At 63.3% G+C, this 57256-nt stretch carries 51 protein-coding genes and 1 tRNA gene (2 of these 52 running past the window's edge); 16 read left to right on the top strand and 36 right to left on the bottom strand.

Going from position 1 to position 57256, the window contains the following annotated elements:
- From JSV08_00560 to JSV08_00455, 22 genes are all read right to left on the bottom strand, one after another.
- Nucleotides 1–736, bottom strand: partial view of a hypothetical protein gene (locus JSV08_00560; GenBank protein ID UCF80950.1) — the 5' portion only. Its footprint begins 188 nt before the window's first position; only the first 736 of its 924 coding nucleotides appear in the window; its start codon is at nt 734–736; its stop codon lies beyond the left edge, outside the window.
- Nucleotides 723–2039: a M48 family metalloprotease gene (locus JSV08_00555; protein ID UCF80949.1), complete on the bottom strand. Its 1317-nt coding sequence runs from the start codon at nt 2037–2039 to the stop codon at nt 723–725. The genes JSV08_00560 and JSV08_00555 overlap by 14 nt, the downstream gene beginning before the upstream one ends.
- Nucleotides 2040–2206: 167 nt before the next feature.
- Entirely contained in the window at nt 2207–3658 is a 1452-nt protein-coding gene (locus tag JSV08_00550) for an NADH-quinone oxidoreductase subunit N (protein UCF80948.1), read from the bottom strand.
- Nucleotides 3659–5203: an NADH-quinone oxidoreductase subunit M gene (locus JSV08_00545; GenBank protein ID UCF80947.1), complete on the bottom strand. Its 1545-nt coding sequence runs from the start codon at nt 5201–5203 to the stop codon at nt 3659–3661. It lies immediately after the preceding gene.
- A gap of 3 nt (nt 5204–5206) precedes the next feature.
- Complete coding sequence (nuoL, locus tag JSV08_00540; GenBank protein UCF80946.1) at nt 5207–7225, bottom strand: NADH-quinone oxidoreductase subunit L; 2019 nt, start codon at nt 7223–7225, stop codon at nt 5207–5209.
- 10 nt (nt 7226–7235) lie between these two features.
- A complete protein-coding gene (gene nuoK, locus JSV08_00535) occupies nt 7236–7538 on the bottom strand; it encodes an NADH-quinone oxidoreductase subunit NuoK (protein ID UCF80945.1) in 303 nt (100 codons plus the stop codon).
- Complete coding sequence (locus JSV08_00530; GenBank protein ID UCF80944.1) at nt 7535–8059, bottom strand: NADH-quinone oxidoreductase subunit J; 525 nt, start codon at nt 8057–8059, stop codon at nt 7535–7537. The genes nuoK and JSV08_00530 overlap by 4 nt, the downstream gene beginning before the upstream one ends.
- Nucleotides 8060–8063: 4 nt before the next feature.
- Nucleotides 8064–8483: an NADH-quinone oxidoreductase subunit I gene (locus JSV08_00525; protein UCF81803.1), complete on the bottom strand. Its 420-nt coding sequence runs from the start codon at nt 8481–8483 to the stop codon at nt 8064–8066.
- A gap of 103 nt (nt 8484–8586) precedes the next feature.
- Complete coding sequence (gene nuoH, locus JSV08_00520) at nt 8587–9615, bottom strand: NADH-quinone oxidoreductase subunit NuoH (GenBank protein ID UCF80943.1); 1029 nt, start codon at nt 9613–9615, stop codon at nt 8587–8589.
- A 6-nt stretch (nt 9616–9621) separates the two neighbouring features.
- The gene (locus JSV08_00515) at nt 9622–10011 is read right to left on the bottom strand and encodes a hypothetical protein (GenBank protein UCF80942.1); all 390 of its coding nucleotides are present in this window, start codon (nt 10009–10011) and stop codon (nt 9622–9624) included.
- The gene (locus tag JSV08_00510; GenBank protein ID UCF80941.1) at nt 9942–10427 is read right to left on the bottom strand and encodes a site-specific DNA-methyltransferase; all 486 of its coding nucleotides are present in this window, start codon (nt 10425–10427) and stop codon (nt 9942–9944) included. The genes JSV08_00515 and JSV08_00510 overlap by 70 nt, the downstream gene beginning before the upstream one ends.
- A gap of 25 nt (nt 10428–10452) precedes the next feature.
- Nucleotides 10453–12009: a (2Fe-2S)-binding protein gene (locus JSV08_00505; protein ID UCF80940.1), complete on the bottom strand. Its 1557-nt coding sequence runs from the start codon at nt 12007–12009 to the stop codon at nt 10453–10455.
- Between the two features lie 111 nt (nt 12010–12120).
- Nucleotides 12121–12195 (bottom strand) — tRNA-Gln (locus JSV08_00500).
- A gap of 236 nt (nt 12196–12431) precedes the next feature.
- Complete coding sequence (locus JSV08_00495; protein UCF80939.1) at nt 12432–13043, bottom strand: bifunctional phosphoribosyl-AMP cyclohydrolase/phosphoribosyl-ATP diphosphatase HisIE; 612 nt, start codon at nt 13041–13043, stop codon at nt 12432–12434.
- Entirely contained in the window at nt 13040–13816 is a 777-nt protein-coding gene (gene hisF, locus JSV08_00490) for an imidazole glycerol phosphate synthase subunit HisF (protein ID UCF80938.1), read from the bottom strand. The genes JSV08_00495 and hisF overlap by 4 nt, the downstream gene beginning before the upstream one ends.
- Nucleotides 13810–14550 (bottom strand): 1-(5-phosphoribosyl)-5-[(5-phosphoribosylamino)methylideneamino]imidazole-4-carboxamide isomerase, encoded by a 741-nt coding sequence (gene hisA / locus JSV08_00485; GenBank protein ID UCF80937.1) that lies wholly within the window; start codon nt 14548–14550, stop codon nt 13810–13812. The genes hisF and hisA overlap by 7 nt, the downstream gene beginning before the upstream one ends.
- Nucleotides 14544–15131 (bottom strand): imidazole glycerol phosphate synthase subunit HisH, encoded by a 588-nt coding sequence (hisH, locus tag JSV08_00480; GenBank protein UCF81802.1) that lies wholly within the window; start codon nt 15129–15131, stop codon nt 14544–14546. The genes hisA and hisH overlap by 7 nt, the downstream gene beginning before the upstream one ends.
- Before the next feature lie 11 nt (nt 15132–15142).
- Nucleotides 15143–15742, bottom strand: coding sequence for an imidazoleglycerol-phosphate dehydratase HisB (gene hisB / locus JSV08_00475; GenBank protein ID UCF80936.1), 600 nt, complete (start codon nt 15740–15742; stop codon nt 15143–15145).
- 4 nt (nt 15743–15746) lie between these two features.
- Nucleotides 15747–16838: a histidinol-phosphate transaminase gene (hisC, locus tag JSV08_00470; protein UCF80935.1), complete on the bottom strand. Its 1092-nt coding sequence runs from the start codon at nt 16836–16838 to the stop codon at nt 15747–15749.
- The gene (gene hisD / locus JSV08_00465; GenBank protein ID UCF80934.1) at nt 16835–18118 is read right to left on the bottom strand and encodes a histidinol dehydrogenase; all 1284 of its coding nucleotides are present in this window, start codon (nt 18116–18118) and stop codon (nt 16835–16837) included. Before hisD ends, hisC begins: the two co-directional genes overlap by 4 nt.
- Nucleotides 18115–18987: an ATP phosphoribosyltransferase gene (locus JSV08_00460; protein ID UCF80933.1), complete on the bottom strand. Its 873-nt coding sequence runs from the start codon at nt 18985–18987 to the stop codon at nt 18115–18117. The genes hisD and JSV08_00460 overlap by 4 nt, the downstream gene beginning before the upstream one ends.
- A gap of 58 nt (nt 18988–19045) precedes the next feature.
- The gene (locus JSV08_00455) at nt 19046–19360 is read right to left on the bottom strand and encodes a hypothetical protein (protein UCF80932.1); all 315 of its coding nucleotides are present in this window, start codon (nt 19358–19360) and stop codon (nt 19046–19048) included.
- Between the two features lie 206 nt (nt 19361–19566).
- Here JSV08_00455 and lipA point away from each other — a divergent pair, with 206 nt between their 5' ends.
- The 12 genes from lipA to JSV08_00395 all read left to right on the top strand — a co-directional run bounded on the left by lipA (nt 19567) and on the right by JSV08_00395 (nt 32068).
- Nucleotides 19567–20493 (top strand): lipoyl synthase, encoded by a 927-nt coding sequence (gene lipA, locus JSV08_00450; protein UCF80931.1) that lies wholly within the window; start codon nt 19567–19569, stop codon nt 20491–20493.
- A complete protein-coding gene (pdhA, locus tag JSV08_00445) occupies nt 20480–21610 on the top strand; it encodes a pyruvate dehydrogenase (acetyl-transferring) E1 component subunit alpha (protein ID UCF80930.1) in 1131 nt (376 codons plus the stop codon). The genes lipA and pdhA overlap by 14 nt, the downstream gene beginning before the upstream one ends.
- A 32-nt stretch (nt 21611–21642) precedes the next feature.
- The gene (locus JSV08_00440; protein ID UCF80929.1) at nt 21643–22617 is read left to right on the top strand and encodes an alpha-ketoacid dehydrogenase subunit beta; all 975 of its coding nucleotides are present in this window, start codon (nt 21643–21645) and stop codon (nt 22615–22617) included.
- A 15-nt stretch (nt 22618–22632) separates the two neighbouring features.
- Nucleotides 22633–23913 (top strand): 2-oxo acid dehydrogenase subunit E2, encoded by a 1281-nt coding sequence (locus JSV08_00435; GenBank protein ID UCF80928.1) that lies wholly within the window; start codon nt 22633–22635, stop codon nt 23911–23913.
- A 130-nt stretch (nt 23914–24043) separates the two neighbouring features.
- The gene (locus JSV08_00430; GenBank protein ID UCF80927.1) at nt 24044–25264 is read left to right on the top strand and encodes an outer membrane beta-barrel protein; all 1221 of its coding nucleotides are present in this window, start codon (nt 24044–24046) and stop codon (nt 25262–25264) included.
- A gap of 223 nt (nt 25265–25487) precedes the next feature.
- Nucleotides 25488–26276, top strand: coding sequence for an NAD-dependent protein deacylase (locus tag JSV08_00425; protein ID UCF80926.1), 789 nt, complete (start codon nt 25488–25490; stop codon nt 26274–26276).
- Entirely contained in the window at nt 26246–27499 is a 1254-nt protein-coding gene (locus tag JSV08_00420; protein ID UCF80925.1) for a diguanylate cyclase, read from the top strand. The genes JSV08_00425 and JSV08_00420 overlap by 31 nt, the downstream gene beginning before the upstream one ends.
- Nucleotides 27500–27576: 77 nt before the next feature.
- Entirely contained in the window at nt 27577–28482 is a 906-nt protein-coding gene (locus tag JSV08_00415) for an alpha/beta hydrolase (protein ID UCF80924.1), read from the top strand.
- Between the two features lie 152 nt (nt 28483–28634).
- Nucleotides 28635–29675 (top strand): hypothetical protein, encoded by a 1041-nt coding sequence (locus JSV08_00410; protein ID UCF80923.1) that lies wholly within the window; start codon nt 28635–28637, stop codon nt 29673–29675.
- 21 nt (nt 29676–29696) lie between these two features.
- Nucleotides 29697–30275, top strand: a complete 579-nt coding sequence (locus tag JSV08_00405; protein ID UCF80922.1) for a CDP-alcohol phosphatidyltransferase family protein — start codon at nt 29697–29699, stop codon at nt 30273–30275.
- Nucleotides 30276–30359: 84 nt separating this feature from the next.
- On the top strand, nt 30360–31313 hold the full coding sequence (locus JSV08_00400) for a glycosyltransferase family 2 protein (GenBank protein UCF80921.1): 954 nt from the start codon (nt 30360–30362) through the stop codon (nt 31311–31313).
- 155 nt (nt 31314–31468) lie between these two features.
- Nucleotides 31469–32068, top strand: a complete 600-nt coding sequence (locus JSV08_00395) for a DedA family protein (protein UCF80920.1) — start codon at nt 31469–31471, stop codon at nt 32066–32068.
- Between the two features lie 6 nt (nt 32069–32074).
- On the opposite strand, the gene JSV08_00390 is transcribed toward JSV08_00395, so the two are convergent.
- Nucleotides 32075–32701, bottom strand: coding sequence for a zinc ribbon domain-containing protein (locus tag JSV08_00390; GenBank protein UCF80919.1), 627 nt, complete (start codon nt 32699–32701; stop codon nt 32075–32077).
- Nucleotides 32702–32908: 207 nt separating this feature from the next.
- Between JSV08_00390 and JSV08_00385 the strand changes: the two genes are divergently transcribed.
- Entirely contained in the window at nt 32909–35029 is a 2121-nt protein-coding gene (locus JSV08_00385) for a sulfatase-like hydrolase/transferase (GenBank protein ID UCF80918.1), read from the top strand.
- 39 nt (nt 35030–35068) lie between these two features.
- A complete protein-coding gene (locus JSV08_00380; protein ID UCF81801.1) occupies nt 35069–35410 on the top strand; it encodes an iron-sulfur cluster assembly scaffold protein in 342 nt (113 codons plus the stop codon).
- A 24-nt stretch (nt 35411–35434) separates the two neighbouring features.
- Here JSV08_00380 and JSV08_00375 read toward each other — a convergent pair whose 3' ends face one another.
- The 5 genes from JSV08_00375 to JSV08_00355 all read right to left on the bottom strand — a co-directional run bounded on the left by JSV08_00375 (nt 35435) and on the right by JSV08_00355 (nt 42714).
- A complete protein-coding gene (locus JSV08_00375; GenBank protein ID UCF80917.1) occupies nt 35435–37600 on the bottom strand; it encodes a tetratricopeptide repeat protein in 2166 nt (721 codons plus the stop codon).
- A 162-nt stretch (nt 37601–37762) separates the two neighbouring features.
- A complete protein-coding gene (ychF, locus tag JSV08_00370; protein ID UCF80916.1) occupies nt 37763–38860 on the bottom strand; it encodes a redox-regulated ATPase YchF in 1098 nt (365 codons plus the stop codon).
- Nucleotides 38857–39582, bottom strand: coding sequence for a glycosyltransferase family 2 protein (locus tag JSV08_00365; protein ID UCF80915.1), 726 nt, complete (start codon nt 39580–39582; stop codon nt 38857–38859). The genes ychF and JSV08_00365 overlap by 4 nt, the downstream gene beginning before the upstream one ends.
- Before the next feature lie 7 nt (nt 39583–39589).
- The gene (locus JSV08_00360; GenBank protein ID UCF80914.1) at nt 39590–42439 is read right to left on the bottom strand and encodes a protein kinase; all 2850 of its coding nucleotides are present in this window, start codon (nt 42437–42439) and stop codon (nt 39590–39592) included.
- A gap of 116 nt (nt 42440–42555) precedes the next feature.
- Nucleotides 42556–42714, bottom strand: a complete 159-nt coding sequence (locus tag JSV08_00355; GenBank protein UCF80913.1) for an SDR family oxidoreductase — start codon at nt 42712–42714, stop codon at nt 42556–42558.
- 142 nt (nt 42715–42856) lie between these two features.
- On the opposite strand from JSV08_00355, the gene JSV08_00350 reads away from it, so the two are divergent.
- Nucleotides 42857–44533 carry an acyl-CoA dehydrogenase family protein gene (locus JSV08_00350; GenBank protein ID UCF80912.1) on the top strand — a complete coding sequence of 559 codons (1677 nt, stop codon included), beginning with the start codon at nt 42857–42859 and terminating at the stop codon, nt 44531–44533.
- On the top strand, nt 44530–44937 hold the full coding sequence (locus JSV08_00345; GenBank protein ID UCF80911.1) for a RidA family protein: 408 nt from the start codon (nt 44530–44532) through the stop codon (nt 44935–44937). The genes JSV08_00350 and JSV08_00345 overlap by 4 nt, the downstream gene beginning before the upstream one ends.
- A 48-nt stretch (nt 44938–44985) precedes the next feature.
- Here JSV08_00345 and kbl read toward each other — a convergent pair whose 3' ends face one another.
- The 8 genes from kbl to recA form a co-directional block, all read right to left on the bottom strand.
- Nucleotides 44986–46218, bottom strand: a complete 1233-nt coding sequence (gene kbl, locus JSV08_00340; protein ID UCF80910.1) for a glycine C-acetyltransferase — start codon at nt 46216–46218, stop codon at nt 44986–44988.
- A 44-nt stretch (nt 46219–46262) separates the two neighbouring features.
- Nucleotides 46263–47345 (bottom strand): alcohol dehydrogenase catalytic domain-containing protein, encoded by a 1083-nt coding sequence (locus tag JSV08_00335; GenBank protein ID UCF80909.1) that lies wholly within the window; start codon nt 47343–47345, stop codon nt 46263–46265.
- A 74-nt stretch (nt 47346–47419) separates the two neighbouring features.
- Nucleotides 47420–48388, bottom strand: coding sequence for a hypothetical protein (locus JSV08_00330; GenBank protein ID UCF80908.1), 969 nt, complete (start codon nt 48386–48388; stop codon nt 47420–47422).
- Nucleotides 48381–49970, bottom strand: a complete 1590-nt coding sequence (locus JSV08_00325; protein UCF80907.1) for a transglutaminase domain-containing protein — start codon at nt 49968–49970, stop codon at nt 48381–48383. Before JSV08_00325 ends, JSV08_00330 begins: the two co-directional genes overlap by 8 nt.
- 37 nt (nt 49971–50007) lie before the next feature.
- Nucleotides 50008–52719 (bottom strand): hypothetical protein, encoded by a 2712-nt coding sequence (locus tag JSV08_00320; GenBank protein UCF80906.1) that lies wholly within the window; start codon nt 52717–52719, stop codon nt 50008–50010.
- Nucleotides 52720–53000: 281 nt separating this feature from the next.
- Nucleotides 53001–54917, bottom strand: a complete 1917-nt coding sequence (locus JSV08_00315; protein ID UCF80905.1) for a hypothetical protein — start codon at nt 54915–54917, stop codon at nt 53001–53003.
- A 127-nt stretch (nt 54918–55044) separates the two neighbouring features.
- Nucleotides 55045–57054 carry a Na+/H+ antiporter NhaC family protein gene (locus JSV08_00310; protein UCF80904.1) on the bottom strand — a complete coding sequence of 670 codons (2010 nt, stop codon included), beginning with the start codon at nt 57052–57054 and terminating at the stop codon, nt 55045–55047.
- Nucleotides 57038–57256, bottom strand: the 3' end of a protein-coding gene (gene recA / locus JSV08_00305; GenBank protein ID UCF80903.1) for a recombinase RecA. The gene runs 876 nt beyond the window's last position; the window shows 219 of its 1095 coding nt (coding positions 877–1095); its start codon lies beyond the right edge, outside the window — the gene reads right to left on this strand; its stop codon occupies nt 57038–57040. Before recA ends, JSV08_00310 begins: the two co-directional genes overlap by 17 nt.

The following is a 57256-nucleotide window of genomic DNA, read 5'->3' as shown; positions in this document are numbered from 1 at the left end:
GCCCTCTTGCCTTAAGGACTTCCGCTGCGGCCGGGTAGCGGCGGAAGCACCCTTTTGATGTGCCCTTCATGAATTTGTCCTGCTTCTTGGTTAGGCTTTTAATAGAGGTATATTCCGCGAAAAAGAAATACGCATCCACGGCTCCAGTCTTCCCGTTGACGACACTCACGTCCATGCGTCCGTAACCGCTCGGGCTGAGAAGCGCATTTATACCTCCCGATAAAAATCTCCTGCCCGCCGTCACACCGACGGCCTGCACCCGAGCGATAAGGAGCCCATCCACTTCGAGCACCGAGCAGAGCTTTCGGGTGTCGTCCCCGATGTTGTAGCGTCCCTGCCTAAGCTTCCTTGGTCTTCGGACAAGTTTTGACCACTCCTCGCCGTAGCGGTCATTGACCCTTTTCACAAGACCGCTCAGCTCGGGATTCTTCACTATCTCTTCGGCCGAAAGTGCCTGCACGGTGTATGCCTTCTCGCCGAGCCTTGTCGTAATCCACGAGGCTGCGGCGTCCTCGAGCGCCCGGCATTCCTTGACCATTTCCTCCGTCATCACCGCCTTGGCCTTGATGAACTCGGCGTGAGGGGGGAGCAGCACCAGGGTCAGGGGGCGGGTTTCCTTCGTCCGGAACCCGTTCGTCATGTATCCCTTGGCGCTTACCGAAGGGGCCACGACGAGGGCTATCATCCACACAAAAAGATGAGCGTGAATCCGGCGCTTCTCCTTATGGACTTGCATTTTCTTCTTCTCCTTCTTTCTTGAGATTTTCTGTAATCGACTTCAAACGCTCCATGACAATCTCCTTGTCCAGCGCCTCGGGCCGGGCCCGAAGGTATTTCACCAATTCCTTTCCGGCTTCCTTGTACAAGCCCAGCCCTTCCAGCGCGAACCCCAGCCCGCGATGGGCTTCCGCGAGAGACGCGTCGAGCTCGAGAGCACGCCGATAGGCACTCTGCGCGGCGTCGAGGTTCCGGCGAAGGTTTTCCCGCCCTTCCTCCGTTTCCAGCCTTTTTTCTTCCCGCTCCCCTCGCGTGAGCACGACCCGCTCTATCCGGGTCTTTCTCTTCTCCTTCTTGGTCGGCTCCTCCTGCAAAGAAATTTCCCCCCGGCCCCCCAAGGCGCGCAGGGCCTCGCCCAGGAGGAAGTGCGCCTCGGCCTCCGTGTCGTCCTCCTCGACGAGCCTTTTGGCCAGGTACAAGGCGGAGCGGGGATAGTCCGCGCGGGCGAGGTCCTCGACCGTAAGGAGCGCGACTTCGCGCGTAACGCTCCGGTAACTTTTCGCCTCGACCTTGAGCTCGCCGAAATTGACTCCCTCCTCCCGCTCGGCAACCATCCCGCGGATGTAGTCCGCCCGGTCCTGAAGCTGCGGGTGGGTGCTCCACTTGGTCTTTACACGGATGCGCTCTCCTTCGGGATCGCGGTTCAGAATCTCGAAGAACCGGGCCATCTCGCGGACGTCGTAGCCGAGGTCGAGCGCCTGCTCGAATCCCCGCCGGTCCGCCTCCTCTTCCAAATCGCGGCTGTAGCCCAGCATCGAAAGAATCAGAAAGATGTCGCTCAATCCGAGCGTGAGGGGGCCCAGCACCATGCTGGTGATGACTTTCTTCCGCGCCGACCGGAACGAGAGGACGCTGTGGTGGCCGGCCGAGTGGTTGATCTCGTGGGCGAGAAGCCCGGCGAGCTGCGCCTCGTTCTCCAGAACGGCGAGCATCCCCGTGTGCAGGTAAACCTGCCCGTCGGGGAGGGCGAACGCGTTGGGTATGGGGTTGCGGAAGACGTAGAAGCGGTAGTCGATGTACGGGTCGGTCGGCTCGGGGGCGAGGCGCTCAGCGATGCCGCGGATGAGCGCGTTCAGTTCGTCCGTGTCGTACCGGTATCCCCGGCGGACGAACAGATTCTCGTATTCGTTCACCGTCTCGATGAGCGACTTTTCCCGTTCCTTCAGCTCGACCGCTTCGTAGACGCCCTTTCCAGCGGCAAGGCACGGAAGCGGAAAAAGCGCCAGGATAAGCACGGCGGCCAGCAGTTTTCTTCCGCTCATCGCGCCACCAAATCCGCAAGGCAGAGAAACAACGCGCAGGCTTTTCTCATGTATAGAGTTTTACCCCTCCCCTCTTCCCGAAATCAAGCCTTTCTATCAACCGCCAAGACGCCAACCCGGCATGGGTCAGGGCTGACGGTTGGTTCCCGACGTTCTGGCGGTGAGCTCTACCCCCACACGGCCCAGGCGGCCCACTCGAGGAGACGCGAGGGGAAAACCCCGAACGCGAGCGTCCCGAGCGCACAGACGCCGAGCGTCACGGCGAGGCCCGGCGCGAGGGAGGGGGCCTCCTCTCCGCCTTCGGGCTCGTGCATGTAGAGATAGACGACGACGCGCAGGTAGAAGTAGAGCGAGACGGCGGTCGCCACGACGGCGAGCACCACGAGCCCGACGAAGCCCTCCTTGAGCGCGGCGGCGAACAGATAGTACTTCGCGACGAACCCCACGGTGGGGGGAATCCCGGCGAGCGAGAACATGAAGAGCGCAAGCACCGCGCCCAGGAAGGGCGCGCGGTAGCCCGCGCCGCGAAGGTTCTCCAGCGAGGCGTCGCGGATGCCTCCCGGCTGCACGCGCTCGAACGCGAGCACCGCCGCAAACGCGCCTAGGTTCATGAAGCCGTACGCGACCGTATAGACGAGCACGGCCTCTCGCGTCAACTCGCCGAGCGCCAGAATGCCCACGAGAAGATAGCCCGCGTGCGCGATGGAGGAATAGGCGAGCATGCGCTTGAGCTGCATCTGGGGAATGGCGCACAGGTTGCCGTAGAGCATCGTGGCCACGGCGAGAATCCAGAGCGGCGTGTGCCAGCGGTCGCCTTCGGGAAACGTCTCCGTCAAAAACCGGAGCAGGACGAGCGCCGCCGCCGCCTTCGAGCCGACCGACAGGAACCCCGCCACCGGCGTGGGCGCACCCTGATACACGTCGGGGCTCCAGGCGTGGAAGGGCACGACGGCCATCTTGAAGAGAAGCCCCACTACGACGAACGTCCCGCCTAGCCAGAGCAAAAGCCACTGCGGGGACTGGGCCGCGGGAAGGAGCTTGGCGATCTCGGGAATGCGCGTCGAGCCCGTCGCGCCGAAAAGAAGCGCGATGCCGTACAGCAGAAGCGCCGCCGCGAACGCGCCGTTGAGGAAAAACTTCAAGGAGCCTTCCGTGGACGCGCGGTCGGCGCGAAAATAGCCCGCAAGGATGAACGAGGCGATGGTGAGCGTTTCGAGCCCCAGGAAGATGATGAGCAGATCGCGCGTCCAGAGCATGGCCGTGCCCCCCGCCGCGGCGAAAAGAAGCAGGGAAAAATACTCCGCCTTCATGGAAAGATCTTCGACGGTGCGGACGGAGAGAACCGTCGTGGCGGCCGCCACGGCAAGACGGAGGAGCGCTCCGAAACAGCCGTAAGGATCGAGTAAAAACGCGCCGCGAAGGTAGTCGCCGTAGAACCTCGGAGCGTAAAACAAGACGGAAATTACAGCGCCGCCCTGCACCACGAGCGTCAGGGCCGCGAGCGCGCGGCTCGAAAGCGACGCGAACGCCCCCGCCAGAAGCACCAAGATGCCGCCCCCGACGAGCACCAAGAGCGGAGAAAGCGCGCCAAACGTTTCGCGGGTGACGCCGAAGTCCACTTATTCCTCCTTCTTGGGCTCCCAATGCGGCGCCGCCGAAGCGGTCACCGCAGCTTCGTTACTTTCGGAATCCTGAAGCGCCATCTCGATGCGCGAAAGATAGGCGTGGCTCGAGGCGCGAATCTTTGAGAGAAACGTTCCGGGAAAAACACCGATCCAAACGATAAAGACCACAATCGGCAGGAACGAAACGATCTCCCGCGCCGTCAAATCGGAAACCTCGACGGCCTTGCCCCGGGGCACGCCCCATACGACGCGCTTATAGACCCACAGCATGTAGCAGGCGGAGAGCACCATGCCCGTCGCAGCGAGCGCCCCCCACCAGGGATTATGGCGGAAAGCCCCGAGCAGGATGAGAAATTCCCCCACGAACCCGTTGAGCCCCGGAAGCCCGATGGAGCTCAGCATCACGATGCCGAAGATGACGCTGAACACGGGCATCGTGGACGCGAGCCCGCCGTGGTCGGCGATGAGGCGCGAGTGCGTGCGCTGGTAGAGGAAGCCCACCACCATAAAGAGCGCCCCCGTGGAGAGGCCGTGGTTGACCATCTGCAAGAAGCCGCCCTCGAGGCCCTGGGCGTTGAGCGCAATGAGGCCGAGCACGACGAACCCGAGGTGGCTCACGCTCGAGTAGGCGACGAGGCGCTTGATGTCCGTCTGCACCATGGCGACCATCGCGCCGTAGATGATGCCCACGATGGAAAGCGCCGCGATGAGCGGGAAGAGCACCTGCGCCGCGTGGGGGAAAAGCGGCAGCGCGAGGCGCGCGATGCCGTAGGTGCCCATCTTGAGGAGTACGCCCGCAAGGATGACGCTCCCGGCCATCGGGGCCTCCGTGTGCGCGTCGGGAAGCCACGTGTGCAGCGGGAAGAGCGGCACCTTGATGGCGAACGCCAGGAAGAACGCCGCAAAAAGCCAAAGCTGGTTCCGGAGCGGAAGCGCCGCTTCGGGAAGGCTGGAAAAAATGTGGTCGAAATCAAACGACCCGCACTGGAGATAAAGACTGATGATGGCGACGAGCATGAGAAGGCTTCCGGCCATGGTGAAGATGAAAAACTTTATGGTGGCGTAGATTCTCCGGGAGCTTCCCCAGACGCCGATGAGGAAGTACATGGGGATGAGCACGGCCTCCCAGAACACGTAGAAAAGAAAAAGGTCCCAGGCGGTGAAGACCCCCATCATGGCGCCCTGGAGCACGAGGAGCGAGAGGACGAATTCCTTCTCGTGCTTTTTTATCGTGCCCCACGAGGCAAGCACCACGACGGGGCCCAGAAGCGCCGTGAGCATCACGAGGAGGAGGCTCAGGCCGTCGAGGCCGACATGGTAGGCGACGCCGAATTGCGGAATCCACAAGGCGTGCTCGACGAACTGGAGGCCCGCGTCGTCCGCATCGAAGCGGACGTAGAGGACAATCGCCAGGGCGAGCACGATGAGCGTCGCTAGGAGCGCCGCGCCCCACAGGACGCGGGACCACGAGCGCGGCACGAATAGGAGCACAACCGCCGCGGCGACGGGAAGGAAAATCAGCCAGGAAATACCCATCACGCCTTACCCTCCCCCCGAAATCGTGCCCAACGCCCTGGTGAAAAGTATCTGCGCGCCCTGGACGTACCAGTCGAACACGGGGCCGACGCCCGTAAGCATCGTCATCAGAAACAGCGCTCCCAGGAAAATTCCAAGAAGGTAATGCCGCACGGCGCCCGTCTGCAGCAGGGCGAGCGCGTAGCCGAGCCACTCGGCGACGGTTCCCGTCCCGACGAGCGTGCCGTCCACGAAGAACTCGTCCACGCCCTTCCAGCACTTTTCCGAGAGGCGCACAAAGGGACGGACGACCGCGGCGTCGTAAATCTCGTCGATGTAATACTTGTGAAAGAGAACCCGATACACGGGGCCGGAGCCCTCGGCAAGGCGCGCGGCGGCACCGGGCGAAGCGAGGGCGAGGCGCCAGGCGATAAAGATTCCTATGGCCGCCGCGGCGACGGACACCGCCATGAGCACCCACTCCGTGCCGTGCGAAAGGAGCGTCTCGTGCGCGCCGCCCCACTCGTGGAGCCACTCGCCGAAGCGGTCGTGCCCTCCCAGAAGATGGGGAATGCCCATCCAGCCGCCCACGACGGAGAGCGCCGCAAGAATCATCAAAGGCACGGTCATCACCCAGGGCGATTCATGGAGATGCGCCGCCTTCTCGCTCTCGACGCGGCTCTCTCCCGCAAAGACGAGGAAGTAGAGGCGGAACATGTAGAATGCGGTCATCGCCGCCGTGACCGCCCCCAGGAGCCAGAGCGCCGCGCCGCTCTGCTCGTAGGCGCGCGCGAGGATGCCGTCCTTGCTGAAAAAGCCCGCAAGAGGCGGAACGCCCGCTATGGCCAGGGCGCCCGCGAGAAAGGTCCAGTGCGTCGCGGGCATGCGGGAGCGGAGGCCGCCCATCTTGAAAATGTTCTGCTCGCCCGACATGGCGTGGATGACGCTCCCCGCCGCGAGGAAGAGAAGCGCCTTGAAGAAGGCGTGCGTCACGAGGTGGAAAATACCCACCGCGAAGGCGCCCGCGCCGCAGGCAAGGAACATGTAGCCGAGCTGGCTGATCGTCGAGTAGGCGAGCACCTTCTTGATGTCTTCCTGGACGAGCGCCATCGTCGCGGCGAACAAGGCCGTCACCGCGCCCACCGAGGCCACGACGCCCATCGCGCAGGGCGATTCCTCGTAGAGAAACCCCATCCGCGACACCATGTAGACGCCCGCCGTGACCATCGTGGCCGCGTGGATTAGCGCCGAGACGGGCGTCGGGCCCGCCATGGCGTCGGGAAGCCACACGTAGAGCGGGATTTGCGCCGACTTGCCGACCGCGCCGACGAACAACAAAAGCGCCGCCGCCGTAAGCACGGTGTAGGCGCAGTACGGCGTGCTCCAGAGAAGAAGCTGCGGCGCCTCGGCATGCAAGGCATGCAAGACTCTTTCCCGAAGCGGCTCGAAGGCGACCGTCCCGAACGCGGTGAACAGGAGAAACATCCCGAGCGCGAAGCCAAAGTCGCCGATGCGGTTGACGATGAACGCCTTCATGCCCGCGCGCGGCGGCTCATCCTCCTTGTACCAGAACCCGATCAAGAGATAGGAGCAGAGCCCCACGCCCTCCCATCCGACGAACATCAAAAGCAAATTGTCGGCCATCACGAGGACGAGCATGGCGAACGTGAAGAGATTCAGGTAGGCGAAGTAGCGGGTGTACCCGGGGTCCCCGTGCATGTAGCCCACGGAATAAACGTGGATGAGGAAGCCGACGCCCGAGACGACGAGCATCATGGTGACGGAAAGCTGGTCTATGAGCAGCCCGAAGGAAGCCGAAAAGTCGCCGCTTGCAATCCACGTGTAAACGGGAACGGCGAGCACCCGCTCGCCCTCGGAGAGCCCGAGCAGCCGGAGCAACGCGAGAAAGGAAAACACGAACGACCCCCCGACGGTGGCGCAGCCGAGAACTCCGGCTAAGCGCACGCCCAGGCGCCTGCCGGCAAGGCCGTTCAGGAGAAAGCCCGCGAGCGGAAGGAGTGGAATCAGGATGAAAAAGGAGTCCATACCCAGCCGGCTACCACTTGAGGAGATGAATTTCGTCCACGGAGGTCGCGTGCGCCGTCCGGAAGATGGCCACGATGATCGCGAGCCCGACGGCCGCCTCGGCCGCGGCCACCGCCATGACGAAGAAGGCGGCGATCTGCCCCACCGCCGACTCGTTCTCGACGGCGTACGCCAAAAGCGTCAGGGTGACGCCGTTGAGCATAATCTCGATGCACATCAGGATGACGAGGACGTTCTTGCGCACCATGGCGCCCGCCGCGCCGATGGCGAAGAGCATCGCGCCGAGAAGGATGTAGAACTTCGTTGCAATCATTGCTTCCCCCTCTTCGCCATGACCACGACGCCCACCATGGCGACCAGAAGTAAGACGCCGACCAGCTCGAAGGCGTAAAGATATTCGGTGAACATGGTTTTCGAGAGCATGTGGAGTCCCAAGGCACTTGCCATCTGGTCGGAGGCAAACTGGCCCTTTACGCCTGCAAGACGGTGGTGCTCCGCCAGGCTGAAGAAAAAGCCGAACACGTAGAAAAGGCCGACGATAAAAGCAATGGCTAAAACCACCGCAACGGTGACGTAGGCGCGGCTGAACCGCTCCTGGACGGCCCGGAGATTAAGGGTCATGATGACGAACAGGAACAGGACGACCACCGCGCCCGCGTAGACGATAACCTGGAGCGCCGCGAGCAGATAGGCGTGCAGCATCAAAAACAGGAGCGCCAGCGCGAGCATCGTGACGACCAGAAAGAGCGCGCTCGTCATGGGCTTCGGCTGGAGAACGACGCTCAGGGCCGCGAAGACGGCGACGAAGGCGAGGATCCAGAAGAGTACGGTCATCGGTTCACCATTTGCCGGCGCGCGCCTGCCAGTCCTTGCCGAGCTCGAGCAGCCGCTCTTTCTCCCGGATGAGGCTGCCGCGGGCGTATTCGCTCAGCTCGTATTCGTCGCTCATCACGATGGCCTCCTTGGGGCACACCTCCTCGCAAAAGCCGCAGTAGATGCAGCGCGTCATGGCCAGGTCAAAAATGTCGGGGCGGCGCTCCAGTGGGTCCGTCGCCTCGGACTCCCCGGGCTCGATATAGATGGCCTCGGCGGGGCAGACGTACATGCAGAGAAGGCAGGAGACGCATTTCTCGCGCTCCGTTTCCCGGTTCCACGCAAGCACCGGCGAGCCGCGGTAGCCCTCCCTCACCACCCACCTCTCCTCCGGATACTGCATCGTCCACTTGGGCCTGAAGAAGTGCCTCAGCGTAATCCACATCCCCTTCACGATGGCGAGGAGATAGATGCGGTCCGCCAGGGAGGAGCGCCACTCGGGCCGCTTCACGACTTTGTAGTCACTCACGACGGGCCCCCTTTCTCGCTCACAGCCACCCCATCGTAATCAAAACGCCTACGACAAGCAAGTTCAAAAGCGCGAGCGGGATCATAGTCTTCCATCCGAGGCGCATGAGCTGGTCGTAGCGGAAGCGCGGCAACGTCCAGCGCACCCAGAGAAACACGAACAGGAAGAAGCCGACCTTGGCGGCGAAGACGAGCAATTGGAGGAGCGGATTCTCAATCTGCACGAAGGGCACGTGCCAGCCGCCGAAGTAGAAGAGCACCATCAGGCACGAAGCGGTAATCATGTGCGCGTACTCGCCCATGAAGAACATGCCGAACTTCATCGAGGAATATTCCGTATGGTAGCCGCCCACGAGCTCCTGTTCGGCTTCGGGCAGGTCGAAGGGCAGGCGGTTCGTCTCGGCGAAGGCCGAAACCATGAACACCAGAAAGCCTATGATCTGGGGAACGACATACCAGACGCCCCACGCCTGCGCGTCCACGATCTCGCGCAGCCGAAAGGAGCCCGCGGCCATGAAGACGCCCACGGCGGCGAGGCCTAACGGCAGTTCGTAGGAAATCATCTGCGCCGACGAGCGCAGGCCGCCCAGGAGGGAATACTTGTTGTTCGAGGCGTAGCCTCCCAGAAACACGCCGTAGACGGCCATGGCCGACATGGCGAAGATAAGGAGCACGCCCACGTTGACGTCCGCCACCTCGAGCCGAATCTCCTGCCCGGCGATGGTCAGAGTGCCGCCCACGGGAACCACAGCGAGCGAAATGAACGCGGGAACAAAGACAATCATGGGCGCGAGTATGTAGAGCAACTTGTCGGCGTGGGGAACCGTGATGTCCTCCTTGAAGAAGAACTTGACGCCGTCGGCAAGGGGCTGCAACAGCCCCCAGGGGCCCACGCGGTTCGGGCCGAGGCGGCGCTGGATGAAGGCGCTCACCTTGCGCTCCGCGAGCGTGACATACGCGACCACGAACAGGACGAACCCGAGGAGGACGACGGCTTTCACGAAGCCGAGAAAATAAGGATTGGCAAGGAGGACGCTCACCACGCTCATCCGCCGTTACCTCTTTTTGAACAGGAAGATGTATTCATGCTTGAAGATGTAAAATCCCCCGACCAAAGCGCGGTAGCGCCACAGATGCTCCAGGTTCCGCTTGGCCCTGTTGTTTTCCATATTTTTCACCAAAACGCTCTTCAACATCACGCCTTTTCTGCTCAATACTTCCTGCATGACATAAAAGCCCAAAGGCACCCATTCGGAATGTGTGTATGCATCTCCGACCACAACGGCCAGATAACGCTTGGGATCGAGCAGGTCGATAAAATTGGAAACCACGCTCCCAAAACGCTTGAGAAAATCGCCGGTAGACGGTGCATTGCTCAGGTCGTCCTTTCTCTTGCTGAACTTGATAATGTTGTGATAGGGAGGGTGCATGACGATGAGCTGCACGCTTTTTTTTTGTGCGATTCGAGAATTTTCTCGACCTTCTTTCTGCTCTCCTTCTTCGCGCTGTCCGCCACCAGAACGCGGGCAAACGCCTTGGCATCGGACAAAGGCTCTCGACGAACTCTCCGCGCAGCAAGGTTCGCTATCTTCGGCGACAGCTCGATCCCTATCCCGCTGCGCCCCAGGCGCTTGCATTCGATCAGGGTGGTCCCGCTCCCCAAAAAGGTGTCGAGCACGACATCCCCTTTCCGGGTGAAGCGCCGTATCAATTGATTCGGGATCTGGGGAACGAAATTGCCGTGATAGTCTCCCTTGTGAGTTCCCGATTTATCCCGCTCCGGAAGAATCCAGAGACTGTCGGTCAGGATGTCCGCATGCTTCTTCCAGTTTTTCAAATCCAGGTCGTTAACTTTCGGCATAAAGCGTCTCAAATCCGTTCGAAGCTCACCGGGACGGCCCCTCCGTGCCCGCAAGGCGCAGCCCCGCGTCGCCGAGCTTGGCGTAGCTCATACCCGCAAACGCGGCGTTTTCGCGCGCGAGCGCCTCGAAGACCTGCGCCGGGGACTGGAACGACCATTTCGCGTCCCGCGCAAGCCACAGCAGGCGCGCAAGAAGCTGCCACGCGGGACAGGCGTCGGCGGGGGCGGGGCGCGCCGCCTCAAATCGCTGCACCCACCCGAACTCGTTCACCCAGGTGCCTTCGTCCTCGACGTACATCGCCGCGGGCAAGGTGTGCGTCGCCATTTCCGCGAGTTGGTTTTTTTCCGAATCGATCACGATAAGCGCGTCGAGCTTCTGAAGCGCCTTCGGGTTCGCGGGAAGCTCCGCCGTGCCGCGCGGCTTCATCGCCACGAGCACCTTGACTTTGCCCGACTCGATGTCCTGCGCAAGGCTCGCGGACTTCAAGACGGCATGCGCGCCGCGCCGGTTGGGCGATTTGTCCGCGCGCTTGAGGATGTCGTCCCCGCGGCCGTCGCGCGCGGGAAGCACCTCGACGCGGTCGGTAAGCTGGCCGAGCAAATACAGCTCCTCGTTCGTGGCGAACGCCGAGGCCCATGCGCCGACCGAGCCGGGCCCGTGCGCTTTCACGGCCGCGCGGATGGCCTCCGCCGCGCGTTCGAGCGCGGCGTCAACGGTAATTTCCTCCGGAGCGCCGTTCCGCACGGCCGCGCGGCGCAGCCGTGCGCCGGGGTCCCAGTTCATGTACGAAAGTCGCCCCTCGTCGCACATCCAGGAGTCGTTGACGTTGTCGTTCCGGCGCGGCGTCATGCGCTGCACCTCGTGCTTCATGTTCGTCCAGAGCGTTGTCGAGCACCCGCGGCTGCACTCCGGGCAGACGGACTTCGTATCCTTCATGAACCAGACGCGGTTCTTGAAACGGAACTCCCTGCTCGTGAGCGCCCCGACGGGGCAGATGTCCACGGTGCAAAGTGAGTAGTCGTTCGAAAGGCTTTTTCCGTTGAACGTGCCGATGACGGCGCTGTCGCCGCGCTCGAACAGCCCCAGCTCACCCGTGTGCGTCACCTCGTCGCAAAAGCGGACGCAGCGCGTGCATTTGATGCAGCGCTCGGCGTCGTATATGATGTGGGGGCCGATCTCGGTGCGCTTCGCGGCATGTTTCTTCTCCTCCTCGAAGCGCGAGCGGTCGGGACCCCACTTCATCGTGATCATCTGCAGGGGGCACTCGCCCGCCTGGTCGCAGATGGGGCAGTCGAGCGGATGGTTGATGAGGAGGAATTCCAGAATACCCTTGCGCGCTTTCTTGACGCGCTCGCTCGCCGTATGCACGACCATGCCGTCGCGGATGGGCGTGTAGCACGAGATTTGAAGCGTGGGCGCCTTTTCCACTTCGACGAGGCACATGCGGCAACTGCCCGTAATGCTCAGCTTCGGGTAGTAGCAGAAGTGCGGGATCCAGATGCCAACGCTCTTGCACGCCTGCAGAATGGTCAGGCCGTCCTCGAACGTATAGGAGCGTCCGTCAATCGTCAACGTTGGCATAAACTGTGTTTCACCGCAGGTGAGCGGAGATACGCTGTATTCTACATGGCGGCGGAGGCACTTTCAACCCCATTTCGGAAGACGCGCCGAATTAGGGGGAGAACCGCCGACTGGCTGGGAGGGCAGGACTTGAACCTGCAACTTCCTGATCCAGAGTCAGGCGTTCTACCATTGAACTACCTCCCAACCATATTCCCAACCAGAATAGCCGCCGCGGCACGGAGCGTCAAGAAAGCCCGCAGTTATTAATGAAAGCCTCTTGTAGGTTGACGGCGCCGCCGGTCTCGGAGTGCTGAAGATTCGGAAGGTGCAGACAGCACGTCACGCACCTTCTGCACTTTCCGCACCTTCCGAACGCGAGGCGATGGCGTCAACCTATTTTCCGCTCCCTTTAGTAAAAAACGCCCTCCGCGGCAAATGCGTTATTTTTTGCCGCCCGGCTTGCCGCGCCGCTTGGCGAGTACTTTCGCGACCCGCGACGGCGGCACCTTGCACGCCTCGAGAAGGACGAGGAGGTGGTAGAGCAGGTCGGCCGCCTCCTCCGCGAGGCGCGCCTTGGAGCGCCCCTGCGCCGCAAGCGCCGTCTCCAGGGCCTCCTCGCCGACCTTCTGCGCGATGCGAGAGATTCCCTTCGAGAAAAGCGCCGTCGTGTAGGAGCCGCGCGGGCGCTTCCTGGCCCTTTCGGCCACGACCCGCCCGACCTCTCCCAGCATCCCTCCGAGTGAGGGCGCGGCCTCGGGAAAACAGGTGGGCGTCTCCCTGTGGCACACGGGCCCCGTCGGCACGGCGCGGACGAGGAGCGTGTCTCCGTCGCAGTCGAGCGAGACGCTCACGAGCCGGAGCGTGTTTCCGGAAGTCTCGCCCTTTCGCCAGAGGCGCCCGCGCGCGCGGCTGTAGAAATGGACGCGCTTCGTGCGGCGCGTCCTCGTGAGCGCCTCGCGGTTCATGTAGCCGAGCATCAGGACGGCGTCCGTCTCGGCGTCCTGGACGACGGCGGGAACGAGGCCGTTTCCTTTCTTCCAGTCGATTTTCACGTTGCCTCCTTTTCGTACGTGGGGCGCACGGGAACACCATGCTCGGCAAGGTATCTCTTCAAATCGGCGATGGTCATATCCCGGTAATGAAAGAGGCCCGCCGCAAGGCCCGCGTCCGCGCCCGCGTCCCGGAACGCCTCGAGGAAATGCTCCATAGTGCCGGCGCCTCCCGAGGCGACGACGGGAACGGAGACCGCCCCCGTGACGGCGCGCAGCTGCTCCAGGTCGAAGCCCTCGCGCGTGCCGTCGCGGTCCATCGAGGTGAGGAGAATTTCCCCGGCTCCGCGCCGCGTGACTTCCTCCGCCCAGCGGACGACGTCCCGCTCCGTGGGCTCCTGCCCCCCGCGAACGTACACGCGCCAGCCGTCGCCCTCGCGCTTGGCGTCGATCGCGGCGACCACGCACTGGCCGCCGAACGCCTCCACGCACTCGTCGATGAGCTCGGGCCGCTCGACTGCGGCCGTGTTGATGCTCACGCGGTCGGCTCCGGCGTGGAGCAGGTCGCGCGCGTCGTCGCGAGTGCGTACGCCCCCGCCCACGGTGAACGGGACGCCCACCTCGGCGGCGACGCGCTCGGCCACATCCACCATGGTGCGCCGTTCTTCGACGGAGGCGGAAATATCGAGGAACACAAGCTCGTCGGCCCCTTCCTTGTTGTAGCGGGCGGCGAGCTCCACGGGGTCACCCGCGTCGCGCAGGTTAACAAAGCGCGTTCCCTTGACGACGCGGCCGTCTTTCACATCTAGGCATGGCACGATTCGTTTCGTTAGCATGAGTGTTTTTTCCTTTCGCCGCCGCGCACGGCCGACACGATTTCGGCGACCGTCAGGCGGCTTTCGTAAAGTGCGCGTCCGACGATGACGCCGAACGCTCCGGCCTTGAGAAGGGAGAGCACATGATCGACGCTCGTTACCCCGCCCGAGGCCACCAGGTTTAGGCCGGCTTCGCGGAGCCGCGAGAATTTCTCGACGTTCGGGCCTTCGAGCATCCCGTCGCGGCGGACGTCGGTGTGGATGGCCGTTTCCACGCCGCGCTCCTTCAAGGCTCCGAGGAACGCCTCTGGAGATGATTCTTCTTTCTCCGTCCAGCCCGAGGCCATCAGGCGGCCGTCGCGCATGTCCACGGCGCACCAGACGCGGGAGGCCCCGAACCGGGCCAGAAATTGCGCAAGCAGCTCCGGCTCGCGCAGGGCGGTGGTTCCGACGACGACGCGGGCCGCGCCCGCGCTGAATAGCGCCTCGGCGTCCTCAGGGCGGCGGACGCCGCCCCCCACCTCGACGGGAATCGAGACGGCGCGCGAGATGCGCCCGACGGCGGCCAGCTCCTTGAGGCCGCCCGTGCGGGCGCCCTCGAGGTCCACGACGTGGACGCCGTCGGCCCCCTCCGCCTCGAACCGCCGCGCCACGCTTGCGGGGTCTTCCTCGTAGCGGGTCACCTGCGCGAAATCGCCCTGGCGCAGTCGCACGCAGCGCCCGTCTATAAGATCGATCGCCGGAAGTATCAGCATCGCTCGATGAAGTTCCGAAGCAGCCGGAAGCCGGGCGCGCCGGATTTCTCCGGGTGAAACTGCACGCCCCATACGCAGCCCCTGCGCAGGACGACGCAGAAGGGGCCGCCGTAGTCGCTCTCGCCGAGTGAGACTTCCTCAGGCGGCCGGGCCACGTAGGAATGCACGAAATAGAAGTTCGCGTCTTGAGAGATTCCTTCAGACAGGGGGTCGGTGTTCCGCCACCGCACCTGGTTCCAGCCGATGTGCGGCGTCTTGACTCCTTTCCCGAAGCGCCGCACCGCGCCCGAAACTATGCCGAGGCACGCGGTGCCGCCGTCTTCCTCGGAGCGCTCCAGAAGAAGCTGCAGGCCGAGGCAGATGCCGAGCACGGGCCGCGTGTGTCCGCGCAGGCGCTCGACGAAGCCCCGCTCCGAAAGCGCCGCCATGGCCGACGAGGCGGCCCCGACGCCGGGCAAGATTACCTTCGCGTCGGGCCGGAGCGCGCTTCCTTCATCGACCACTTCGTGCGCCGCGCCCAGACGCCTGAGCGCGTTCACGACGCTCCGCAGGTTGCTCGCGCCGTAGTTGATGACCTGCACGGGTGCGGCGCTCACAGCTTCCCCTTCGTGGAGGGCAGAACGCCCCCGGCCCTCGGCTCGCGCGCCATGGCCATGCGAAGCGCCCGCGCCGTCGCCTTAAAGAGGGCCTCGATCTTGTGGTGCTCGTTGCGCCCATACTTGACCTCGAGGTGCAAGTTCATCGCGAGGCTCGTCGCGAGGGCGTGGAAGAAATCCTCGACGAGCTCCGTGGGAAGATCCCCCACGCGCTCGCGCTTGAACGTGACGCGGAAAACCAGGTAGGGCCGCCCGCCCAGGTCCACCACGGCGCGCGCGAGCGCATCGTCCATGGGGACGAAGAACCCGAAGCGTCCGATGCCCGCCTTTTTTCCGAGCGCCTTCCGGAGCGCCGCGCCCAGCGCTAGCGCCGCGTCCTCGACGGTGTGGTGCTCGTCGACGCCCAGGTCGCCCTTGGCGCGGAGGCGCAGGTTGACGAGCGAGTGTTTCGCAAACGACTCGAGCATGTGGTCGAGGAAACGCAGGCCGGTCGAGACCTCGGCCCGGCCCGTGCCGTCGAGATTGACGCGAACCGAGATGTCCGTCTCCTTGGTCTTGCGGCTGACGGTCGCGGTGCGTGGGCGTTTTCTAGGCATGGGCTCAGGCCTCCTTTTGCATAAGGGGCGCCAGCGCTTCGAGGAGTTTGTCGTTCTCCTCGGGACGCCCCACGGTGATGCGCATGCAGTCTTCGAGTCTCGGCTCCCGGCTCCACGTGCGCACGATGAGGCCGCGCCCGGCGAGCGCCTTCGCCGCCTCGGCCGCACCGGGAAAGCGCACGAGGAGAAAATTCGCCTCCGAGGGATACACGCGCGCGCCGAGTTTTTCGAGGCGCTCCGCCAGGCGGCCGCGCTCGGCCAGGATTTTCTTCTTGAGCTCGGCGAGCCGCTCCGTGCGCGCGAGGGCGGCCAAGGCCGTCCCTTCCGAGAGCTTGTTCATGTTGTAAGGCATCTTGACCTTCAGCAAATAGGACACGACGTCGTCCGCCGCCAAGGCGTAGCCGACGCGTGCGGCCGCGAGGCCCCACGCCTTGGACATCGTGCGCAGAACCACGAGGTTGGAGCACAGTTCAAGCTCCGAGACTAAAGAAACGCATTGCGAGAACTCAACGTAGGCCTCGTCCAGAACGACGAGCCCCCGGAATCCCTCGCACAGCGCGAAGACGCGGTCGCGCGATAGGAGGTTTCCCGTGGGGTTGTTGGGCGAGCAGCAGAACGCGAGCTTGGCGTCCCGCCCTCGGCCCAGCACGGCGTCCACGTCCAGGTCGAACGCCCCGTCGAGCGGCGCCTCGCGCACCTCGGCCCCGTGGAGCGTCGCCGCGACGGGGTACATGCCGTAGGTCGGCGTGCAGACGACCACGGACTCCCCCGGCTCAACGAACGCCTTGAGAAGGCAGTCGATGGCCTCGTCCGAGCCCGAGCCCGCGAACACCTGCTCTACTCCGACGCCTGCGTAGGCGGCCAGGGCGGAGCGCAGCTCGCGCTGGAGCGGGTCGGGATAGCGATTCAGCTTCTCGCCGAGCCGCAAAGCCCCGGCGTCCGCTTCCGCCAGCACGGAGCCGTAGGCGTTCTCGTTCGCGTCGAAGAAAATTCCTTCCTGCGCGAGGTGCCGCGCGCTCGAGTAAGCCTCTGCATCGCGGAGGTGCGTCCGCACGAGCGAGCTTGTCCCGAGCCTTGTCGAGGGATCGGCTTTCATCGGAAGCGCTCCTTTACGGCTTCGGCGTGGGCGGCGAGCGTCTCGGTCTCGGCCAGGGCCACAATGGCGCCGCGCAGGGACTCGAGGCCGCTCCGCGAGATGCGAGTAACCTGCATCATGCGTCCGAAGTCCAGGACGGAGAGCGCGCTCCGGGTGCGCGCGGCCCCGCCCGTCGGAAGCACGTGGTTGATTCCGGCGGCGTAGTCCCCCGCCGCGACGGGCGAGTAGGGGCCCAGGAGCACCGAGCCCGCGCACCGCACCTTGCCGAGGACCTCGTCCCCGGCCTCGACCGTGAGGACCAGGTGCTCGGGGGCGAAATCGTTTGCGAGAGCGACGGCCTCGTCGACCGAGTCGACGACGAGCAGTCTCATGCGCCGCAGCGCGGCTTCCAGAATTTCCCGCCTGGGACTCCTCTCAAGCTGCCGTGCGACCTCGGAGGCGGTCTCGCGCGCGACGCGCTCGCTCGTGGTCACGAGGACGGCGACCGAGTCGGGGCCGTGCTCGGCCTGCGAGAGGAGGTCGGCGGCGCAGAAGCGGGGCTCGGCCGACTCGTCGGCGAGCACGAGAACCTCCGACGGGCCGGCAGGCAGGTCCACGGCCGTGCGGTCGGCCACCAAGCGCTTGGCGGCGTCCACGTACCGGCTGCCGGGGCCGAATACCTTCTCTACGGCGGGCACGCTCGGCGTTCCGTAGGCGAAAGCGCCGACGGCCATCGCCCCGCCGATGCGGTACATTTCTTCAACACCCGCGAAGCGGGCGGCCGCAAGCGTCGCCCGCGCGACGCGCCCCTCCCTGTCCGGCGGCGAGGCGAGCGCCACGTCGCGGCACCCGGCGACGCGCGCCGGCACCGCGAGCATCAGCACGGTCGAGGGATACGACGCGCCGCCTCCGGGGACGTAGAAGCCCACGCGCTCGAAGGGCCGCCACAAGCGGCGCAGCTCCACCCCGTCCCGCGGCGCGGCCGCCACCTCGGAGGGGGGCTTTACCGCGGTGTGAAAAGTTTCTATATTGCGGCGCGCGGTTTCGAGCGCGTCGAAAAACGCCTTCGGCATGGCGTCCGCAGCGCGGGAAATCTCCTCTTCAGGCACCCGGAGCGATTCGAGGCGCACCCCGTCGAGCTTTTCGCTCCACGCACGCACCGCACCGTCCCCCTCGCGCGCCACCGCGTCGAGGATGGGGCGGACGGCCGCCTCGGCCTCTTCATCCGAAGGCGTGCGGTCGAGAAGCTCCCGGCGCTCCGGCCCGCTCAGTTCCTTAAAACGCTTCCAGGAAAAATTCATGGAATCTCCTTCTCGATGGACATCACGAGAATCTCGGAGCCTCCGAGGCGCTTGATTTTTTCGATCACGTCCCAGAGCACCTCTTCGTCGACCACGGAGTGGACGGCGATCATGCCTGGCTCGGCGAGTGGGATGACCGTCGGGCTCTTGAGGCTCGGAATGACGCGCTTGATGCGGGGGAGCGCCGACTCGGGGGCGTTGAGCATGATGTACTTGGCGCGGCGGGCCGTGCGGACGCTCCGCGCGCGCATGCGCAGGCGCTCGATCTGGGCGCCCTTGCGCCCGCGCGGGGCGACGCCGTTCGCGGCCAGCACCGCCTCCGAAGAAAACACCGTCTCGAGCGGCACGAGCTCGTTGATGCGAAGCGTGCTTCCCGTCGCGACCAAGTCGCAGACGGCGTCGGCGATGCCGAGCGCCGGCGCGGCCTCCACGGAGCCGGAAATCTCCACGATGCTCGCCGCGACCTTCTTACGCGCGAGGAATTTCTTCAGGGAGCGCGGATACGTCGTCGCGACTCGAAGCCCGCGAAGGTCCCGGAGCCTGCGAAGGCCGCTCGCCTTGGGCACGGCGATCATGAGCTGGCATTGGCCGAACCCCAGGCGCTCCAAGACGCGAAGGCGCGCCCCGTGCTCGAAGAGGACGTTTTCGCCCACGACGCCCAGGTCCACGGCGCCCGCGGCGATGTGCTCAGGAATATCGCCCGAGCGCAGGAAGAGAATGTCGAGGTCGAAATTGCGGCACGGGGCGAGAAGCCGCCGCGCGTCCACCTCGAACTCCAGCCCCATGCCCCGCAGGAGGTTCAGGCTGGGCTCGGTGAGGCGGCCGTCTTTCTGGAGCGCGATGGTCAGGTTGTTCTTGTTTCGCTTCATAAAATGTTCAAGGCCTCCGAAAAAATTTCAAATTGCTTCCGCAGTTCTCTCAAAAACTTCATAGCGACGGCTTTCCCATAAGGCGGTCCAAAACGACGCGGTAGCCGCCGGTGCCGTTTCGTAGCCAGTGCGCGACCCTTGTGACGGTGGTCGTGCTGGCGCCCGTCGTCCGGCTTACGGCGCGGTAGCTGCGGCCGCGGTGCAGCTCGCGCGCCACGTGCCACCGCTCGGTCAAGGCGTCAATCTCGTAAAGCGTGCAGAGGTCGCGGAAGAACTGCTCGCACTCTTCCACCGTGCGAAGCGAAAGAACGGCGCGGTAGAGCCGCTCCCGCTCCTTTGCAGCATCCGGGGCTTCCCTGCTTCGTTTTACCATGTTAATACATTAACACACTCAAATCCGTTTGTCAACCCCATTTCGAAAAAATATGTTTTCCTCTTTATCCACAACACTTACGCGCAATTTATCCGGCAAAGAGCACCGGGGAAAGCCATCGTTTCCTTGAATTGCAACCTTCCCTTTGGATAAGTTAAACCATAATAATTCTGGGCTGCAATCACCGGCCCAGAGAACCTTATACGATGCGCTTCACGGAATCTCCAAGCACTCCTGTTTCTTCCAAGCCCGCGTGGCTGAAGGTGCGCCCGCCGTCCGGGGAGCGTTATTTCGAGCTCAAGCGGCGCTTGCGCGGCCTGCGCCTGGCCACAGTGTGCGAGGAAGCGCACTGCCCGAACGCTTCGGAATGCTGGGGCGGCGGCACGGCGACGTTCATGCTGATGGGCGACACCTGCACGCGGGGATGCCGCTTCTGCGCCGTCACGAGCGGCCGCACCGCAGTGCTCGACCCGAAGGAGCCGGACCGCGTTGCCGAGGCCGTCGCCGAAATGGAGCTGCGCTACGCGGTCATCACCTCCGTCAACCGCGACGACCTGCCCGACGGCGGCGGCGCCCATTTCGCCGAGACCATACGCGCGGTACGGGCGCGCAACCCGAAAACCCTCGTCGAAGTCCTCATTCCAGATTTCCAGGGCGACCGCCGCTCCCTCGACCTCGTTCTCAACGCCGCGCCCGACGTGGCGGGCCACAATCTCGAAACCGTCGAGCGGCTGACGCCCCGGGTGCGCGACCGCCGCGCATCCTACCGCCGGTCGCTCGCCGTGCTCGAACACCTCAAAAATTCCTCTTCGGCTGAGCCCGCCTCCCTCACGAAATCCTCCCTGATGCTCGGCCTGGGCGAGACGCGTGAGGAGGTGCTGCAGGCGATGCGCGACCTGCGCGCCGTCGGCGTTGACATTCTCACGCTTGGGCAGTACCTGAGGCCGACCCGGCGCCATCTGCCGGTCGCCGAATACGTCGCGCCCGGGCAATTCGAAGCCTTGCGGCGCGCGGCCCTAGCGGAAGGGTTTCTCTACGCCGCGGCCGGCCCGCTCGTGCGCAGCTCCTACCGCGCGGGCGAACCCCTTCTCCCGACCGCCGAACCCGAAAGGACGTCCCATGCCGAAACCTGATCCCCTGCGGGACACATTTCAGATTCTCAAGCCGGACGGAACCCTGGCGAACAAGGCGCTCGAGCCGAAGTTCTCCAAGGACGAGCTTCTGCGTCACTACAAGATGATAGTGCTCGTGCGCATCCTCGACGACCGCATGTACATGGCCCAGCGCCAGGGGCGCATCGGGTTTTACGTCGGCGGCGAGGGAGAAGAGACGGCGCACGTCGCCGCGGCGGCCGCGCTCCGCGACGACGATTTCATCATCCCGAGCTACCGCGAGATGGGCGCCGCGTTCATGCGCGGCCTGACGTTGCGGCAATTCATGGCGCAGCTTATGGGTAATTCCGAAGACCTCATCAAGGGCCGCCAGATGCCATGCCACATCGCCTACGCTCCCGGGAACTACCTTTCCGTCTCGAGCCCCGTGGGAACTCAGATCCCGCAGGCCACGGGCCTCGCGTGGGCCTTGAAGCACATCGACCAGAAGGAGCGCGTGGCGATCGTCTTCTTCGGAGAGGGGGCATCGTCGGAAGGGTCGTTTCACGCGGCCGCTAACTTCGCGGGCGTTTTCAAAGCCCCCGTCATCTTCTTCTGCCGAAACAACCAGTACGCGATCTCGGTTCCGCTGGAAAAGCAGACGGCCTCGGAAACCATCGCCGTCAAGGCCCTGGCCTATGGAATCGAGGGCATCCGCGTGGACGGAAACGATTTCCTCGCCGTCTACCATGCCACGAAGCAGGCCGCAAAGCGGGCCCGCGCCGGAAAAGGCCCCACTCTCCTCGAGGCCCATATGTACCGCTACGGCCCGCACACGAGCTCGGACGACCCGCGCACCTATCGCTCGGACCAGGAGGTCAAGAAGTGGGCCCGGTACGACGGTCTTCCGCGCCTGCGCAAGTACCTCGAGCGCAAAGGCTGGTGGAGCAGGGAAGAAGACCAGGAACTCCACGCGGCCACGGACCGGGAGATTGTTTCCACGTTCAAGGAAGTGGAAAAACTGCCGCCGCCCCCTATCGAAACCATGTTCGAGGAGGTTTACGCCGAGATGCCGTGGCACCTTCGAGAGCAGATGGAAGAGCTGCAGCGTTACCTCGAAAGCACCGACAAGAAAGCCGCGGCGGAAGGACACGGATAGCCCCCGGCCCCAACGTTCGGAGATCGCCCACCATGCCCGTCATGACCCTCATCCAGGCCATCAACCACGCGCTCCATCTCGAGATGGAGCGCGACAAGCGCGTCGTCGTCCTCGGGGAAGACGTCGGGAAAGCGGGCGGCGTCTTCCGCACCACGGCGGGCCTCTACGAAAAATTCGGCCCCGACCGCGCCATAGACACGCCGCTTTCCGAAGACGGCATAATGGGTACGGCCATCGGCATGGCGCTCTATGGAATGCGGCCCGTGCCGGAGATTCAGTTTGCCGACTTCATCTATCCGGCCTTCGACCAGATTGTCAACGAGCTCGCGATGTACCGCCACCGCTCTGGCGGACAATTCGCCTGCCCGCTCGTCATTCGCTCGCCCTGCGGTGGAGGCATCAAAGGCGGGCACTGCCACTCGCAGAGCCCCGAGGCCCATTTCGTCCACACGGCCGGTCTCAAAGTGGTCATTCCCTCCAGCCCCTACGAGGCCAAGGGGCTTCTGCTTGCGTCCATCCGCGACGATGACCCCGTCTTGTTCCTCGAGCCCAAGCGAATCTACCGCGCCGTTCGGGCCGAGGTGCCGGAGGACGACTACACGATTCCCCTCGGCAAGGCCCGCGTCGCGAAGGAAGGCAAAGACGTGAGCGTCTTCGCCTACGGGGCGATGCTTCAGACGGCGCTCGAGGCGGCGGAAAAAGCCCAAGAAGAAGACCTGGATCTGGAGGTCGTGGATTTGCAGACGCTGATGCCCCTCGACATCGAGACCGTGGAAGCCTCGGTCAGGAAAACGGGACGCGCCGTCGTGGCGCACGAGGCGCCGCGCACCTGCGGCTACGGCGCGGAGCTCTCGGCGCTCATCCACGAGCGCCTCCTGCTCTGCCTCGAGGCCCCCGTGCAGCGCGTCACGGGATTCGACACCCCGTTTCCCTACGTCCACGAGTACACCTACATGCCCGACGCCGGGCGAATCCTGCTCGGCGTACGCAAGACATTGGAATATTAAACGGAGACACCAGCAATGCCATTTGAATTCCGGCTTCCGGACATCGGCGAAGGCATAGTCGAGGGCGAGATCATCGCCTGGCACGTCAAGGAGGGCGACGTCTTAGAGGAAGACCAGCCCATCGTGGAAATCATGACGGACAAGGCGACCATCGTCATTCCCTCGCCCAAGTCCGGCAAGGTGCTCAAGCGCTTCGGCAAGGAAGGCGCGGTGATCAAGGTCGGCGCCGTCATGGTGGTGATCGACGCGGAGGACGGCAGCGCGGAAATTCCTCCAAAGCCGCCCGCCGCCGTGGCGCAGGAGCCCGAACCGCAGCGGGCGGAGCCGCCGCCCGCCCCTCCCCCGACGGCCCTCGCCGACCGGGCGGCGCCCCCTTCGGCGCCGGTGGCGCGCGCCGACGAGAAAGACCGCCAGGCTCTCGCGACGCCCGCCACTCGGAAGCTGGCCCGCGAGCTCGGCGTCGATATCTCCCAGGTGCCCCCCACGGGCTCCCAGGGGCGCGTCACGAAGGAGGACGTCCAGCGCTTCGCGCAGGGGGAAGCGCGGGTCGCGTCGACCCTCCGCCAGGCGACTCCCGCCGCCCCGCCCCCGGCGGCCGAGGAGCGCATCCCTTTCCGCGGCCTGCGGCGAAAGATCGCCGAAAAGATGTCCCTCTCGAAGTCCGCCATTCCCCACTTCACGTTCGTGGACGAGGTGGACATGACGGAGCTCGTCGCCCTGCGCGAGAAGGCCAAGCCGCTGGCCCGGGAGCGCGGCGTCAAGCTCACGTATCTCGCGTTCATTGCCAAGGCGCTCGTGCCGGCGTTCCGAAAATACCCGCTCCTCAATTCCACCCTCGACTCGGAGGCCCAGGAAATCGTCCTCAAACACTACTACAACCTTGGCATAGCCGTGGACACGGACGACGGCCTCGTGGTGACCGTCGTAAAGAACGTGGAGGCGAAAAGCGTTCTTCAGGTAGCAGGTGAAATCGTCGAGCTTTCCGAAAAGGCGCGCGCCAGGAAACTCGCCCTCGACGACGTGCAGGGAGGGACGTTCACGATCTCAAGCGTCGGAAACCTGGGCGGCGTGTTCGGCACCCCCATCATCAACCATCCCGAGGTGGCCATCCTGGGCGTGAACACCATCGAGGAGCGTCCCGTCGTGCGCGGCGGCGTCGTGACCATACGCTCGATGATGTACCTGAGCATCTCGCTCGACCACCGCGTCGTGGACGGCGCCGTCGGGGCGCGCTTCATCGGCGAGGTGAAGAGGTATCTCGAAAACCCCGAGCTTCTGTTCCTGGATATGGTGTAAAGGGGGGCGAGGCCGCCGGGCGCCAGCAGGGCCTCAAGGCGGCGGGGTTGCTTTGTCCGTTGCGTTTGAGTAGACTGGATGCTTCCAAAGGAAGGCGCCCCCGGCGGCCCTTGCTTCGGAGAATCGGTTTATGAGACGCAACACGGCCGTTTTCATGGCGCTTGCCATCTTTCTGGCGCTTCAAGCGCGCGGAGTGGATCTTCAGCACGACGTGGGTGTGAGCAGCGGTTACTTTGCGGCGAGCGACGCCAACGTCGATGACGGATGGGTGACGAACTTCAACTGGGAGGTCCACACCGGCTCGAAATTGGCGTTCCGCTTCACACTGGGAACCATCGAAACCGACTTCGTGGAGGAGATTATCTGCGGTGAGTCCGATTGTACCGATGCGTTTGACAACGATGGTGACGGCTCCATCAATGAAATGGAGGACTTGTGGAAGGACATTGATTTCAACATCAAATGGTACGTAACCATGAGCCTGGTTGCTCGCGGCCAGCGCAAGCGGTTCAACCCCCACGTCCTCGTAGGGCTGGGGGCGTACAAGATAGACCCGGTCTTGGCCCCCGGCGACGACCCGGAAGATGCTCAGGTTTTCCACTTCGGCCCCCATGCCGGGTTTGGCGCGTCGCTCCGGGTAGGCGAAAATTGGACCTTTCCTTTCGACGCCCAGATGCACTGGGTGATTGATAAAAGACTCGAGGACCTGGGCGTTACCCTAACGGCGGGAGCGCGGCTGAGGAATCCATCGTCTTTTTTTGACGAAAAGTACTTTGAAATCGGTGGTGGTTATTTCACCGGGGACGGCGACAACGGCATCTTCCTAGGAATACCCGTAGAAGAAGAAATCGAAAGCGGCCTTGCCGCCAATCTTCGCTTAGGTGGGTTTTTCACGAAACACTGGGGGCTGGAAGGCCAGCTTTGGGGCTCTACCGCGGATTTCGCCGCCACTATAGATCTGGGTTCAAGCAGCATTTCAAGCAGCGATGACGTGAATGTTATGGGCCTCGATGCGAGTACCGTTTTCCGTCTCAATCCGTCCGGAAAATTTAACTTCCTTTTGCTAGGCGGCATCGGCGTCATAGGCAGCACCGAGTCGGAAATAGAGGGCGTCGACTTCGAGCTGGGCATCCCCGGTCCCGACAAAGAACCAGTAGATCTCGGGAGTTCTCTGACGCTACATCTTGGCGCTGCAGCCAAGATTTTTCTGTGGGAGAATTTTTATCTCCGCCCCGACGTTCGTTATCTCCACGTAGACGGCGTCGACTTGGACTTCGATAGCGGCAAAGAAAGTCAACTCGACTATTCCGTGGCCACTGTGAGTGCCGGATGGGTATTTGATAATGAATAGAAAGCATCCGGCAAGCTCGAAACCAAAACCTCCGGATTGAAGAGTCCCAGCCCCGACCGGGCGGGCGCTCTGTAGAGCAGCCGGGGGCCGGTGCTCGGTTAAAATGCGGCCTTCCTATGGCTGCCCCCTGGCCTGACGGCTGCCGCTCGGCTTACCCCGCGTTCTTGTTCGTGCAAGCGAGTTTTGTTATGCTTGGGCGTTTCGTTTCAAGAAAAATTTCCCAATGGACGACTGGAACCAGGCCGCCTCACTTTTGCGAAGCGCGCGGTTTGCAGTAGCGCTCACCGGGGCGGGCATTTCTTCCGAGAGCGGCCTCGACACCTTCCGCGGCGGGGGCGGCCTCTGGAAAAAATTCCCGCCCGAGCGGTACGCTACGCTTTCGGCGTTTCGAAGGAATCCGGAGCGCTGCTGGGAATTTTTTCTCGAGCTCGGGCGGCTCATCGAGCGCGCCGAGCCCAATCGGGCGCATCGGATTCTTGCCGCCTGGGAGGCGCGCGGCCTCTTGAAGGCCGTGATCACGCAGAACGTGGACGGCCTTCACCAGAGGGTGGGGTCGCGGCGCGTGGTGGAGTTCCACGGCTCGCACCGCCGCCTCGAGTGCCTTGCGTGCGGCGCCGGGGCCGAAGCTCCAGCGGCGGGCGAGACGCGCGAAGCGCCGCGTTGCTCCTGCGGCGCCGTCATGAAGCCCGCCGCCGTGCTCTTCGAAGAGGCCATCCCAGCCCGGGCGCTCGAAGAGGCGCAGCGCCTGAGCGAGGCGTGCGACTGCCTCCTCGTCATCGGCACCTCGGCGGCCGTGGTCCCCGCTTCGCACATTCCCGGGGCTGTTAGGGCGCCTCGTCCGGCCCGCCCCGGCGGCGGGGCCGTCATCGAGATCAATCCCGAAAAAACGTTTCTGGGCGCGTCCGACGCCGCTCTGCGCGCCCCGGCCTCGGAAGCGCTCTCTCGCCTTGACTCCCTCATTCAGGAAGAAACAGGACAATCATGGAACTTACCGAAGGCCTCGCCCGCGTAAAGGAAACGATTCTGCCGCTCCTCGAGGACGGAGCCGTCGACGGCGGTCGCCTCATGCGCGAAATCGAATCGCTCAAGGAGAAACAATCCATCGAAGCCTATTCGCTGCTCCTGCTCTTGTTGACGCATTTGCGGTTCGGGGAGGCCGAGGCCGAAGAACATTGGCGCGCCATCATGCACCACTGCGAGACGATGAGCAAAAACCTGGGACGCGACGTCGGCGTGCGCGTGGCGCTCATGGACTACTTCGTCAACCTCAACAAGAAGCTCTCCAATCCCAAGCTCATCGAGCTCACCATGTACGAGCAGATTGAGCGCAGCGCCGTCACGGACAGCCTTACGGGCCTCTACCACCACCGCCACTTCCGGGAAACTCTTCAAAAGGAGATCCAGCGCGCCGGGCGCTTCCACCAGACGCGGAGCCTTCTTTTTCTCGACCTCGACAATTTCAAGGAAGTGAACGACTCGTTGGGGCACCTGCACGGCGACATGGTGCTCGTCGAGGTTTCGGAAATCTTGAAGCGCTGCATACGCACGATCGATATCGCGGCGCGCTACGGCGGGGAGGAGTTCGCCGTGCTTCTCCCGGAGACCGACCGCTACGGCGCCTACGTGGTCGGCGAGCGCATCCGCCGCTCCATCGAGGAGCATTTCCAGGCGCGCGAGAAGGAAGGCGCCCGCTATTCGCTCACCCTGAGCGGCGGCGTCGCCTGCTACCCCGACGACGCCGTCGCCGTCGAGGAGCTCATCGCGCGGGCGGACGCCGCCCTCTACCAGGCGAAGGGCGCGGGCAAGAACCAAATCTGCGCGCACCACGCCGAGCGCCGCAATTTTATCCGCATCACGCTGAGCGACACGGTCATTGTGCGCCAGCTCGAGCCCGCCGACGGACTCGCGTCGGCGCGAACCGTCAACGTGAGCCGCGGCGGCGTCCTCTTTCGCTCCGAGCGGCGGTTTCCGCTGGGAAGCCTTGTCGAGATTCAGTTTCTCTCCCGATCCGGCGGCGGCCGCGCCGACGCCGATGATGAAGCGGAAGGCAAGCCCCGGGCGCCGGAAGAAGGGGGCCTGCGCCTCAAGGCGCGAATCGTCCGCCTTGAGGAGGCGGCCAACGACGACGAGGCGCCGCAATACGAGATCGGCTGCTGTTTCGTCGTCGAGGGGGACGACGACGAGCGCCGCATTATGGCCTATATCCAGAACACGCAGCTTGACCCCGGCGCGTAGACCGGCGCCATGCGACAGCTGCATGAGACACGCTTGGCCATGGCCCGCCGCTCCGAGTCAGCCGACTTTTTTTGACCGTGCCAAACATACGCGCCCGCCGCAGCACGGCAAAATGGTTTCTCAGAATCCTCGCGCATGTCGCCGTCGTCTGGCTCGCTCTTTTCCTGATGTTCCAGTGGTTTGAAGGAAAAATCACGTACCATCCGCCGCGGCACCTCATCGAAACGCCTTCCGGCCGCGGCGTGGCCTTCGAGGACGTTTTCATGGAAACCGAGGACGGCCTCGCCGCCCACGGCTGGTGGATCCCCGCCCCCGCAATTGATGCCGATGATTCCGAGGAGCGGGCCGCGCCTCCCACCATCCTGGAATTCCACGGAAACGCCGAGAACATCTCCTACGGCATGGACCAGCATGTGGCGTTCCACGGCCTCGGCTGGAATCAGCTCGTCGTGGACTACCGGGGCTACGGGCGCTCGGAAGGCGAGCCCTCGGAAGAGGGACTCTACCGTGACGGCGACGCGGCCTATGCCCACGTGCGCGCGCGGGGCGTCCCTCCGGAGCGCATCGTCATCTACGGGCGCTCCCTGGGAGGGGCCGTCGCGGTGTACGTCGCGCACCGCCACCCGGCGGCGGCGCTCGTTACGGAAGGGCTCTTCACGGACACGCACCGCGTCGGGCGGGATATCCTGCCGTTTATTCCGGTGCGGCTTTTCATCAAGAAGCGCTTCGACTCGCTCTCCCGCGTCTCCGGGCTCCACGTCCCCAAGCTCTTCATGCACGCCGCTTACGACGAGGTGATTCCCGTCCACCATGCCGAGCGGGTCTTCGAGGCCGCCGCCCCGCCCAAGGAGCTTTTCTGGATTCCCGGCGCCGGTCACAACGACGCCTTCTACGCCGCGACGAAGGCATACCTGGCCGCCGTCAAGCGGTTTGTTGAAACGCATGTGCAGAAAATTTCCGAAGAAAGAATTTCCCCGATTTAATATCGGGTGCCGACCCCCTCCCCGATCCCGACATGGAAACAGGCGTTAAGCTGTGAACCTGTACAGTCTATTGACTCCCCCGCGCCGCCTGTGTTAAAAAGAAAGCGTTGCTGCAGAACATCTCTCTTTTTCGTGATAAAAAGGCCGGTGCGATGGGACAAGCTTCATTAAAAATCTTCCTTTCCCTCTTCTGGCTGTGCTGGGCGGCCCTGCCCGGAGCTGCGGAAGAAAAAATTCGAATCGCCGTGCTCGACTTCGACGCGCAGGCGCTCAGCGGCTCCTGGGGCTACGGGTGGCCGTGGAGCCATCTTGAAACCGCCGCCGCCGACGGTCTGGCCGCGGAGCTTCACGAAAGCGGCGAGTTTTCCGTGCTCGAGCGCGAGAAGCTGCGCCTTGTCCTCCAGGAACAGCAGCTTTCGTCCCGGGGCGCCGTCGCTCCCGAGACCGTCGTCGAGCTGGGAAAGATCCTGGGCGTTCAATTCATCGTGACAGGCTCGGTGGCGGAGTTCGGCGTCTCCGAAGGGGGCGGCGAGGCGCCGCAGGCGGGCAAAGGTAAGTGGGGCACGGGCGCAGGTGCCACGACGCTGCTTGGTACGGCCACCCTGACGGCGCGCTTCGTCAACACGACCACGGCCGAAGCGCTCGACACCTACGAAGGGTCGGGAAGCCGAAAATTCGCTGCCGCGGAGTTCGCCGGGGCCGACTTCGGCAAGCGCTTCGACTCCGGCCTCGCATCGAGGGTTCTCGCGAAGGCCGTGGAAAACCTGGCCCGCACCATCGTGGAGAACGCGGACCGCATCACGCCGTCCGCCGGCGCTCCCGAGCCCCCCGTGGAGGACGAGCCCGTCGTGGAGGGGAAGATCGCTTTCGTTTCCGAAAGCAAGGTGTTCGTCAACGAAGGCCCCGGCTCGGGCATCACGTCGGGAGGGAAAATCTACATCACCCTGGGCGCCGGAAGCGGCGTCAAGGTGGGCGACCGGTTCGAGGTCCATAGGATCGGAAACGAAATCCGCAACCCCGACACGGGCGAACTTCTGGACGTCGAAATCATCAAGGTCGGAACGCTCGTTGTCACCGAGGTGAAGGACAAGGTGTCCATCACCTCGGCAAAAAGGGGCACCGATTTTAAAAAAGGCGACATCGTTCGCCTGGTCAATTTCCCCTCAACATCCTCCTACACCTGGGAGCCATGACTTAATGCGAGAAGCACGCCCATGCCTCTGACCCTGCCCAACCAGCTTACGCTGCTGCGAATGGGGCTTACGCCGCTTTTCTTGATTCTCCTCCTTTCCCGGCAGTATGGATGGACGCTGCTCGTGTTCATGCTGGCCGCGTTTACGGATGCATTGGACGGCTTCATCGCCCGCCTGTGGAGGCAGAAAACCACCCTGGGGGCCTACCTCGACCCAGTGGCCGACAAGATGCTCCTCGCCATTGCCATCCTGGGCCTCGCGTTGAGCGAATTCCCGAACCGCATCCCGGTGTCTTTCGCCATCTTCTTCCTCGCCCGCGACGTCATCATCCTGGTGGTTATCCTAGCCACGTTCTTTACCACCGAGCGGCGGGGCTTGTTCCGCCCCTCCCTTTTGGGAAAGGCGACGACTCTTTTCCAGATACTGCTCGTCGCCGACGCGCTCTTCTACAATTGGCGCGGCGTTCCATCGCCGCATCTCTCAACCCTTTTGTGGATCGCGTTCTCGGCCACCGCGCTTTCGGCCGTGCAGTACAGCCTCCTCACGAGCCGCAACCTGGCCGCAACGCAGGAGCAAAATGCAAGAAGAATGACCAGATGACCCAATTCCCAGATGACCAAATTGGTCATTCGGTCATCCGGTCATATGGTCATTTAGTCGTTCATTGCTTTATACTGTTTCGGGATGCTCTCCGTCGTCATCGCATCGTGGAACACGCGCCCGTACCTCGAGGCATGTCTCGCGTCCCTCCGCGGCCAGACGTGCCGCGACGTGGAAATCATCGTCGTGGACAACGGCTCGCGGGACGGAACGGTGCCGCTTCTTCGAAAAAGCTGGCCGGACGTCCGCCTCGTCGAAAACGCGCGGAACGAGGGGTTCGCCCGGGCCAACAACCAGGGGCTGGCCGCGGCGCGGGGCGAGTTCCTCCTGTTTCTCAACGCCGACACGGTTCTCGACGACGACGCCCTCGAGCGCGCTATAGGAACGTTCGCGGAAGACGAAGCGATCGGCGCGGTGGCGCCCAAGCTGCTGCGCCTAGACGGCGAGACCCTGGACAGCGCCGGCCAATTCCTGAGCCGCACGAGGAAGGTCCGGGAGCGCGGCTACGGCGAGCCCGACCGCGGCCAGTTCGACCGCGCCGAGGACGTCTTTTCCGTCTGCGGGGCGGCCGCGTTCTGGCGGCGGGAGGCCGTCGAGGACGTGAGCGTGGGGGGGGAGTTCTTCGACGAGGATTTCTTCTCTTACTGGGAGGACCTGGACACGGGCTGGCGCGCCCGGCGGCGCGGCTGGCGGGTACGCTACAACCCCGCGGTGCGGATCCGGCACGCCCGCGGCGGGGCCTTCGCTTCGGGGCGCCTCCCCTTCGCCATCCTGGGGCGCAGCGAGGAGTTTCAGCACCACATCCTAAAGAACCGCTACCTGACGCTCATCAAGAACGACTCCTGGGGCGCGCTCCTGCGCGACCTGCCGTACGTGATCGCCGGGGAAATCGCCGTCCGCCTTTTCCTGCTGACCCACCCGTGGCATCTGCTGAGACTGCTCGAAGGGGCCGAGGATTACGTGCCGCGCGCGCTGGCGCGCCGCCGGGCGCTGCGCGAGAAACCCCCGTCCGCCCCCACGTCCCGGATGTCGGAATAAGCCGCCGATAAAGTTTATGGATATTCGTCGTCGCCGAAGAGCTGATGGTAATAACAGTGCAGAAGGTGCGGAAAGGCAACCGCGCTTACCCCATGCTTACGCACCCTCCGTACCTGCCGCACCTTCCGAACCCTTCCCCATGGTAGGATAGCGCCATGGATCGAGACCGCAATCCGCTGCGGCGGCTCTACCGCTGGACGGAGTCGCTCGCGGAGCGGCCCTCGGGCACGTGGTCGCTTTTCGGGCTCTCGTTCGCGGAATCGTCCTTCTTCCCCGTGCCGCCCGACGTCCTTCTCATCACCCTCGGCATCGGAAGACCGCGCCGCTCGTTCTGGTTCGCCGCAGTCTGCACCGCGGGCTCCGTGGCCGGCGGCCTCGCGGGCTACGCCATCGGCGTATTCCTGTTCGAGAGCGTGGGCCGCGCCCTCCTCGAGTTCTACGGGGCCATGGAAGGCTTCGAGCACGTCCGGGAGCTCTACCGGCGCCACGACGCGTGGATCGTCTTCACCGCGGGCTTCACGCCCATTCCCTACAAGGTGTTCACCATCGCCGCGGGCGCCTGCTCGATCAACGTCCCGGTGTTCGTCATCGCCTCCCTCCTCGGGCGCGCCGGACGGTTCTTCCTCGTCGCCGCGGCGCTCTGGTTCTTCGGCCCGCCCATCAAGCCCTTCCTCGAAAAATACTTCAACCTCCTCTCCATCCTCTTCGTGCTCGCGCTTCTCGGCGGCTTCGTGCTCCTGAAGTTCGTGCTGTAAGAGGCGCTAGAGCTTCTGCGAGACCTTGATGCGGACGCTCGCCGTGTTGTCGCCGCCGCCAACGTCTTCACCTTTCTGAAAGCCGGAATTGTCCGCGACAAAGTAGTACGTGCCCGCGTCCAGCGCTCCCTCGTGGCGGCCCTCAGTCGCCGCGGGAAACGACCAGCCGGGAAGAGGCTGAAACGCCTCACCGGAGGCTCCGTCGGTTTCCCACGCCCGCAATCCCTCCTCGTCCATGCCGTAGACGTTGATCGCGGGGCCGGACGTTACCTCGAACTCCAGGGTGATTTCGGAAACCTTGGCCAGGGGAAGCTGGATGTGAAAGTAGTTGCCCCCGGGGATTTGCACCTCCTTGTCGTAAACCGTCAGGGGCTCGCCCGCCGCGTACTGGCGCACTAGGCCGAGTTTTTCGCGCACACCCTCGGGCAGCCTGTCCCGGGCGAGCCATGCCGCAAGCGCCAGCAACGCAACGAGCAGCAGGAAAAACAGGCAGCCGCAGCAGCCCCTGCGTTTCTTCCTCGGGATCTTGAGAAGCGGAAACGGCTCGAAGCGGCGCGGGTGGCCGCACTGGGGACATATCGGGGCTTTTTGCGATATCTCTGTTCCGCACTCTTCGCAGTGGATTAGAGGCATGATTCTCCTTTTCTAGTCATAGGCGACGTTCAGGGGGTGAAAACGACGAAAGATTTCTTGCCCATGGCTTCGATTCCGCTCCTTATTATAAGCCCCCCGCCCCGTCGCCGCCAATTGGGCAGTGAATGGAGAGAGGAAAAACTCGCCGCCAGTTGAACCGGGGAAGGGAGAGGGGAAAAACCGGACTCCCTGTAGTATAATCGAGGCATGAAGCTGCATGGACGTTTACTGGTTTTCCTGGGCGCGGCCCTTCTGGCCGCTGGGTGCGGCCGCGCGACGTACAACGTCGTCCTGATCAGCGTGGACACGCTGCGCGCCGACTACCTGGGGTGCTACGGCCGCGAGCGCGCCGAGACGCCGACGGCGGACCGGCTCGCGCGCGAGGGCGTCCTGTTCGAGCACGCCATCACGACGACCCCCATCACCCTGCCCGCCCACGCCTCGCTCATGACGGGGAAATACCCCCCCTCACACGGCGTGCGCCACAACAGCATCTTCGTTCTGGCCGACGACGAGGGCACGCTGGCCGAGGCGTTCGCGCGGGCCGGCTACGAAACGGCGGCCTTCGTCGGGGCGATCCCCGTGGCAAGCTCATTCGGGCTCGCGCAGGGATTCGACGTCTATAACGAGGACTTCGCCACGGGCTACCGGGGCCAGATTTCGAACCAGAGGCCGGCGGCGCCGGTGTTCGAGGAGGCCGTGAAGTGGCTTCAGGAAAACACCGGCGAGCGCTTCTTCATGTGGATACACCTTTTCGACCCGCACGCGCCCTACACGCCGCCGGAGTTCCAGGTCGCCAAGTGGCGGCGCCGCATCGATTCCCGCGAAGGCTACGAGGCCCAGCACGCCTTCTACGATGCCGAGGTCGCCTACGTGGACCAGGAGCTGGGAAAATTCCTCGAGGTGTTCCGCTCCCTCGACCTGAGAGACGACACGCTCCTGGTGTTCACCGCCGACCACGGCGAGGGGCTCGGCCAGCACGGAGAGCCGACGCACGGCGTCTTCCTGTACGAGCCAACGATGCACGTGCCGCTCCTCTTCTGGGGCGGACCCGTCGGCGAGGCGCGAAGCATCGTGGGCACCGTAAGCCTGATCGACGTCGCGCCGACAATCTTCGAGATGGCCGGCGTGAGCCCGGAAGCCACGATGGGCGAAGGCATCTCGCTTGCCGCGGCGGTTCAGGGCGGGGCGTCGCTGCCGGAGCGCGTCTTCTACGGCGAGGCCATGAACGCCCATTACGAGCACCGCTGGGCGGCGTCCTTTGGAATATGGAAAAACGGGTGGAAGTGGATCCGGCTTCCCACCCCCGAGCTTTATAACATCGCGGAAGACCCGGACGAGTCCCGCAACCTGGCCGCCGAGGACACCCAGAAGGCGAAAGCCATGGCCAGCGAGCTCAAAAACATGGAGGCGTCGTTTTCCAGGCGGGACCTCGATCTTACGTTTCCCGACCCGGACGTGCGCGCGAAACTCGAAAGCCTGGGCTACGTCGGCCACCGCATCGTGGGCGGCGAGGCAGAGGCCGAAAGCGGGCCCGACCCCAAAGACGTGCGCGATGCCATCGTGCTCTACCAGCAGGCCATGGGGTACATGGCCAACTCCGTGTACGAGAGAGCCGCCGAGACCTGGAAACGCGTGCTCGCGCTGCATGACGCCAACTACACGGGCCGTCTGAACCTGGCCCTCTGCTACGTCCGCCTTAACCGGATGGAAGATGCGCGCCGGGAGGCAAACCGCATTCTCGAGCTCGGCTACGTCTCCGCGGACACCTACCATCTCCTCGGGCGCATTGCGGCGGTGGACGGGGATTTGCCGCAGGCGGAGGAATTCTATCTCCAGGCAATTGAGGACGACCCGAACCACATCCCCTCCATCGTGGACCTGGGCACGCTCTACCTCCATGTCGGCCACTACGCGGACGTGCGCAGGCAGTGGGAGCTGGCCCTCGAGAAGCTGCCCAGCAACGTGGACGTGTTGAACCGCCTCGGCAACCTATCCCTGGACGAAGGAAAGCCGGCGGAAGCGCGCCACCACTTCAAGCGCGCCATGGAGGTTATCCCCAACGCCGAAGCCCTGCAGGGCATGGCCCTGGCCTGCGTCGAGCTTGGATATCCCGACCAGGCCGTCCAGTACATGGAGCGCGCCATGGAGCTCGAGCCCAACCGCTATGAGCTTCACTACAACATGGCCAAGCTGGCTCTCCGCATGGGCCACCAAGACAGCGCCGCCCAGCATTTCTCGCTATTTATCAAAAACGCCCCTCCCGACATGCCGGCGGTTCGCGAAGCAAAAGACTTCCTGGCCAAATACTCGCCCCCTGCGAGCTAAGCCGTGGCAACGGTCCGATTCGGCCAGTATCCGCCCCGGATGATGGAGCACTTTACGAATCCCCGCAACATCGGCGTGCTCGAAAACCCTTCGGCGTCCGCAGAGGCGCGCAACGATTCGTGCGGTGACGTGATGAAGCTCTACCTTCGCGTCGAGGACGGCGTGGTGGCGGCCGCGTGCTTCAAGACACTCGGCTGCGCCGCGGCCATCGCCGCCTCGAGCGCGCTCACCGAAATGCTGAAGCACAGGACGCTTCGGGAAGCGCGCGCCCTCACGAAGGAGCGGCTGAACGACGCGCTGGGGGGCCTGCCGCCCGTCAAGCACCACGCGCTCGACCTGGCCCTCGACGCGCTCGGCGCGGCGCTCCGGCAGGTCGTTTAAAACGAACGCGGGCGGGGATATTCCTTACGGTTCCGGGGGCGGAGATTCGCCTGCCCCAACGCTCGAAGCGGCAACCTCGTCACGTAGCGCCTGCCGAAGCCACCGGAGGCGCGCCTCGAGCAGGAGGCGCTTTTCCAAAAGCGCTTCCGGGAGAGCCCGGGGCGTCGAGAGAAACGGACCCAGCTCGTCTCGAAGCGCCCGCGCTTTTCGGCGCTCGACAGCTTCGAAGGCTTCCTTGAGCAGGGCTTTTCCTCCCTCTGCAGCGCCATGGAGGACAGGTGTTTCGCGGGCCGCCGGAGCCGCAGGGCAGAGGGCGACGAGCGTCTCCGCAAGCGCTTCGTACGACGAAAGGCACGAGGGAAGAAAGTAGCCGCGCTCCTGGACGCCTTCCAAAAGCCCGGCGGTGCTTTCCGAAATTTTCAGGGCCGCGCGGTAATGGGCGGCAGCTTCTGAAAAATTTCCGCTCCGGCCCCCCCCGGGCCCGGACGAGGCGGCAAGCCCGTCAAGCTTGTCCTGGCGGACACGCCAGGGGTCGGTAGGACGGGCAAGCCCCGACTCGCCGAGGGCAAGCTCACCGAGCAGATGGTGCGATATCCGGGCCGAATCCAACGCCCGGATGCGCTGCGCGAGGGCCAGGGCTTCCTGCGAGGAGCGAAAAGCCGCGTCGCGGTCGCCCTGTTTCCGCTCAAGGAAGGCACGGTTCTGCAACGCGGAGACAAGAGCCTGAGAATTTCTGGTTTCCCGGGCCATTGCCTCGGCGCGACCAGCGAGGGCCGACATCTCCTCTGCATCCGCGTCACCGCGTACGGCGAGCGCGGAGAAGATGCCTCGAAGTGATGCTTCGGCGTCGCGCTTGTTTCCGAGGGCCTCGGCAATGTCCAGAGCGTCACGGAAGCGCCGCTCCGCCTCCTCGGGGTCGCCGCGCTTGAGCGCGAGCCGGCCCAGTTGGCCGTACACGAGCGCCTCGCTGCTCCGGTCGCCGAGCCGCTCCGCGGCGCGGAGCGAGCTAAGGTAGTACTCCTCCGCGCGCTCCGTGCCGCCCCACGCGGCGTGGAAGGAGCCCAGGCTCGCAAGCGTGTGCGCCACGCCCCACGGCTCCCCGGACGATTCGTACAGACGCAGCGCCTCACGGTGCACCCTGCGCGCACGCTCGAAGTCGCCGAGGCTTTTGTAGGCCATGCCCATCATGTTGAGAGTCGAAGCGGCGTTGGGAAGCTCGCCCAGCGCGCGAAAGCTCTCAACGGCGCGGCGCTGGTACGCCAGGGCGCGCTCGAGGTCGCCCAGATTCGTGTAGGCGACGCCGACGTTCGCGCACGACAACGCGGCGTCCTTTCGGTCGCCGAGCTTTTCCTGGAGCGCAAGGGTGCGCTCGTTCAGGCGGATCGCCTCGACGTAACGCCCCCTTTGATGCTCAATGCGGACCAAGTTGTTCAGTACATGAAGTATGCCCTTGGATTCTTCGAGGCCCTCTCGAATCGCGAGCGCTTCTTCAAACCGCTCTTTGGCCTTCGAGAGATCACCGAGCCGAAGGTGGACAATGCCCTCATCGTTCAGGGCATGCGCCTGCGAATCGAGCTCGCCCGCGGCCCGGAAGGCTTCCGCCGCTTGCCGGTAGGCCTCGACGGCTTCGAGGGGGCGTCTCTTCTCGTGGAGAATCGCCAGTCCGTACCATGCGCCGCCGCTCGGGCGGTGGGCAACTCTGCGCTCGAAATACTGGATTCCCAGGTCGGGCCGCTTCCCGAGGATAAAAACCTGGGCGAACACCATGGCCGCTATCGCGCGGTTCGGCGCACTCTCGAACACGGGCCGCAGCAGGCCAATCGCCTCGTCGTAGCGCTCAATTTTGAGGAGTATAAGCCCGAGCCCAAGATCGGGATGGGAGCGGGGAAACAGGGGATGAACCTGCTCCTTGAGGAACGCCTCGCCAATCTGCCACACGTCGAAGCCGTCCGCCCGGGCCCACGTATCCATGGCCTCGACCCAGTCGATATAGAGCACCATGTTTTCCGGGGCCGCAAGCAGGGCTTCTTCCGCTTTCGTCACGACCTCCACCGTGGAGAGGCTTTTTTTGACCGACGGAGAAGCAGGCTCGGCCGCAGCGAAAGAAACTCCCATCAAACAGACATTGACGGCAAGCCCCGCCGCGACGCGGGATGTCAGGCGCCTGCCGACCGCACTGAAATTTTCCATGGCAACCCACCATTATACCGTTTCTTTTTCATGGGAGCGGGGACAGAAGAAGAGAGGGAAATCCTCAGCCTCTGGCTCCCGGCTTCTGGCGACTGCCTGTCGCCAGCGTGCCCCGACTGAAGTGGAGGGCGGGTATCAGTAAGCCGCGAAACTTTCGTTCCTTCAGCTTACGTGAAAGCGGAATTGGATGACGTCGCCGTCCTGGACGACGTAATCGCGCCCTTCGGCGTGCAGCAGGCCGCGGGTTCGGGCTTCCGCGAACGAGGCCGTCTCAAACAGGGATGCGCAGGAAACGGTTTCGGCGCGGATGAAGCCCTTCGCGAAGTCGGAATGAACCTTGGCCGCCGCCTCGATCGCCGTCGCCCCGCGAGGCAGCCACCAAGCCCGAGCCTCCTTCTCGTTCGCCGTATAGAAGACCAGGAGGCGAAGGAGCGCCGCAAGCGCCCCCGTAACGCGCGGGCGGCACGGCTCGCGGATTTTCAGCTCTTCCGCGAAAGGACGCGCCTCCTCCTCGCCCAATTGGGACATCTCGAACTCGATCTGGCACGACGCCCAGGCGAGCGCCGCGTTCGCACCGAGCGCCGCGCCAAGCTTTCCCTGAAGCTCGTTCATCGCCTCCTCGGCGCGCGGGGCCTCCGACTCGTCGACGTTCACAAGATGCAGGACGGGCTTCTGGCTCAGAAACGCGTAGCCGCGCAGGACATCCTCCTCGCTGCGGTCGAGCGCCGCCGCACGGAGCGGCGTCTCGGCTTCAAGCGCCTGGTGGCACTTTTCAAGAACTCGCCGCTCCTTTTCCTGCTCCGGGCTCTTGGCCTTCTTGAGAAGGGCGTTGAGCCTCTTCAGCGAGCTTTCGACCGTGGATAGGTCGCCGAGAAGAAGCTCGGCTTCCACGTTTCGAATGTCGCGCGCCGCGTCCAGCGAGTCCTCGACATGCGGAATCTCGGCGTCCTCGAAGGCGCGGACCACATGGAGGAGGGCGTCGGAGCCGCGGAGCTCGGCAAGCTCCAGCGCTTTTCGCATCGCTTCGCCGCCGCGGCTCCCGGCCAGGTCCACGACCTCGACCGCCAAGGGCACCGCCTTCTTCGATCCCGCGATGCCCGCCACGCGCTCCAGGTGCGGGTCGGGAATGGCGACGCTGGCCAGGTGGTGGCGGCGCTCCGTGGAGAATTTTCCCGCTTCCGCCGTCTGGCCGGTCAGGAGATTGAACAAAAGAGTCTTTCCGGTCTTCGGGTAGCCGAGGATTCCGACGCGAAAGCTCATGGCGCGTGCTCTCGTAGAATGCACCGACGCGGCAGCACGCGGCACTTGGCCAAGACCCAGAGCGCCTGGACGCCGTCGCGCCATCCGATGGTTTTCTCATGACCCTGGGTCAGGGCGCGGTAACGCACAGGCGTTTCCTCGATGCGCCTCCCCGCCCGCAAGAGCTTCGCCGTCACTTCGGCTTCGAATTCAAACCGTCTGGCACGAAGGCGCAGCCCCAGGATGGCCTCCCGGCGAAAGGCCTTAAGCCCCGACTCGACGTCGGTGAGGCGCGCGCCGTAGAGGATATTCAACGTCAGGGTAAGCAAGCGATTGGCCGCGTAGTTGAGCCACGGCACGCTCGACCCTGCGTCCGCCAAAAAGCGCGAACCGTTGACCGCATCCGCTCGGCCCTCCACAAGCGGGGCAACGACGGCGGGCAAGTCGTCGGGATCCAACTCCCCGTCGGCGTCTATCATGACCACAATGCCGCCCCGGGCCTGCGCAATAGCGGTCCGAACCGCGGTCCCCTTTCCGCGGTTCGAGTCATGACTCAGCAGCCGCACGCCGGCGTGCCGCTCGGCCACTCGCTCCACCTCGGCGCGCGTTTCGTCGGTCGAGCCGTCGTCCACAACGAGAATCTCCTTTTCCGGACAGGCCGTCTCCAAAGCAAGAAGTTTTTCCAGGACGGACCCAACGGCGCGGGCTTCGTTGTAAACGGGCACCACGATCGAAAGGCGCAAGGCAGGGTCACCGTACGCCGGCTTGCCCTTCCTGGCGTTTCAGCCCTTCCTCGAATGCCGCGCGCAGGGAAGCGGCCGAAGCGTAGCGCTCCGCGGGATTCTTGCGCAACACCTTGGCGATGACCTCGTCGAGCCAGGCGGGGAATTGGGGCACGAACGACGCGAGCGGAGGGGGCATTTTTTCGATCTGCCTCATAACGACGGCCTCGACCGTTTCTCCCTCAAAAGGTTCGCGGCCGCCGAACATGTAATAGAAAACAATTCCGAGGGAATATAGGTCGCTTCGAACGTCCACCGCCTTGCCCAGAATCTGCTCCGGCGACATGTACTTGGGCGAGCCGATGAGCTGGCCCGTGGCCGTGAGCTCCTTGCCCTCGCCGCCCGCCCGCGCGATGCCGAAGTCCAAAATTTTCGGCGTCCCGTCGGCCGTGACGACGATGTTCTGGGGCTTGAGGTCGCGGTGGATGATTTTGTGGCGATGCGCCTGCTCGAGGCCGTCGCAAATCTGGACGGCCAGTTGAGCGCCGGCAGGCGCGGCGAAAGGCCCGCGCCGCTTGACATGGTCGAACAGGTTCTCGGCGTCGAGGTATTCCATCGTGAGAAACTCGTGGTCCTCCCAGCGCCCGATGTCGTGGACCCGCACCACGTTGGGATGCGTGATTTTGCGCAGAAGCTTAATTTCCCGCAGGAAGCGCTCCCGCGCCTCGGTGTCGCGCATTAAATCGCTGTGCAGGGACTTCAGCGCAATCTCCTCGCCGAGCTCGCGATCGAGCGCCTTGTAGACCTTTCCCATGCCGCCGGTGCCGAGTTCCTCGAGAATTTCATAGCGGGACGATATGACGACGCCCGGCATGATTCCCGCCTCCGAGAACACTCTCAAAAACTCCTGCGCCGTGCGGGGGCGCGCCTCGGGGCGGGGCGCAAGCGCCTTCCCGATGAGCTCGCAGAGCAACGGAGAGAGTCCCGCGGGCAGAGACAGCTTTCCCTTTTCCGGAAGTTTTCCCGCAAGCATCTCGTGCAGGACGAGGGCAAACTGATAGAGGTCGCTTTCCTTCGAGGGGGCGCGCCCCTGCGCGGCCTCGGGAGGCTCGTAGGCGGCCGGTACAGCGCCCAGCGCGAACTCCGAAACCTTCACCTCGTTCTCGCCCGAGATAATGATGCATTCCGGCCGAAGGGCGCCGTGGACGACGTCCTTCGAGTGCGCGCATTCCAGGGCGCGTCCGATCTGCGTTCCGATCACCATGCCGGTCGCGGGCGGCATCGACTTGCGCGTGGCGAGAATCTGCCGCAGGCTCGTGCCGCTCAGGTACTCGTGAAAAAGAAAGAGACTTTCATCCTGGGTGGCGGTATCGTAGAGGCTGACGATGTTGGGATGCGAGAGCGCCGCCACCTCGCGCAGGCGATCCTCGTAGCCGGGCCACTGCTGCACCACCTCGGCCATGTCGTACCGGCGGATGGCCACCACCCGGCCCAGGCTCGAGTCCCATCCCTTGTAGGTCGTCTCATCCAGCGCGTCGGTAATCTCGTAGCGGCCGGAGAAGGTCAGCGAGACCTGCTTGCGGCTCACGGAGAGCGTCTCCTCGGGCACCGGCACCTCCGCCTCCCTTTTTCCGAGCGCCTCGAGACGGGCCTCCACGTCGGCGTAGCCGTACTGGACGGAAAGGATGCGGTTATAGATCTCGCGCGACTTGGCGAATTTTTTCATCTCCTCGAGGCAGATGGCCAGGCGGTAGTACTTGTCCACCGTGTCCACCCCGAGCGGGCTACGCCCGATGGCCTCCTTGAACTTTTCGAGGGCGAGCTCGAAGCGTCCCGTTTTCGTGAAAAGCTGGGCCAGATAAAAGGCCGCGTCCTGGTAGCCGGGCGACTCGGGCGGAACCGACTGGAGCGCCTCGATGGCCTTCCGCTCGTTTTGAAGGGCCAGATACAGCTTGGCGGCTTCAAGCGGCTTTTTCCCCTTTAGATACGCGCTGGCGGCCTCTTCCTTGTTGCCGTGACGCTCGAAGCACTGCGCGGCATGGGCGAAGTTTCCGCCCTTTGCAAAGAGGACGGCTGCCTGCGCGAAGTCGTCGGCCTGCGCAAAGAGTTCGGCCGCGCGCAGAGGGTCGCTTTTCCGAAGGTAAATCTCCGCGGCGCGCTCGTATTCCCCGATCTCCTCGTAGCAGTCCGCCGCGCGGAAGGGAAGGCTGCCCTTCTCGAACATCTGCCCGGCGCGCTCGTACTCGCCCGCCTGAAGCAGGGCGTCGCCGTAGGCTTCGGCCTCTGCGGGGGGAGCGGGAAACGTGCCGATGAGCTCGGCTGCTTTTTCCCATTCCCGCAGGTCGTAGTAAATCCTGACGGCGCGCTGGGGATTGCCCGCCTGCGCATGGGCCCGCGCGGCTTCCTCCTTCATGCCCGCGCGCTCAAAGCACGTCGCGGCCTGGAAGGGGCGCCCCTTGTCCCTATAGTAGCGGCCGCAATAGCCCGCGTATTTCCGAATCTGCGCTCCGTAGTCGTCGAGGGAGACGGAGTCGCGGGTCATCTGCTCCAGGAGTTCTTCGAGAAGGGGCACCGCCTGGTCGGGGAGATTCCCCTTGACCAGGGCGGCCGCCGCCAGGTCCTTGCGCCGCGCCTGGACCCAGATGGCGGCGGCGCGTTCGAACTGGCCGTTTTTTTCCAAAAGCCGCGCCGCGTGCCCCAGTTCCTTCGACTGCATGAAGCACTCCACGGCCTGCGAGAAGCGGCCCATTTTCGCGTACAGGTCACCCGCGGCGCGGTAGTTTCTGTCCTTGATAAAAAGCTGCACGGCGTAGGCGTTGTCGCCCATCTGCATGGCCAGTCGCGCGGCCTGGTCGAGGAGCCCCGCGCGAATGTACATGCTCAACGCCTTTTTATACTTGCCCGCGCGAAGGTAAATGTCGGCGGCCCGGCCGTAGTTGCCGGAGAAACGCGCGCGGAATGCCTCCCAGCTTTTCGCCAACGCCGTCCCCCGCCTCAGGCTCCCATGATGAAATAACCCGCGTCCACGGCAGGCACCCGCCCCGTGATGCCGCCGGCATGAGGGCTCGACAAAAAGAGCGCCCCGTGCGCCGCCTCTACGTGGGTGATGCCGCGCCGCAGGGGAGCACGCCTATCAGAGTGGTTTTCAATCATGTGCGTAAAGCCTGGAAGCGTACAGCCGTATTGTAGCAAAAGCCGCATGGGGCGGCAATACGCCGCGCATGACCGGCCCGCGCGCCGGGTTGCCTTCCCATAAGCGTTCTTTTATACTTGCCGCTAACGGAGCCTGCGCACGATGACAGAAAACCTGAGCTTCGCCAAAAGCCTCTTTCTGGGACGCGTTCCCGAAGACGAGATCTTTCCCTTCCCCGAGCTCCGCGAGGACGAGCGCGAGAGCCTTCCCGTGCTCCTCGAGTCCCTGAGAAAATTTCTCGGCGAGAAGGTGGACGCCGTCCGCATCGACAGGGAAAAGACCGTCCCCGAGGAAGTGCGCCGGGGCCTCGGCGAGCTCGGAATCCTCGGAATGACGTTTCCCGAGGAATTCGGCGGCTTCGGCATGTCCCAGACGGCCTTCTGCCGGGTGTGCGAGGAGCTCGCCACGACGTGCGCCTCGACGGGAATCTTCGTGGGCGGGCACAGCTCGATCGGCTCCAAGGCGCTCGTCCTTTACGGCACGAAAGAACAGAAGGAGAAATTTCTTCCCAAGCTGGCTACCGGCGAATGGGTCGCGTGCTACGCGCTCACCGAGCCCGAGGCGGGAAGCGACGCCATGAGCATGCGCACGACGGCCCGTCTCTCGGACGACAAAACCCACTACGTGCTCAACGGCTCCAAGCAATGGATTACGAACGGCGCATGGGCCGACGTGTTCACCATATTCGCGCGCGTGGAGGGCGAGGGTGCCGACGGCCGCATCGGCTGCCTGATTCTCACCAAAGACATGGAAGGGCTCGTCGTCGGCAAGAACGAGGACAAGCTCGGCCTCAGGGGGTCGTGCACGACCTCTCTCACGTTCGAAGACGTCCGCGTGCCCGTGGAAAACCTCGTCGGCCGGGTGGGCGAAGGCTTCAAGATCGCCCTCGACGTCCTCACCTACGGCCGCATGAGCCTCGGGGCAAGCTGCATCGGCGCGGCGCGGCGCATGATCCGGGAGGCGGCCCTGCACGCCGCGCAGCGCAAGCAGTTCGGACGCCCCATCGCCGAGTTCGAGATGATCCAGGAAAAACTCTGGCGCATGGCGATGGGCGTGTACGTGCTCGAAAGCGCCGTCTACCTCACGTCGGGGCTCTGTGACGGGGGAGCGGAGGATTTCCAGATGGAGTCCGCCGTGTGCAAGACCTACGGCTCGGAGGCGCTCTGGGACGTCATCAACGACGCCGTGCAGACCGTCGGCGGAAACGGCTACATGACGGAATATCCCTACGAGCGGTTCCTCCGCGACGCCCGGATCAACCTGATTTTCGAGGGAACGAACGAGATCCAGCGGCTCCTGATCGCCACCCTGGGGCTGCAGGAAGTGCGCAGGGCCGTCCGCAGGGCCTCGAAGGGCGCGGAAACGAGCGGCGCGGGCGGGAAAACCGCGGCCCTGTCAAAGCCGCACGCCGCGCTCCGTGACGAGGCCGGCGTCGTGGCGGAATTCGCGGAGGTGCTGGCGAAAAAGAGCGAAGCCCTGGTTCAGCGCCTCGGAAAGGAGATCCGCGAGCGTGAAATCCTTCAGGAACGCTTCGCCGATATGCTCATCGACCTCTACTGCCTCTCAGCGACGCTGTCGCGCGTGACGCGCTCCGTCGAGCAAAAGGGCGAAAAGGAGGCCGCCGATGAGATTCTCATCGCCAAGACGTTCGCGCGCGAGGCGCGGCACCGGTTTCTACGAAACGCCGCCGCCCTCGACGAGCATGACGACGAGTCCCGCCTCAACGTGGCGCGCCGCGTGGTGGACGCCGCCGACTATCCCTGGAGTCACGTGAGATGAGCCGCGACAAGAAGCACGAGAAACGCGTCATCTCCACCCCGGAAGCGCCCGCCGCCATCGGCCCCTATTCTCAAGCGGTCGAGGTCGGCTGCTTCGTGTTCCTATCGGGCCAGATCCCGCTCGACCCGGCGACCGGAGAGCTCGTCTCGGGAGGCATTAAAGACGAGACGCGCCGCGTGATGGAGAACCTGAAGGCGGTGCTCGCCGCGGCGGGGCTCACGTTCGCCGACGTCGTCAAGACGACGATCTACGTGACCGACATTGGCGATTTCGCCGCGGTGAACGAGGTCTACGGCTCCTACTTCAAGGAGGAGCCGCCCGTGCGCGCCACGGTGCAGGTCGCGGCGCTTCCGAAGGGGGCGAGAGTCGAGATTGACGCGGTGGCGCTGCGGGGAGGGAAGTAGCTTAGAAGACAGCGTTTGCTATTAAGCAGCTGATTTCCTCTTCCATCGTCAGCTACTCACCACCCCGAATTTTTTCCCCACCTTCACGAACGCCCCGACGGCGCGGTCGAGGTGCTCCTTTTCATGCGCGGCGGATATCTGCACCCGGATGCGCGCAGCGCCGCGCGGCACCACCGGGTAGGAGAATCCGATGACGTAGATGCCCTCTTCGAGAAGCGCCGCCGCCATGTCCTGCGCGAGCTTCGCGTCCCCTCCCTCGTAGGTATTTTGAAATTCCCCCAGCATGACGGGCACGATGGGGTGCACGCCCTCGCGGACGGGAAAGCCCGCGTCGGTCATGGCCCGGCGAAATATTTTCGTGTTCTCCTCGAGCTTGTCACGAAGGGCGGTCGACTCCCGCAGCAAATCCACGACCTCGATGGAGGCGGCAACGAGCGCCGGGGCCAGGGTGTTCGAGAAAAGGTAGGGGCGCGAGCGCTGGCGGAGAAGCGAGATGATTTCCCTGCGCCCCGTCGTGAAGCCGCCCGAGGCGCCCCCCATGGCCTTCCCCAACGTGCTCGTGAGAACGTCGACGCGCCCCTCGACACCGCAGAGCTCGGGCGTGCCGCGCCCGTGCTCACCCATGAAGCCCGTCGCGTGCGAATCGTCCACCATGACGAGCGCGCCGTATTTTTCCGCCAGGTCGCACACGTCCTTCAGCAACGCCACGTCGCCGTCCATCGAGAAAACGCCGTCCGTGGCCACGAGGCGCGTGCGCTTATTGCGGGTCTCCTTGAGGTGGCGCTCGAGGTCGTCCATGTCGAGGTGCTTGAAGCGGCGGCGCTCGGCCTTGCAGAGGCGAATGCCGTCGATGATGGAGGCATGGTTCAGCGCGTCCGAGATGACGGCGTCCTCGGCGCTCAGGAGCGTCTCGAAGAGCCCGCCGTTCGCGTCGAAGCAGGACGTGTAGAGAATCGTGTCGTCGGTCCGCAAAAATTCCGAGAGTCGCTCTTCGAGCGTCTTGTGCATATCCTGCGTGCCGCAGATGAAGCGCACCGACGCGAGGCCGAGTCCGTGCGACGCGAGGCCGCGCTCCGCGGCGGCGAGGAGGCGCGGGTGGTTGGCAAGCCCGAGGTAATTGTTCGCGCAGAAGTTGAGAACCTCGCGCTCGCCCTCGGGTGTCTCGACGCGAATTCCGGCCCCCTGCGGCGAGGTAAGGACGCGCTCCTCCTTCCAGAGGCCCCCGGAGCGGATTTCCCTCAGGGTTTCCTGCAATCTGTCTTCGACTTTTTCCTCGAGCATCGCTCTTCCTTCCTTCTGAATTCCCCGAACTCCCTGAACTCTCTCTACGGCTTCCCTCCCGGATAGACCACGACCTTGAGCGAGCGGCCGTCGTTGAAGGTCTCCATGGCCTCGAGAAATTTCTCCAGCCCCTCGAACTCGCCCGTCACGACGTGCTCGACGCGCAGGCCGCCCTCGAAAAGCGCGAGCATCCGGTGCCATGTCTCGAACATCCTGCGCCCCACGATCCCCTTGAGCGTGAGCCCCCGCCAGATGACGTCGCTGTAATAGCGCCCGATCGTGACGCGCGGGTCCTTGGGAAGCCCCAGGAGCGCGGCGACGCCCCCCGGGCGCAGCATGCGGAAGCCGTCGTTGATGGCCCGCGGGTCGCCGGACATCTCCCACAGGAGGTCCGTGCCGCCGCCCGTCGACTCGCGGATCGCGGCCACGGCCTCGTCGCCCCCCTGCGACGTGTCGTAGATGTACACGTGCTCCGCGCCGGTGGATTTCTTCCACTCGCGCGCCCTCTCGAGGGCGAACGGAGCAATTTCCGTGATGTGAACGGCGCCCGCGCCGCCCATGTGGGCGATGGAGGCCGCCATCGCGCCGATGGGGCCGTAGCCGGTGACGGCGACGCTCCGCCCCGTGAAGGGAAACTCGAATGCCACGTGTACGGCGTTTCCGAGGGCGTCGAGAAAGGCTCCCACGCGCGGCGGGATCAGAGTCCGGTCGAGCTTCAGGACGTTGCGCGCCGGCACCTTGACGTACTCGGCAAAGCACCCGTCGTCGTGAATGCCCAATATCTTGGTTTCCTGGCAGACGTGTCCCTGCCCCGTGCGGCAGAGATAGCAGCTGCCGCAGGTGACGTGCATCTCGGCGGACACGTAGTCGCCGACCGCGAGATGCTTCTTCACGTGTGGGCCCAGCTCGGCCACCTCACCGCAGAACTCATGGCCGTAGACACGGGGCGGCTTGATGTACTCGTCCATTCCGCCGGTCCAGTTGTAGATGTGGCGGTCGGAGCCGCAGAGGCCGCTCGCAAGCACCTTCACGACCACCTCACCCCTTCCGGGCTTCGGGGCGGGCACGTCGCGCAACTCGGTGCCTTCCCGTCCCCCGACGGGCTTGGCCTTGACGATCGCCTTCATCTGCTGAAACACTCCAATACTTTCCGCCCCCCCCCTGAGCGTACTGAACTCTCTGAACCCCTTGAAACCCCTCCCTAGAACCGCTTGATCCGCTCGACCACGCCGTCGCGCAGGAAGACGAGCACGGACGAGTGGTCGGAAAATTCGTAGAACCATTTTTCCACGACGACGTCGCCCTCGAACGAGACGTCGCGCTCAAGCGGCTCCCCGAACTGCTCGACAAGCTCCTGCTTGCTCATCCCGGTGGCAAGCGTCGGCCCGTCCACGATTCCTTCCGATTCGTCGCCGGCCGGCTGCTCGTCGGCTTCCGAAGGCGCCGCGTCGTCAGAAGAAGGCGGCGGCGGGGGGCGGCGCTCCGTCTCGGCGGGCTCCGGAGCTTCCTGGGTTGCAGGCGCGGCATCGTCAAAAGAAGGCGGCGGGGGGCGGCGCTCCGTCTCGGCAGGCTCCGGTGCTTCTTGGGGTGCAGGAGCGGGTGTGGTGGGCCGCTTCACGACGTAGGCGGGCGCGGGCTCAGCAGGCGGCTCGACGAACTCAAACAACTCCTCGAACAAACCCGTCAAACGCTCGACGCTCCGATACGCGCCGGGCGTCTCTCCCTTCGCGGGGCGGACGATGAGGCCCAGCGCGCGCGGGTCGGGTTTTTTGCCGGGCTCCCGGAGCACGAAGCGAATTTTTTCAGAGCCGACGCTCACCTCGTCCATGCGGACAACGCTTCCAGCGCGCGGGCCTTCACCCACTATGGCGGCTCGGCGCTCGATTTCGGCGAAATCCACAACGCCTCCCCTGATGACAAGGTTGCCGCGCGGCAAATCCACGCGCGGCACGACATGCTGTCCCTGGAACGCGGACACCACCTCGTTCGAGGCAGCGGATTCCGCCCCCTTATCCTTCTTGCCGAACCTAACCTCTCCCCAAACCGCGCCCGCCCCAAGCGCGGCCAGCAGCATGATGACGGCGGCAGCCGTCGCCGCCCGCCTTCCGCGGTCATTCGTAAATTCACTCCCGTTGCAGAGAAAACTTGAAATCTTCCAATAATTATTCATGGTTCACCGTGACGATCCTGATTTCCATGTTTTGAAGGAACGCAATAAACTCGCTCATAAACGCGGGGTCGATACCCTCGTCGAGCGCAGAGTCCGTGAACTTCAAATGCGTGGGATCGAGGAGCGTTTCGTCGAACATCGCATCGAGGGCATGCCACTTGTTTTCGACGAAAGCCTCCGTCCACATGTGGTAGCCGAACGCGCCGAGCACGGGCGAGTAGACGAGCCCCGCGGCCACGCGCGATGGAATGTCCACGGCGCGAAGCATGGCCGCAAGGAGCACGGCATGCTCGGTGCAGTCGCCGCGCGGATTCTCGAACACGTCCTTCGCGGAAGCGAAGCCCACTCCCAGGTCCTTCTTTTCGATACGGCGGTAGACCCAGTGCGTGAGCGCCGAGGCCTTCTCCCAGGGTCTCCTCTGGTCGCGCGTGACCTCGGCCGCGACTTTGCGCAGCGCCTCGTCGTCCGACTGAAGGTGAGGGTTCGGAGATAGGTATTTTTCCTCTGGCGGCGCCGACTCTTCCCCACGCGCCCGGGGTGGCGCTTCGGGGCGCTTCACCTCGAGCGTGAGAACCGAGCCCTTCCGGACGCGCACGGTCTGCCGGCCGTCCGGGGGAAAGGAGGGAATCTTTTCCGGGTCGCGAAAGCCGATGCGGTAGACGATGCGCGTGGCGTTGAGCGGGTTCTTCACGGGCACGTCGGGCACAAGGAGCGTCTGCGCGAGCACCTCGGCGGGCCCCGTGGGGGACATCGCGCGCTCCTTCGTGGTCCGTACCGCCTCGACCGTAGCGAGCCCCCCCATCGGAAGGAGCATCTTGTGTATACGACCCTCCTTGTCCACCCAAGCGTAGGAGACGACGCCGGGCAGAATGTCCTGCTCCACGCGCACACGCAGAAGACGCTTGCGCGCGCCCAAAAGCGAAACCTCTTCCTCTTCCTCCAGCGTGTAAGTCGTCACCATGGCGCGCTGCTGCTCGGGATTGAACACCATGTGGGAGAACGTCTTGCGGCCTTCTCGAAAGCGTTCCCGGAAGCGCCGCATCTCCTCGAAGGGCGAAAGCGTTCCCTCCTGCCAGGGAATCTCGCGCTCGTAGGACTTTCCTGCCGACGTGCCCGTGATGCGCAACACGTCGCCCTTGCGCTCGCCCGCGTAGCGCATCTCCCCGAGCGGGCCCATCTGCATCACGAACGAAAAGGTACGCAGGCCCTTGCCGGGAACTTCCCAGAGCTCCCCTCCCATCGTGACGCGAATCTCCATCTCCATGCGCGAGAGCGCCATCTCCACCCTCGTCCGGCTGCGGATCCACTCCCGCTTCCCTGAGTCGCGCCCCTGCTCGGCCACGGAATGTATGTAGCCCGCGTGCTGGCCGTTCCACGAGAGCGCGTACCAGTCCTCCTCCAGCAGCTCCGAAGGGACAAAGGAAGCCGGCGCCCGGGCGGCGGCAGGGCCGGCGAGGACGAAGACAAGGGCGGGGACGAGCGCCAGGATGAAGGAAAACCGCCGGGAAGGCCGCCCATGCTTCGGCCCAGCCGCTCCGACCAGTCGGCAGACCCGCGGGAAAATTACTCTAAAGATTTCCATTCTCTTTCTTCGGCATGCCGTGCGTACGGTTTCAGAACTACGGCTGAGCCGCTTCAACCGTCACCTCGGCCGCGAGCATCTTGAATTCGTCGAAGACCACTTCGGTCGGCTCTTTGTCAACGCGTCGCCGGAATTCGTAATCCGGTTTATCGACAAAGAACCGCACGAGCGACGAATCTTTCTTGAAGCGCAGAATGATGGGCGCGAGCACCATCTTGAATTCCTTGGGGTCCTGCCGGATGCGGCCCGTAAAAACGTAACCTCCCTTTTCGGTGTCCTTTTGCGCGCTCCACGAGAAGTGGATCTCCGCGTGGCCCGGGTCGATATACCAGTCCTCGAACCAGGCGTCGAGATTCTTGTAGAAATCGCCCATGCGGAGGAACTCGTCCCGGTGCGCCGGCGACCACTCTGATAACGGTGTTCCGTTTTCACGGTAGGTCTTAAACGGATCGCCCTTCACATATTCGAAGATGACCTTCCTGACGGTGTCAATGAAGTCGGGCGTCACGGGCTGTTTCCCCGCGAAATCTTTCATAAACCGCTGCAGAAGCGCCTGGAAAAGCTCTGGGCCGAGGATGCTACGGAGCATGTGGAGAACGTAGGGGCCTTTTTGATACACCTGGGTTTCGTAGCTCGCCCCGGGAGAGTAGATGGAGCCTTGTTCGTAAGGTTTTACGTCAAGGATTCCTCCTCCTCCGTAGCCCCCTACTTTGAGCCACTGCGCCTCAGCGTCCTCGCATAGGGCCTTAAAGCCATTGGTGTTCTCCAAGTAAAGCCCCGACGCATACTCCGCAAATCCCTCGCTCAACCACGCGTCCTGTTCATAGTTGCGCATGCCCGTGATATCCGGCCACCATTCATGACCCAGCTCATGGGCAAGGAAGCCTTCGAGAAATCCGGGATCTATCCATTCAAAGTGGGCAGCAAGTTCTGTTTGACGCAGAAAAGCTTCTCCCGTAAGCTGCACCAGTCCCGGAGGCGCTTGTCCGAACCCCATAAAGAAACCCATTTGAACAATGTCCAATTCCTCGTAGCGAAAGGGCCTTTGAAAAAATTCGTTATAATAGTGAAGCATGTTGCGCGCCTTGTCCAGCATGGCGGGAAGCGCTCGTTGCTGACGGTCAAGCGCATAGACGTAAATAGTGGGATCGCCCCATTTCTTTGCGTATTCCTCTACGTTTATCTCTTCATCCTCTTCCCCTTCCTCCTCTTCCTCGTCGTCATACGCCTCGGCCCGGCTTTTCTCCTCGCCGTATAACTTCCCCGAAAGCATCTGATAGCGTCCGAAAATAATGGCGAAGAAGCTCACCGGCTTATCGAGCCGCGTATGCAGGCACTCGTAATCGGGTTCCTCCTGCCAGCGTTCTACCGTGTGCCCGGAAGCCGCAGCAATAAATTCGAAAGGCACTCTGACTTTGACATCGTAGGTGGCTTCGTTTTCCATGCCGCCTGCTTGGGGGTACCACGGGTAGGTGTTGAGAAGAGTATGCGTGGAGGGCTGGGCTGGTAAGAATTGCAAGAAATCTTGAAGAATTCTTTGCCACTCAACGGGATCGATCGAATCCGGTTTGACGATATTGTCGAGTGGCTTGATAAATTTGGCTTCGTATTCCAAAGTAATGCTGTAATCTTTTTCTATCTCCATGGTTTTTCCCATGTCCACTAAGAGTTCGTCCTTGTCGTGCAAAAAGGGAAGGGAGTTTCCCTCGGCACCCGTGCATTTCTTTATGAGAAAGGCCTTGCGCTTATCGTCTTGCCAATGTGAGAGGAAGTCGAACCTTGCGCAGCGTGCTCCCTCTCTTCGCGGCCGGATACGCATCGTCATCTTATTCTTGAGAAGCAAAGCCGCCTTCTCAACGGTGATGCCCATATCGTAATGAAAAATCTCGACGGTGCGCCTGTCTTCGTGTAGGCGCTCGCGCAGGTTCGCCGTCCAGCCGCCCTCCGCTTGTCGATAGTCTTTCCGGCGATCCCATGACACGCCTCCTTTTTCAATCACTTGCTGGCGTCCATAGGCCGCTTCATAGGAGATGCGCCCCGCACGGCACTCGCGCTCGAAGTCCGGATTAAATAGAAACCGCACCCATTGAAAATCCTTGGTGTTCGCCCGGAATTCGAAATACTCGTTAGTGAAATTGTTCAAATGGCGCCATACCATAGTTCTCACGGGAATCTCCCTCCAGTCCGGAGGGCCCGCTTGCTGCGCAAAAAGCTCCTGCGCGCGCTCGCTGTGCTTTTCGAGAAGCCCGCCTTCCGTAACCGCCGCCACTTCCGAGCCGGGTATCTTGAACTTTCCGGAAAGAAGCTCGTAATTGACCGGCGCCTTAATGTCCGGCGGCACCACAAGGAAGGCTTCCGTAAAAGGCTGGCCCTTGATTCCCTTCCTTGAGGGGTCCTCACTCTCCCGCCCCCAGAGGATATTTCTGAATTGCATGTCTTTGACGGGCTCGGGGATGCGTAGAGTCATCTCCCCCTTGCCCAAGAAAACGGCGGCGTAGAACTGGCCGCCGATCTTGTTTGAAAAGAAAATGATTCCGTCCTCGAGCTTCGCGGAGAAGCTGTCGTGCTCGAGCAGAAAATTCTTGACGGCGAAGCCCTGGGAGGTATCGAGAGAAATTTCGTTGAACTCGCCGTAGAGGCGCTCCAGGTCGCTCTTGGCCCCTTCCTGAGCGGGCGTGGAAAAGGCCGCCAAAACGACGGCGGCGGCAAAAAGGATACCGGTTCGGCAAAGCATGCGTTTGCGAATCATCGTTGTCTCCTTGCTTATGGTGTCTATGTCTAGGAACGGCACGCGACTATGGTAGCCGATGGGACGGGCGTTTTCAACGCATCTTGCCGCGATAAAGCATTAGAAAGAAAATTTTCATCGCAGGGCTTGTTTGCCAGGCCTTTACTCTTTTGCTCCCGGAATCATTATACTACGAGGAGCACGAAACATTCTGCGCTTGCTTGCGAGCCGTGCCCTTATAGGCAAAAAACGTTGCCAACCTTATGAGCAACCGTCAAATGTTTTCCGCTCTCCGCAATGCATCAGGGGAAATCGATCTTTATCAAATGCAGGGGTTCTCCTTTGTAAATATACGTGCGAAGAGGCGTGGCCCTGGATTCGGGCACTGTTTTCTGAAAATGCTCCGCTACCCGAAAAGGCACCAGGAGGAAATCCGGTCGCCAATCCAAGCATTTCTCACGCGAGAGTTTTTCAAGCGAAGCGTCGTGTCGGCCTCTCAGCATACCGGTTAGATAAAATAGATCGGGAGGGGTATCGTAAAGCGCGAAATAGCCTTCACGGTGCAAGGGGTAGTTTAAGCGCGCCAAGGTTACGACGCGACTTAAAGGAGGAATATACATTTTCGCGTCTTGCACGATGGCCTCGGCTTCATGGGCCACCCAAACATGGGTCTGCTTTCTTGCGATGCGATGCGCACCATGGAGAACAGGCGTCAGCGTCACAAACACCGCTAAGGCGACATATCCCAGAGTCCGAAGGCGGCGAGAAGCAACTCTTGCCTCCAAGACATCCGCCAAAAATCGTCCGGCAAACAGATACGCCAGATAGAGGGAGATCTGCGAGAACCGCTGCATATCGAACGAGGTTTGCCCCCACGTGAAAAACGCCGGAACAAGCAACCCGATCCAGCACATCGTATAGATCAGCTGTCGGAATGAATCTCGCCCCGGCCATAAGAAGTATGGGAACAACAGAAACAGAGGGCCGAATTCCAACAACAAAACGCGCCAGAGCGTGGGAGAAAAGGCATGGCCGTATCCCGTGTACGCGGGCACCCCGGGCGGCCATATTATGTTAAAGTGCTTGACCGATTGCATCTCAGGCACCAATTCCCCCGAACCTTGGATCAGCGCGCGGGCGGCGTAAGTGGGCATACCTCCCTGCCCCAGACATAGAAGCAGCGATAGCAGCAAGAACGCCCCCAAAACCACAACCTTCGTAAGAGGCATATGCCCCTTAAGCCAATCCTTCAATCCTACCAAAACGATTGCCGCCCCTGTGATTATGGGCACCTCCTCAGCAAGCAGCCCAAACGAAGCCATAATGCCCACCAGGAGCAAGGCCTGTCCTGCAGGCCAGGGCTTGCGGGTGTCCCAGAATCGATGCAACATCCACAAGAACGTCGGCAGCACTGCATAGGCCATGGCAGGCGCCCGGCGCAGGAATGAATTGGAATAAGAAAGCACGGAAATGGGCCCCAAGACCTCGGGAAGCCACTCCAAAAAAAATCCCGTAAAATACAATAAGCCGCAAATTCCAAGAGGGCCGTATCCGAAAAAATAAAAAAGCAATCCCATAATTTGAGCCTTTCGCCGGGCGGAAAAATAAACTTTCACGAAATTGACCGCCGACAGTACCGCGCCCAACATGATCCACGTTAAGCACAGGTCCTCCACGATGTTTATATCCCAAGACGTCGCGCGAAAGGGAAAGGCCGCGAAAAGTGCGAAGCCATAATGGTAGAAAAGAGAGAGGTCTGGTTGAAAGGGAAACATCGCCGGAAAATTCCCCATGCTAATGGTCGCCAATTGCGCATGGTGGGCCTCTGCATCATGCCTGGTCGTAAAGAAGGCAATCGCCGCAAGGAACCCCACGATGAGAATCCCCGCAAACAGGACCCCGTATTGCTGATTCCTCTTTGCCCCCGTCTTTTCCTGTAGACGGCGCCAAATGGCCCTGGTTTCTTCACGAAATTTTCCAGAAGCCATCCAGGCCAAAGCAAAGACAGCGAATCCCATTGCAGGTGCGGCCCACATGCCGCCTTCCACGCCTATCCCGTAACACAATCCATTAAGCAAAAATACGGATAGCGCGTTTCCAACGGCGACGCTTCCGTAAAGGACAGGAAGATTTTTAGAGTGAACGGGACGGTATGTTAAAACGACCGCCGTGAAGCCAACAAGAAAGATTGAAGAAAAGAACAAAATGAAGTACACCATACCCCTTCCTTTTCACAACCGCTTTTTGACCGCCTCGAGGAGCATCTTCTCTTTGTTCTCGGTTTTTTCTGAAAAAGGCACCTGCAAGCCGTCCGGGGCAAAGCCCCAACCGCGCCGCCTAAACCCGTCAGCGTGCCACGGGCTTTCCCGCAAGATAGACCACCGCCGCGAGAACGGCGGCGCCCACCACGAGGCTCACGTAGACGGGGACGCCTAAGCCAACGGGAAGGTAGCCGATAAAGGCGGCGACGCCCGCGACCGTCAGCGCGTAAGGGATCTGGGTGCGCACGTGGTCAATGTGGTCGCAGCTCGAGGCCATGGAGGACAGGATGGTCGTGTCGGAAATGGGGGAGCAGTGGTCGCCGAACGTGGCGCCCGACAGAATGGCCGCGATGGTGGCATAGAGGATCGGCGCGGCCCTCTCGGGCGAAACGCCCCCCTCTCCGATGAACACGCACGCCATGGGAATAGCCACGGGGAACAAAATGGCCATCGTGCCCCACGAGGTGCCCGTGGCGAACGAGATGCCCGCGGCCAAAAGAAAGACGAGCAGCGGCAGCAGGCTCGGCGGCAGGACGTCGCGGCAGACTTCCACCAGATAGCTTCCCGTCAGCATCTCGCCCTTGCACAAGGCCCCCAACGACCATGCCAGCAGCAGGACGATGACCGCGAGCACCATGGATTTTATACCCGTCACCCACGTCCGCAGCGCCTCTTCCAGGGAAAGAATTCGCTGGGATACCGCCAGCACCACGGCGAGGAGGCCTCCGCCGAACGCCGCCCACAAGAGGACTTTGAATGAATCGGCCGCCCCGAAAATCTCCACAAATCCGACATTCTTTGCCTCGCTTCCCAGCGCCTGGCTGCCGGTGACGTAAAGCCCCACGATGGTAAATAAAATGAGCCCCCCTATAGGAACGGCCGCGTTCACCCAGCGCCGCGGCTTGCCCTCGGGGGCCTCGAGCATGGAAAGCTCCTTGTCGGAAAGCGGCACCGAGCCGGGGCGGAGCACCTCGCCCGTTGCATGGGCGCGCTCCTCGGCGCGGCGCATGGGGCCGAAATCGCGGAGCGTGGCCGCGACCACAAAAACGAAGAAAAGGGTCAGAAGACAGTAGAAGCTGTACGGGATGGAGGCGATGAAGATACCGTACACGTCCGGGGACCTGATTCCCACGCTGGCCAAGGCGCCGTCAATGGATTCCTTGTAGTCCCCGATGAGGCCCAACTCCATGCCGATCCAAAGGGAGATGATGGCCACGCATGCGACGGGGGCGGCCGTGCTGTCCACGATGTAGGAAAGCTTCTCGCGCGAGACGCGCAGGCGGTCGGTGAAGGGGCGCATGGTGTTGCCCACGATGAGGGTGTTCGCGTAGTCGTCGAAGAAGATCAAAAGTCCCAGCACCCACGTCGAAACCTGTCCCGTGCGCACGGAGCGGACGTGCCGCGACACGGCGTCCACGATTCCCTGCGTGCCGCCCGAGCGGCTTACGACCGCCACCATGCCCCCGATCATGAGAGTGAAAAAGATAACGTGGACGTGGCCGGGATCGTGGGCAACGGTGTCGAGCACGTACTTGTCCGCCACACGAAGAAGCGCCCGGAACGGGTCGAACCCCTCCACGAAGAAGGCGCCCAGGTAAATTCCGAACGCGAGGGCCATAATGACCTGGCGGAACGCGATGGCGAGCGCGATCGCCAGAATCGGCGGAAGAAGCGAAACCCAGCCGGGGAGAATCCGCGCCTCAAGCCGCTCGCCCTGCGCCGCGAGTGGGACCCTTGTGACCATCGCCTTTTCGAGCACGGCTTCGCCCTCTGCGAATTTGGCCTGCTCAATGGGAATCCTGACCGCGGGGTTTTCCGGATCGCGCCGATAGAACCCCTCCAGCGCCACCGTTCCCTGGAACGCCCCTTTCTGCATTCCGTCGCGGCGGAGGGCATGGAGCGTTATGGTCGTGGGGGCGCGTCGCAGGAGGAGCGATGGGCTGTGGAGCACGATGCGGGGCGGAGGGCACGTTTGCACCAACGGGGCCGGGGCGGGCGGCTCGGACTCGGCGGGCGCTTCCTCCTGGGCCAGCGCCCACTGAGGAAAAACCCCCAGCGCAGCAAAGGCGAGGACGAGCTTAAAAATCGTCCGCATGACTACCCGAGGCGCCCACGACGCGGGGCCTCGCCGTGCTCAGCTGCTCACGAATCTTGGACGTAAGGTCGTCCGCCACGTCGGTATTCTCCTGCAGAAAGCGCACGGCGTTCCCCCGGCCCTGTCCCAGCCGCGTCTCGCCGTAGGAAAACCAGACGCCTGCCTTTTCCACCAGGCCCAAATCCATTCCAAAGTCAATGAT

Source organism: Acidobacteriota bacterium (genome assembly GCA_020349885.1).
In the GTDB taxonomy this organism is placed as follows: Bacteria; Acidobacteriota.
Note: the sequence above shows the minus strand (reverse complement) of the source record. Positions and strands in the feature narration are given on the sequence as shown.

Coding starts and splice junctions, on each gene's coding strand:
- JSV08_00375 (UCF80917.1), bottom strand. CDS start 37,600: ATGGAAAATTTCAGTGCGGTCGGCAGGCGCCTGACATCCCGCGTCGCG.
- JSV08_00390 (UCF80919.1), bottom strand. CDS start 32,701: ATGCCTCTAATCCACTGCGAAGAGTGCGGAACAGAGATATCGCAAAAA.
- JSV08_00330 (UCF80908.1), bottom strand. CDS start 48,388: ATGAATAATTATTGGAAGATTTCAAGTTTTCTCTGCAACGGGAGTGAA.
- JSV08_00395 (UCF80920.1), top strand. CDS start 31,469: ATGGATCGAGACCGCAATCCGCTGCGGCGGCTCTACCGCTGGACGGAG.
- JSV08_00425 (UCF80926.1), top strand. CDS start 25,488: ATGGACGACTGGAACCAGGCCGCCTCACTTTTGCGAAGCGCGCGGTTT.
- JSV08_00385 (UCF80918.1), top strand. CDS start 32,909: ATGAAGCTGCATGGACGTTTACTGGTTTTCCTGGGCGCGGCCCTTCTG.
- JSV08_00455 (UCF80932.1), bottom strand. CDS start 19,360: ATGGTAAAACGAAGCAGGGAAGCCCCGGATGCTGCAAAGGAGCGGGAG.
- hisF (UCF80938.1), bottom strand. CDS start 13,816: ATGCTAACGAAACGAATCGTGCCATGCCTAGATGTGAAAGACGGCCGC.
- JSV08_00420 (UCF80925.1), top strand. CDS start 26,246: ATGGAACTTACCGAAGGCCTCGCCCGCGTAAAGGAAACGATTCTGCCG.
- JSV08_00555 (UCF80949.1), bottom strand. CDS start 2,039: ATGAGCGGAAGAAAACTGCTGGCCGCCGTGCTTATCCTGGCGCTTTTT.
- JSV08_00325 (UCF80907.1), bottom strand. CDS start 49,970: ATGGAAATCTTTAGAGTAATTTTCCCGCGGGTCTGCCGACTGGTCGGA.
- JSV08_00315 (UCF80905.1), bottom strand. CDS start 54,917: ATGGTGTACTTCATTTTGTTCTTTTCTTCAATCTTTCTTGTTGGCTTC.
- nuoK (UCF80945.1), bottom strand. CDS start 7,538: ATGATTGCAACGAAGTTCTACATCCTTCTCGGCGCGATGCTCTTCGCC.
- ychF (UCF80916.1), bottom strand. CDS start 38,860: ATGAGCTTTCGCGTCGGAATCCTCGGCTACCCGAAGACCGGAAAGACT.
- JSV08_00350 (UCF80912.1), top strand. CDS start 42,857: ATGACAGAAAACCTGAGCTTCGCCAAAAGCCTCTTTCTGGGACGCGTT.
- JSV08_00440 (UCF80929.1), top strand. CDS start 21,643: ATGCCCGTCATGACCCTCATCCAGGCCATCAACCACGCGCTCCATCTC.
- hisB (UCF80936.1), bottom strand. CDS start 15,742: ATGCCTAGAAAACGCCCACGCACCGCGACCGTCAGCCGCAAGACCAAG.
- JSV08_00380 (UCF81801.1), top strand. CDS start 35,069: ATGATGGAGCACTTTACGAATCCCCGCAACATCGGCGTGCTCGAAAAC.
- JSV08_00525 (UCF81803.1), bottom strand. CDS start 8,483: ATGTGGATTACGCTGAGGCACTTCTTCAGGCCCAAGTGGACGATGCAG.
- pdhA (UCF80930.1), top strand. CDS start 20,480: ATGCCGAAACCTGATCCCCTGCGGGACACATTTCAGATTCTCAAGCCG.
- hisA (UCF80937.1), bottom strand. CDS start 14,550: ATGCTGATACTTCCGGCGATCGATCTTATAGACGGGCGCTGCGTGCGA.
- JSV08_00400 (UCF80921.1), top strand. CDS start 30,360: ATGCTCTCCGTCGTCATCGCATCGTGGAACACGCGCCCGTACCTCGAG.
- JSV08_00335 (UCF80909.1), bottom strand. CDS start 47,345: ATGAAGGCGATCGTCAAGGCCAAGCCCGTCGGGGGACGGGAAGGCACC.
- JSV08_00460 (UCF80933.1), bottom strand. CDS start 18,987: ATGAAGCGAAACAAGAACAACCTGACCATCGCGCTCCAGAAAGACGGC.
- JSV08_00435 (UCF80928.1), top strand. CDS start 22,633: ATGCCATTTGAATTCCGGCTTCCGGACATCGGCGAAGGCATAGTCGAG.
- lipA (UCF80931.1), top strand. CDS start 19,567: ATGCGCTTCACGGAATCTCCAAGCACTCCTGTTTCTTCCAAGCCCGCG.
- JSV08_00530 (UCF80944.1), bottom strand. CDS start 8,059: ATGACCGTACTCTTCTGGATCCTCGCCTTCGTCGCCGTCTTCGCGGCC.
- JSV08_00505 (UCF80940.1), bottom strand. CDS start 12,009: ATGCCAACGTTGACGATTGACGGACGCTCCTATACGTTCGAGGACGGC.
- JSV08_00510 (UCF80941.1), bottom strand. CDS start 10,427: ATGCCGAAAGTTAACGACCTGGATTTGAAAAACTGGAAGAAGCATGCG.
- JSV08_00405 (UCF80922.1), top strand. CDS start 29,697: ATGCCTCTGACCCTGCCCAACCAGCTTACGCTGCTGCGAATGGGGCTT.
- hisD (UCF80934.1), bottom strand. CDS start 18,118: ATGAATTTTTCCTGGAAGCGTTTTAAGGAACTGAGCGGGCCGGAGCGC.
- kbl (UCF80910.1), bottom strand. CDS start 46,218: ATGCTCGAGGAAAAAGTCGAAGACAGATTGCAGGAAACCCTGAGGGAA.
- JSV08_00320 (UCF80906.1), bottom strand. CDS start 52,719: ATGATTCGCAAACGCATGCTTTGCCGAACCGGTATCCTTTTTGCCGCC.
- JSV08_00355 (UCF80913.1), bottom strand. CDS start 42,714: ATGATTGAAAACCACTCTGATAGGCGTGCTCCCCTGCGGCGCGGCATC.
- JSV08_00360 (UCF80914.1), bottom strand. CDS start 42,439: ATGTACATTCGCGCGGGGCTCCTCGACCAGGCCGCGCGACTGGCCATG.
- nuoL (UCF80946.1), bottom strand. CDS start 7,225: ATGGACTCCTTTTTCATCCTGATTCCACTCCTTCCGCTCGCGGGCTTT.
- hisC (UCF80935.1), bottom strand. CDS start 16,838: ATGAAAGCCGATCCCTCGACAAGGCTCGGGACAAGCTCGCTCGTGCGG.
- JSV08_00310 (UCF80904.1), bottom strand. CDS start 57,054: ATGCGGACGATTTTTAAGCTCGTCCTCGCCTTTGCTGCGCTGGGGGTT.
- JSV08_00345 (UCF80911.1), top strand. CDS start 44,530: ATGAGCCGCGACAAGAAGCACGAGAAACGCGTCATCTCCACCCCGGAA.
- JSV08_00430 (UCF80927.1), top strand. CDS start 24,044: ATGAGACGCAACACGGCCGTTTTCATGGCGCTTGCCATCTTTCTGGCG.
- nuoH (UCF80943.1), bottom strand. CDS start 9,615: ATGAGCGTGGTGAGCGTCCTCCTTGCCAATCCTTATTTTCTCGGCTTC.
- JSV08_00410 (UCF80923.1), top strand. CDS start 28,635: ATGGGACAAGCTTCATTAAAAATCTTCCTTTCCCTCTTCTGGCTGTGC.